This is a genomic window from Sphingomonas hankookensis (assembly GCF_022664465.1).
Classification (GTDB): domain Bacteria; phylum Pseudomonadota; class Alphaproteobacteria; order Sphingomonadales; family Sphingomonadaceae; genus Sphingomonas; species Sphingomonas hankookensis.
The window spans coordinates 226,261-283,931 of sequence record NZ_JAKREV010000004.1; the positions used below are offsets into that span (position 1 = coordinate 226,261).

General features: G+C 67.1%; 51 protein-coding genes (2 of these 51 only partly in view). 31 read left to right on the plus strand and 20 right to left on the minus strand.

Annotated elements, in window-relative coordinates; genetic code table 11:
• Positions 1–552: the final stretch of an aldose epimerase family protein gene (locus MF610_RS12625; protein WP_242197138.1), read on the plus strand. The gene continues 588 nt to the left of window position 1, outside the view; 552 of the gene's 1,140 nt are visible here — the last part of the coding sequence; its start codon lies beyond the left edge, outside the window; its stop codon occupies positions 550–552.
• A 141-nt stretch (positions 553–693) separates the two neighbouring features.
• Here the strand turns inward: MF610_RS12625 and MF610_RS12630 are convergent, their stop codons facing one another.
• Positions 694–1,614: a cation diffusion facilitator family transporter gene (locus MF610_RS12630; protein ID WP_242197141.1), complete on the minus strand. Its 921-nt coding sequence runs from the start codon at positions 1,612–1,614 to the stop codon at positions 694–696.
• A gap of 317 nt (positions 1,615–1,931) precedes the next feature.
• Here MF610_RS12630 and MF610_RS12635 point away from each other — a divergent pair, with 317 nt between their 5' ends.
• Positions 1,932–3,812: a putative bifunctional diguanylate cyclase/phosphodiesterase gene (locus MF610_RS12635; RefSeq protein ID WP_242197144.1), complete on the plus strand. Its 1,881-nt coding sequence runs from the start codon at positions 1,932–1,934 to the stop codon at positions 3,810–3,812.
• Entirely contained in the window at positions 3,809–4,942 is a 1,134-nt protein-coding gene (locus tag MF610_RS19080; RefSeq protein WP_277924081.1) for a sensor histidine kinase, read from the plus strand. The genes MF610_RS12635 and MF610_RS19080 overlap by 4 nt, the downstream gene beginning before the upstream one ends.
• On the opposite strand, the gene MF610_RS12650 is transcribed toward MF610_RS19080, so the two are convergent.
• From MF610_RS12650 to cysD, 3 genes are read right to left on the minus strand one after another with little or no spacing between them, the layout of a single operon-like run.
• Positions 4,939–5,667 (minus strand): 3'(2'),5'-bisphosphate nucleotidase CysQ, encoded by a 729-nt coding sequence (locus MF610_RS12650; protein WP_242197147.1) that lies wholly within the window; start codon positions 5,665–5,667, stop codon positions 4,939–4,941. The genes MF610_RS19080 and MF610_RS12650 overlap by 4 nt on opposite strands.
• A complete protein-coding gene (gene cysN / locus MF610_RS12655; protein ID WP_242197150.1) occupies positions 5,664–7,586 on the minus strand; it encodes a sulfate adenylyltransferase subunit CysN in 1,923 nt (640 codons plus the stop codon). The genes MF610_RS12650 and cysN overlap by 4 nt, the downstream gene beginning before the upstream one ends.
• Positions 7,586–8,503, minus strand: coding sequence for a sulfate adenylyltransferase subunit CysD (gene cysD, locus MF610_RS12660; protein WP_242197151.1), 918 nt, complete (start codon positions 8,501–8,503; stop codon positions 7,586–7,588). The genes cysN and cysD overlap by 1 nt, the downstream gene beginning before the upstream one ends.
• A gap of 506 nt (positions 8,504–9,009) precedes the next feature.
• On the opposite strand from cysD, the gene MF610_RS12665 reads away from it, so the two are divergent.
• The 7 genes from MF610_RS12665 to MF610_RS12695 all read left to right on the plus strand — a co-directional run bounded on the left by MF610_RS12665 (position 9,010) and on the right by MF610_RS12695 (position 15,792).
• The gene (locus tag MF610_RS12665) at positions 9,010–10,227 is read left to right on the plus strand and encodes an EAL domain-containing protein (protein WP_242197154.1); all 1,218 of its coding nucleotides are present in this window, start codon (positions 9,010–9,012) and stop codon (positions 10,225–10,227) included.
• Between the two features lie 40 nt (positions 10,228–10,267).
• A complete protein-coding gene (locus tag MF610_RS12670) occupies positions 10,268–12,700 on the plus strand; it encodes an ATP-binding protein (RefSeq protein WP_242197157.1) in 2,433 nt (810 codons plus the stop codon).
• Positions 12,701–12,763: 63 nt separating this feature from the next.
• A complete protein-coding gene (locus tag MF610_RS12675) occupies positions 12,764–13,153 on the plus strand; it encodes a response regulator (protein ID WP_242197160.1) in 390 nt (129 codons plus the stop codon).
• A gap of 122 nt (positions 13,154–13,275) precedes the next feature.
• Positions 13,276–13,482 (plus strand): 30S ribosomal protein S21, encoded by a 207-nt coding sequence (gene rpsU / locus MF610_RS12680; protein ID WP_242197163.1) that lies wholly within the window; start codon positions 13,276–13,278, stop codon positions 13,480–13,482.
• 153 nt (positions 13,483–13,635) lie between these two features.
• Complete coding sequence (locus tag MF610_RS12685) at positions 13,636–14,187, plus strand: FKBP-type peptidyl-prolyl cis-trans isomerase (protein ID WP_479687780.1); 552 nt, start codon at positions 13,636–13,638, stop codon at positions 14,185–14,187.
• 105 nt (positions 14,188–14,292) lie between these two features.
• Positions 14,293–15,336 (plus strand): M48 family metallopeptidase, encoded by a 1,044-nt coding sequence (locus MF610_RS12690; RefSeq protein WP_242197169.1) that lies wholly within the window; start codon positions 14,293–14,295, stop codon positions 15,334–15,336.
• A gap of 237 nt (positions 15,337–15,573) precedes the next feature.
• Positions 15,574–15,792 carry a hypothetical protein gene (locus MF610_RS12695; protein WP_242197172.1) on the plus strand — a complete coding sequence of 73 codons (219 nt, stop codon included), beginning with the start codon at positions 15,574–15,576 and terminating at the stop codon, positions 15,790–15,792.
• Between the two features lie 518 nt (positions 15,793–16,310).
• On the opposite strand, the gene MF610_RS12700 is transcribed toward MF610_RS12695, so the two are convergent.
• The gene (locus MF610_RS12700; protein WP_242197175.1) at positions 16,311–17,093 is read right to left on the minus strand and encodes a metallophosphoesterase family protein; all 783 of its coding nucleotides are present in this window, start codon (positions 17,091–17,093) and stop codon (positions 16,311–16,313) included.
• 161 nt (positions 17,094–17,254) lie between these two features.
• On the opposite strand from MF610_RS12700, the gene galU reads away from it, so the two are divergent.
• Entirely contained in the window at positions 17,255–18,121 is an 867-nt protein-coding gene (gene galU / locus MF610_RS12705; RefSeq protein WP_242197178.1) for a UTP--glucose-1-phosphate uridylyltransferase GalU, read from the plus strand.
• Between the two features lie 32 nt (positions 18,122–18,153).
• Here galU and MF610_RS12710 read toward each other — a convergent pair whose 3' ends face one another.
• The 9 genes from MF610_RS12710 to MF610_RS12750 are packed head-to-tail and all read right to left on the minus strand — an operon-like array spanning position 18,154 to position 25,430.
• Positions 18,154–18,495, minus strand: a complete 342-nt coding sequence (locus tag MF610_RS12710; RefSeq protein ID WP_242197181.1) for a DsrE family protein — start codon at positions 18,493–18,495, stop codon at positions 18,154–18,156.
• A complete protein-coding gene (locus tag MF610_RS12715) occupies positions 18,477–19,226 on the minus strand; it encodes a HesA/MoeB/ThiF family protein (RefSeq protein ID WP_242197184.1) in 750 nt (249 codons plus the stop codon). The genes MF610_RS12710 and MF610_RS12715 overlap by 19 nt, the downstream gene beginning before the upstream one ends.
• Complete coding sequence (locus MF610_RS12720) at positions 19,223–19,657, minus strand: hypothetical protein (protein WP_242197187.1); 435 nt, start codon at positions 19,655–19,657, stop codon at positions 19,223–19,225. The genes MF610_RS12715 and MF610_RS12720 overlap by 4 nt, the downstream gene beginning before the upstream one ends.
• Positions 19,654–20,091 (minus strand): dUTP diphosphatase, encoded by a 438-nt coding sequence (gene dut, locus MF610_RS12725; RefSeq protein WP_242197190.1) that lies wholly within the window; start codon positions 20,089–20,091, stop codon positions 19,654–19,656. Before dut ends, MF610_RS12720 begins: the two co-directional genes overlap by 4 nt.
• Positions 20,088–20,888, minus strand: coding sequence for an alpha/beta hydrolase (locus MF610_RS12730; RefSeq protein WP_242197193.1), 801 nt, complete (start codon positions 20,886–20,888; stop codon positions 20,088–20,090). The genes dut and MF610_RS12730 overlap by 4 nt, the downstream gene beginning before the upstream one ends.
• Positions 20,875–22,053, minus strand: coding sequence for a bifunctional phosphopantothenoylcysteine decarboxylase/phosphopantothenate--cysteine ligase CoaBC (coaBC, locus tag MF610_RS12735; RefSeq protein ID WP_242197195.1), 1,179 nt, complete (start codon positions 22,051–22,053; stop codon positions 20,875–20,877). The genes MF610_RS12730 and coaBC overlap by 14 nt, the downstream gene beginning before the upstream one ends.
• Entirely contained in the window at positions 22,050–23,144 is a 1,095-nt protein-coding gene (locus tag MF610_RS12740; RefSeq protein WP_242197198.1) for a glycosyltransferase family protein, read from the minus strand. Before MF610_RS12740 ends, coaBC begins: the two co-directional genes overlap by 4 nt.
• The gene (gene ubiB / locus MF610_RS12745) at positions 23,141–24,673 is read right to left on the minus strand and encodes a 2-polyprenylphenol 6-hydroxylase (RefSeq protein ID WP_242197201.1); all 1,533 of its coding nucleotides are present in this window, start codon (positions 24,671–24,673) and stop codon (positions 23,141–23,143) included. The genes MF610_RS12740 and ubiB overlap by 4 nt, the downstream gene beginning before the upstream one ends.
• Before the next feature lie 25 nt (positions 24,674–24,698).
• Entirely contained in the window at positions 24,699–25,430 is a 732-nt protein-coding gene (locus MF610_RS12750) for a class I SAM-dependent methyltransferase (protein WP_242197204.1), read from the minus strand.
• Positions 25,431–25,530: 100 nt separating this feature from the next.
• Here MF610_RS12750 and mutM point away from each other — a divergent pair, with 100 nt between their 5' ends.
• The 3 genes from mutM (at position 25,531) to dnaA (ending at position 28,581) form a co-directional block, all read left to right on the plus strand.
• Complete coding sequence (gene mutM / locus MF610_RS12755) at positions 25,531–26,343, plus strand: bifunctional DNA-formamidopyrimidine glycosylase/DNA-(apurinic or apyrimidinic site) lyase (protein ID WP_242197207.1); 813 nt, start codon at positions 25,531–25,533, stop codon at positions 26,341–26,343.
• A gap of 93 nt (positions 26,344–26,436) precedes the next feature.
• On the plus strand, positions 26,437–26,700 hold the full coding sequence (gene rpsT, locus MF610_RS12760; protein ID WP_242197210.1) for a 30S ribosomal protein S20: 264 nt from the start codon (positions 26,437–26,439) through the stop codon (positions 26,698–26,700).
• Between the two features lie 480 nt (positions 26,701–27,180).
• Positions 27,181–28,581 carry a chromosomal replication initiator protein DnaA gene (dnaA, locus tag MF610_RS12765; protein WP_242197585.1) on the plus strand — a complete coding sequence of 467 codons (1,401 nt, stop codon included), beginning with the start codon at positions 27,181–27,183 and terminating at the stop codon, positions 28,579–28,581.
• Between the two features lie 324 nt (positions 28,582–28,905).
• Here dnaA and MF610_RS12770 read toward each other — a convergent pair whose 3' ends face one another.
• The 4 genes from MF610_RS12770 to secB form a co-directional block, all read right to left on the minus strand.
• Complete coding sequence (locus tag MF610_RS12770; protein WP_422635943.1) at positions 28,906–30,537, minus strand: alpha-D-glucose phosphate-specific phosphoglucomutase; 1,632 nt, start codon at positions 30,535–30,537, stop codon at positions 28,906–28,908.
• Positions 30,538–30,643: 106 nt separating this feature from the next.
• Positions 30,644–31,648: a tryptophan--tRNA ligase gene (gene trpS, locus MF610_RS12775; protein ID WP_242197213.1), complete on the minus strand. Its 1,005-nt coding sequence runs from the start codon at positions 31,646–31,648 to the stop codon at positions 30,644–30,646.
• 15 nt (positions 31,649–31,663) lie between these two features.
• Positions 31,664–33,244 carry a murein biosynthesis integral membrane protein MurJ gene (murJ, locus tag MF610_RS12780; RefSeq protein WP_242197216.1) on the minus strand — a complete coding sequence of 527 codons (1,581 nt, stop codon included), beginning with the start codon at positions 33,242–33,244 and terminating at the stop codon, positions 31,664–31,666.
• Positions 33,245–33,468: 224 nt separating this feature from the next.
• Positions 33,469–33,969 carry a protein-export chaperone SecB gene (gene secB, locus MF610_RS12785; RefSeq protein WP_242197219.1) on the minus strand — a complete coding sequence of 167 codons (501 nt, stop codon included), beginning with the start codon at positions 33,967–33,969 and terminating at the stop codon, positions 33,469–33,471.
• 180 nt (positions 33,970–34,149) lie between these two features.
• Between secB and MF610_RS12790 the strand changes: the two genes are divergently transcribed.
• Genes MF610_RS12790 through MF610_RS12800 form a run of 3 tightly spaced genes read left to right on the plus strand, consistent with a single transcriptional unit; the run spans position 34,150 to position 36,609 of the window.
• The gene (locus tag MF610_RS12790) at positions 34,150–34,794 is read left to right on the plus strand and encodes a Tim44/TimA family putative adaptor protein (RefSeq protein ID WP_277924082.1); all 645 of its coding nucleotides are present in this window, start codon (positions 34,150–34,152) and stop codon (positions 34,792–34,794) included.
• Positions 34,795–34,814: 20 nt separating this feature from the next.
• Entirely contained in the window at positions 34,815–36,086 is a 1,272-nt protein-coding gene (mltA, locus tag MF610_RS12795) for a murein transglycosylase A (protein ID WP_242197222.1), read from the plus strand.
• Entirely contained in the window at positions 36,067–36,609 is a 543-nt protein-coding gene (locus tag MF610_RS12800) for a Smr/MutS family protein (protein WP_242197224.1), read from the plus strand. The genes mltA and MF610_RS12800 overlap by 20 nt, the downstream gene beginning before the upstream one ends.
• A 109-nt stretch (positions 36,610–36,718) precedes the next feature.
• On the opposite strand, the gene MF610_RS12805 is transcribed toward MF610_RS12800, so the two are convergent.
• Positions 36,719–38,080 (minus strand): sugar transferase, encoded by a 1,362-nt coding sequence (locus MF610_RS12805; RefSeq protein WP_242197227.1) that lies wholly within the window; start codon positions 38,078–38,080, stop codon positions 36,719–36,721.
• A 348-nt stretch (positions 38,081–38,428) separates the two neighbouring features.
• Here MF610_RS12805 and MF610_RS12810 point away from each other — a divergent pair, with 348 nt between their 5' ends.
• Positions 38,429–38,896 (plus strand): PilZ domain-containing protein, encoded by a 468-nt coding sequence (locus MF610_RS12810; protein WP_242197230.1) that lies wholly within the window; start codon positions 38,429–38,431, stop codon positions 38,894–38,896.
• Between the two features lie 277 nt (positions 38,897–39,173).
• Positions 39,174–40,196, plus strand: coding sequence for an NAD-dependent epimerase/dehydratase family protein (locus tag MF610_RS12815; RefSeq protein WP_277924084.1), 1,023 nt, complete (start codon positions 39,174–39,176; stop codon positions 40,194–40,196).
• Positions 40,197–40,296: 100 nt separating this feature from the next.
• Here the strand turns inward: MF610_RS12815 and MF610_RS12820 are convergent, their stop codons facing one another.
• Positions 40,297–44,064: a family 16 glycosylhydrolase gene (locus MF610_RS12820; RefSeq protein ID WP_242197233.1), complete on the minus strand. Its 3,768-nt coding sequence runs from the start codon at positions 44,062–44,064 to the stop codon at positions 40,297–40,299.
• Positions 44,065–44,323: 259 nt separating this feature from the next.
• Here MF610_RS12820 and MF610_RS12825 point away from each other — a divergent pair, with 259 nt between their 5' ends.
• The 12 genes from MF610_RS12825 to MF610_RS12880 form a co-directional block, all read left to right on the plus strand.
• Positions 44,324–45,604: a porin family protein gene (locus tag MF610_RS12825; RefSeq protein ID WP_242197236.1), complete on the plus strand. Its 1,281-nt coding sequence runs from the start codon at positions 44,324–44,326 to the stop codon at positions 45,602–45,604.
• 12 nt (positions 45,605–45,616) lie between these two features.
• Positions 45,617–46,426 carry a polysaccharide biosynthesis/export family protein gene (locus MF610_RS12830; RefSeq protein ID WP_242197239.1) on the plus strand — a complete coding sequence of 270 codons (810 nt, stop codon included), beginning with the start codon at positions 45,617–45,619 and terminating at the stop codon, positions 46,424–46,426.
• A gap of 34 nt (positions 46,427–46,460) precedes the next feature.
• Positions 46,461–47,714 carry an nSTAND1 domain-containing NTPase gene (locus MF610_RS12835; RefSeq protein WP_242197242.1) on the plus strand — a complete coding sequence of 418 codons (1,254 nt, stop codon included), beginning with the start codon at positions 46,461–46,463 and terminating at the stop codon, positions 47,712–47,714.
• 45 nt (positions 47,715–47,759) lie between these two features.
• Positions 47,760–49,094, plus strand: a complete 1,335-nt coding sequence (locus MF610_RS12840; RefSeq protein ID WP_242197245.1) for a GNVR domain-containing protein — start codon at positions 47,760–47,762, stop codon at positions 49,092–49,094.
• An 18-nt stretch (positions 49,095–49,112) separates the two neighbouring features.
• Positions 49,113–49,847 (plus strand): P-loop NTPase family protein, encoded by a 735-nt coding sequence (locus MF610_RS12845; protein ID WP_242197248.1) that lies wholly within the window; start codon positions 49,113–49,115, stop codon positions 49,845–49,847.
• Between the two features lie 68 nt (positions 49,848–49,915).
• Positions 49,916–51,205 carry a polysaccharide biosynthesis protein gene (locus MF610_RS12850; protein WP_242197251.1) on the plus strand — a complete coding sequence of 430 codons (1,290 nt, stop codon included), beginning with the start codon at positions 49,916–49,918 and terminating at the stop codon, positions 51,203–51,205.
• Positions 51,198–52,028 (plus strand): hypothetical protein, encoded by an 831-nt coding sequence (locus MF610_RS12855; protein WP_242197254.1) that lies wholly within the window; start codon positions 51,198–51,200, stop codon positions 52,026–52,028. The genes MF610_RS12850 and MF610_RS12855 overlap by 8 nt, the downstream gene beginning before the upstream one ends.
• Entirely contained in the window at positions 52,025–53,476 is a 1,452-nt protein-coding gene (locus MF610_RS12860) for an MOP flippase family protein (RefSeq protein ID WP_242197256.1), read from the plus strand. The genes MF610_RS12855 and MF610_RS12860 overlap by 4 nt, the downstream gene beginning before the upstream one ends.
• Positions 53,476–54,909: an O-antigen ligase family protein gene (locus tag MF610_RS12865; protein ID WP_242197259.1), complete on the plus strand. Its 1,434-nt coding sequence runs from the start codon at positions 53,476–53,478 to the stop codon at positions 54,907–54,909. Before MF610_RS12860 ends, MF610_RS12865 begins: the two co-directional genes overlap by 1 nt.
• On the plus strand, positions 54,906–55,940 hold the full coding sequence (locus tag MF610_RS12870) for an acyltransferase family protein (RefSeq protein ID WP_242197262.1): 1,035 nt from the start codon (positions 54,906–54,908) through the stop codon (positions 55,938–55,940). Before MF610_RS12865 ends, MF610_RS12870 begins: the two co-directional genes overlap by 4 nt.
• A 155-nt stretch (positions 55,941–56,095) precedes the next feature.
• On the plus strand, positions 56,096–57,085 hold the full coding sequence (locus tag MF610_RS12875; protein WP_242197264.1) for a glycosyltransferase family 2 protein: 990 nt from the start codon (positions 56,096–56,098) through the stop codon (positions 57,083–57,085).
• Positions 57,033–57,671, plus strand: the 5' portion of a protein-coding gene (locus tag MF610_RS12880; RefSeq protein ID WP_242197267.1) for an endo-1,4-beta-xylanase. It continues 495 nt past the right edge of the window; 639 of the gene's 1,134 nt are visible here — the first part of the coding sequence; it begins with the start codon at positions 57,033–57,035; its stop codon lies beyond the right edge, outside the window. Before MF610_RS12875 ends, MF610_RS12880 begins: the two co-directional genes overlap by 53 nt.

Sequence of the window (57,671 nt, forward strand, 5' to 3'; positions counted from 1 at the left end):
ATCGTCAACCTGACCAACCACGCGCTGTTCGATATGGGCGGCGAGGGGAGTGTGGTCGGCACGATGAACCACCGGTTGACGATGCCGGCCAGCCGCTACACGCCGGTCAACGATGCGCTGATCCCGACCGGCGAGCGCCGCGCGGTCAAGGGGACGGTGTTCGATTTCACCCGCGGCCGCATCGTCGGGCAGGATGTGCGTGACGGCCGTGATGCGCAGATCGTCGCCGGGCGTGGCTACGACCATAATTTCGTCCTAGACGCCGGCGTGACCAAGGAGCCGAAGCTGGCCGCCCGCCTTGAAGACCCCGCCTCGGGCCGGGTACTCGAAGTGCTGACGACCGAACCGGGCGTGCAATTCTACTCGGGCAATTTCCTCGACGGGACGCTGATCGGGAAGCAGGGCCATGTGTACCGCATGGGCGACGGCATCGCGCTGGAGCCGCAGAAATTCCCCGACACGCCCAACCAGCCGGCGTTCGGATCGGCACGGGTGGAGCCGGGCAAGCCGTACCACCACCGCATGGTGTACCGGGTGTCGGTCGCGCGGTAAGCTGACAAACCAATTCTTCGTCATTCCCGCGAAGGCGGGAATCCCTATACGTTGACGATCCGGATCAATCGGCAACGCCGGCGTCTATGGTTCCCGCCTTGGCGGGTATGACGAAAGAAGAGGTGTTCGCTCCCACCCCACTCAATGCGCGTGGCGCAGCGCGCAGTCGTCGCCCGTCTCGATCTGCACCGTCGCATGGCCGATCCCAAAATCATGCTCTAGCCGGTGGCCCAACTCGCGTAGAAACCCGTCGCCCGGATGCCCGGCCGGCATCACCAGATGCGCGGTCAGCGCGGTTTCGGTCGTGCTCATCGGCCAGATATGCAGGTCGTGGACCCGTGCCACGCCGGCCTGCGCGGCCAGCAGCGCCTCGACCGCCTGCGCATCGATCCCGCGCGGCACCGCCTGCAACGCCAGCAGCAGCGATTCGCTGAGCAGCCCCCACGTGCCGACCAGGATGATGACCACCACGAGCAGGCTGACGACCGGATCGATCCACGTCGCCCCGGTCCACAGGATCGCCAGCCCGGCGATCACCACGCCTGCCGACACCGCGGCATCAGCCGCCATGTGGAGATAGGCGCCGCGAATATTGACGTCGCCGTGCCGCCCGCGCGCGAACAGCAATGCGGTCGCGAGGTTCACGCCGATCCCGGCCAGCGCCACCCACACCACCGGCCAGCCATCGATCGGCCGCGGATCGCCCAGCCGCTGGATCGTCTCCAGCAAGATCGCGCCGACCGCCATCAGCAGCACCAGCGCATTGGCCAGCGCCGCGAGGATCGTCGACGCGCCGAGCCCATAGGTGAAGCGCCGCGTCGCCGGCCGCTTGGCAAGCTCCATCCCGCCCCACGCGATCAACAGCCCCAGCACGTCCGACAGGTTGTGCCCGGCATCGGCCAGCAGCGCGACCGAATCGAACCAGAACCCGGCACCCCCCTCGACCACCACGAACGCGATGTTCAGCAGCGTGCCGATCGCGAACGCGCGTCCGAAATCCGCCGGGGCATGCGAATGTCCGTGGCCGTGATGATGGTCATGTCCGTGATGATGTCCGCCCATGGCGTGCCTTGTGGCAGGCGGCAGGCGGGCTGACCAGCATGTGCTGGTGCATCGTGCCATCTGCGGTGCACGGAATAGTCTGCTACGGTCGCGCCATGACCGCGTTCCCGCCATCCGTACTCAATTACTGGCACCGGATGTTCCCGGTCGACCTTGCTTTGGTGTGAGGAAGCGGCGGCCGGCCCCATCCCATTCCCGCACCACCCGGTCCCGCAAACGTCCTTAACAATCGCTTCCCCCGGATCGAAACGTCGCCTCGCGCGCTGACCGGGCGATCCTTGCGACCGTTGTCGCAACAAGGCAGTGTTGTACGGACCATGGCTACGGACGAACCATCGGCGCGCATCCTGATCGTCGACGACGATCCGGCGGTCCACGAATCCTATCGCATGTCGTTCCGGCCGGCGCCCGACGCCGATGCGCTCGCCGATCTCGCTGCCGAGCTGTTCGCCGAAATGGACGGCCGCGACACCGATCGGGCGGAATTGACGCTGACCCATGTCCATCAGGGCGAGGAGGCGGTGGCGGTGGTCGAACGCGCGGTCGCGCGCGATACGCGCTTCGCCGTCGCGTTCATCGACGTGCGGATGCCGCCGGGGATCGACGGGCGCGAGACCGCGCGGCGCATCCGCGCGGCCGATCCCGATATCCAGATCGTGATCGTCACCGGCTATTCGGACTTTTCGCCGGCCGAGATCGCCCGCGTCGCCGGCCCGCCCGACCGGTTGTTCTATATCGCCAAGCCGTTCGCCGCCGAGGAGGTGCTGCAGATCGCGACCGCGCTGTCGCATCGCTGGCACGCCGACCGCGCGCTGGCCGTCACCCGCGCCGAACTCGCCGCCAAGATCGACGAGCTGGAGGAACAGACGCGCGAACTGGCCGCGAACGAGAGCAAGGCGATCCGCCTCGCCAATCGCGATCCGTTGACCGGCGCGCCCAATCGCCTCGCCTTCCTGCGCATTCTGTCCGAACACGCGCGGCGGCCGGGTGCCTTTGCGATGGCGATGATCGACCTCGACCGGTTCAAGCTGATCAACGACACGCTGGGGCATCTGGTCGGCGACGAGTTGATCCGCACCATCTGCACGATCCTGATCGCCGAAGTCGGTGAGCACGGGTTCGTCGCGCGGCTGGGCGGCGACGAATTCGGCGTGCTGATCGCCGCGGACAGCGCCGATGACGCCGTGATGCGCTGCGAACGGCTGGTGCGCGCCTGTTCCACCGACCTGCAGGTGTTCGGCCATCCGATCCGCGGCGCGGCGTCGTGCGGGGTGATGATGGTCGCGGCCGATGGCGGGCGCGAACCGGTCGACATCATGCGCCGCGCCGACTTGGCGCTGAACGAGGCGAAACGGCAGGGGCGCGGCGTCGTGCGGCTGTTCGACGACAGCATGGACGAATCGATCCGCTTCCGCCGCCGCGTCGAACAGGGGCTGACCCGCGCCATCGCCGACCGCGAACTGGCGCTGCTGTTCCAGCCGATCGTGTCGCGCGACACGCTGGACGTGGTCGGGTTCGAAGGGCTGCTGCGCTGGCACAGCAGCGAACATGGCGCGATCGGCCCGGCGACCTTCATCCCGATCGCCGAGGAATCGAACCTGATCCATGATCTGGGCGAATGGGTGCTGGACGAAGCGCTGGCGATGCTCCCGGCATGGCCCGGGCAATATGTCTCGGTCAATTTCTCGCCGCGCCAGTTCCGCCGGCCGAGCTTCGTCGGGCATCTGATCGAAAAGGTGCAGCGCGCCGGGGTGGCGCCCGACCGGTTGCAGATCGAGATCACCGAAACCGCGATCTTCGACGATGCCGAACGTGCCGCCGATACGCTCTACCGCCTGCGTCAGATGGGATTCCGCATCGCGCTGGACGATTTCGGCACCGGCTATTCCTCGCTCTACAACATCCGCAAGTTCGCGCTCGATTGCCTAAAGATCGACCGCAGCTTCATCGACGGCATGGGGCGCGAGCGCGAAAGCGCGGCGATCGTCCATTCGATCATCCACCTCGCCCGCGCGCTGCGGCTGGAGGTAGTGGCCGAGGGGGTGGAGACCGAACAGCAGGTACAGGCGCTGCGACTGGCCGGCTGTTCGCACCTGCAGGGCTATTATTTCGCGCAGCCGATCGACGGGGCGGCCGCGACCGCGATGGCGTGTCGCGGGCGGGCGCCGGACCGGGTCGCGCACGAACCCGGCGCATGAAGGTGCCGCGCCGCCGGGCGACGCTCGCGGCCACGCTGACGCGGGCGGTGGCGTGGCCGGGGGCGGCGGCGGTGCTGGCGATCGGGGTGCTGCTGATCCTGTTGGGCCGGGCGGGCGAAGCGTGGTTGCTCGCGGGCGGCGCGTTAGTGGCGATGCTGCTGGTCGTGGTGCATGGGGCGGCGGTGCGGCTGGTGGGCGACCGGCTGCGGCGCATCGAGCAGCAACTGGCCGAGGCATCGGGCGCGATCGCGCGCGAGCGTCGCGACGACGAGATCGGCGGCCTCGTAACCGCGTTGAACGCGATGCTCGCGGGGCAACAGGAGCGCGCAGCGCAGCGCGAGTTGCACTCGTTCCGTCTCGGCCGGTCGGAAAGCCGCGCCGCGCTGGTCCACAACGTCCGCAACGCGCTGTCGCCGATCAGCGCGATCCTGTCGCACGGGCTTGCCCAGCCCCCGATCGCCGAGCGCGAGACGATCGAGCGCGCGGTCGGCGAACTGGCGGCGGGCGACGTCCCGCCGGAGCGTCGCGCCAAACTCGCCGCCTATGTCATGGCCGCGATCGACGCGGCCGCGCGCGCGCGGATCGATCGGCTGGCGCAGTTCGACACCGGGCGTACCGCGCTTGCCAACGTGCTGGAAATCATCGGTCAGCCGCTTGACGGTGTGGCCGAGCCGCCGATGCTCGAACGCTGCGACGTAACCGACCTGATCGCGCGCAACGGCGCGATCGCGCGCTATGGCGACGGGCAATCGATCGCGGTGTCGTTTCCGGCGCAACCCGCCTGGGTCTGCGCCAACCGCGTGATCCTGGGGCAGGTGATCGGCAACCTGTTCCGCAATGCCGGGGAAGCGATCGCCGCCCGGCCGCACGCCCCCGGCCGGATCGACGTGACGGTGGCGCGCGGGGGGGAGGGGGTGACGGTGGTCATCGCCGACGATGGCGACGGCTTCGACCCCGCCGCCGCGCCGATGCTGTTCCAGCGCGGCTATTCGACCCGGCGCGCGAAGTCGGGCGGGCTGGGGCTGCACTGGTCGGCGAACTGGATGGCGGCAATGGGCGGCAGTCTCCGCCTCGAAAGCGACGGCCCCAACCGCGGCGCCCGCGCGATCCTGACGCTGCCGGCTGCCTAGCTGTTGATGAGCGGCAAGATCCGCGCCGCATCCTCCCGCCGACAGATCAGCAGGTCGGGCAACCACGTGTCATGGCAGTTATAGTAGAGCGGCGACCCGTCGATCCGCGACGCGTGCAGCCCGGCGGCCAGCGCCACCGCGACCGGCGCGCAGCTGTCCCATTCATATTGCCCGCCGGCATGGAGGTAGATGTCGGCCTCGCCGCGGACCACCGCCATCGCCTTGGCGCCCGCCGACCCCATCGGGATCAGTTCGGCATCGATCGCGTCCGCCACCGCCAGCGCTTGGCGGGCGGGGCGGGTGCGACTGACGACCATGCGTGGCCGTGTCGGGCGCGGGGGCACGATCGGGGCGGAGCTGCTCGACAACACCACGCCCAGCGCCGGCAGCGCCACCGCTCCCGCCTCGGCCCGACCGTTCACCGCCAACGCGACATGCACCGCCCAGTCGTCGCGTCCCTCGGCATATTCGCGTGTGCCGTCCAGCGGATCGACGATCCAGGTCTGGGTGGCGGCACAGCGCGCCTTGTCGTCGGCCGACTCCTCCGACAGCACGAACGCCTGCGGGCGGGCGGTTCGCAGCCGTTCGAGGATCAGCGCGTTGGCCTGTGCGTCGGCACGGTCGCCCAGCGCCTTGCCGGTCTCGCGCCCTTCGGCCCGGATTGCCAGCAACAGCTTGCCCGCCTCGGCAGCGATCGCCGTGGCGAGCAGTGCATCGTCGGTCACAGCACCGGCGCCCAGATGCCGAGCACATGCTCGACGATGCGTTCGGCGGCGGCTTCCGGCGTCTCGCGCGTGGTGTCGACATGGATTTCCGGCGCGATCGGCGGTTCGTACGGGCTGTCGATGCCGGTGAAGTTGGCAAGCGTACCGCTGCGCGCCTTGGCATACAGCCCCTTCACGTCCCGGGCCTCCGCGACGCTGAGCGGCGTGTCGACGAACACTTCAACGAACTCACCCGCCGGCAGCATCGACCGCGCCAGATCGCGCTCGGCGCGGAACGGCGAGATGAACGCGGTCAGCACGATCAGGCCGGCATCGGCCATCAGCTTGGCGACCTCGCCCACGCGGCGGACATTCTCGACCCGGTCGGCATCGGTGAAGCCCAGATCGCGGTTGAGGCCATGGCGGACATTGTCCCCGTCGAGCAGGAAGCTGTGCTTGCCGAGCGCGTGCAGCTTCTTTTCGACCAGATTGGCGATGGTCGACTTGCCCGATCCCGACAGACCGGTGAACCACAGCACACGCGGGTTCTGGTTCTTCTGCGTGGCGTGCGCCTCACGGGTGATGTCAATCGACTGCCAGTGGACGTTCTGGCTGCGGCGCAGGCAATAGTCGATCATGCCGGCGGCGACGGTGGCGTTGGTGATTTTATCGATGAGGATGAACCCGCCGAGGTCGCGATTGTCGGCATAGGGTTCGAAGGCGATGCCGCGATCGGTGAAGACGTCGGCGATGCCGATGTCGTTCAGCGACAGCGTCTTGACCGACAATTCGGCCAGCGTGTTGACGTCGATCGCATGGCGCGGTGGCTGAACGGTCGCCGACACCGTGCCGGCCCCGGTCTTCAGCCAATAGGCGCGACCCGGCAGCAGCGGTTCACCGTCCATCCACACGATCGTCGCGCGGAACTGGTCGGCGACCTGGGGCGGCGCATCGGCGGCGGCGATCACGTCGCCGCGCGAGCAGTCGATTTCGTCGGTCAGCGTCAGCGTCACCGACTGGCCGGCAACCGCCTGTTCCAGATCGCCGTCCATCGTCACGATCCGCGCGACCCGCGACGTCTTGCCCGACGGAAGCACCCGCACCGCGTCGCCCGGGCGGATAGTACCGCTGGCGATCAGCCCCGCGAACCCACGGAAGTCGAGATCGGGGCGGTTGACCCATTGCACCGGCAGGCGGAACGGCCGCACCACAGCTGCTTCACTGTCGAGCGTGACGGTTTCGAGATGCTCGATCAGCGCCGGGCCGCCGTACCATGGCGTGTTGGCGGACGCGGCGGCGATATTGTCGCCCTTGAACCCCGACAGCGGAATCGCGGTGAAACCGGCGATGCCGATCGATTCGGCGAATGCGGCATAGTCGGTGACGATGCGGTCGAAAATCGCCTGATCGTAGTCGACCAGGTCCATCTTGTTCACCGCCAGCACGATGTGGCGGATGCCGATCAGATGCGCGAGGTAGCTGTGCCGCCGCGTCTGGGTCAGCACGCCCTTGCGCGCATCGATCAGGATTACGGCCAGATCGGCGGTCGACGCGCCGGTCACCATGTTGCGGGTATATTGTTCGTGGCCGGGCGTATCGGCGACGATGAACTTGCGTTTCTCGGTCGCGAAGAAGCGATAGGCGACGTCGATGGTGATGCCCTGCTCACGCTCGGCGGCGAGGCCGTCGACCAGCAGCGCGAAATCGATCTCCTGCCCCTGCGTACCGACCCGCTTCGAATCGTTCTCCAGCGCGGCCAGCTGATCCTCGAAAATCATCTTCGAATCATAGAGGAGGCGCCCGATCAGCGTCGACTTGCCGTCGTCCACCGATCCGCAGGTGATGAAGCGCAGCAGCGACTTGGTCTGATGCTGCGCCAGATAGGCGTCGATGTCGGCGGCGATCAGCGCATCGGGGGTATAGGCGGGGACGGTCGCCATCAGAAATAGCCCTCCTGCTTCTTCTTTTCCATGCTTGCCGATCCCGCATCGCGGTCGATCGCGCGGCCCTGTCGCTCGGAGGTGGTCGTCAGCAGCATTTCCTGAATGACCTCGGACAGCGTCGCCGCCTCGCTCTCCACCGCGCCGGTCAGCGGATAGCAGCCGAGCGTGCGGAAGCGGATCGATCGGTCGACCGGGACCTCGCCCGGCATCAGCCGGAACCGGTCGTCATCGACCATCAGCAGCATGCCGTCGCGCTCGACGGTCGGACGGGGAGCGGCGAAATAGAGCGGCACGATCTCGATCCGCTCGCGCAGGATATATTGCCAGATATCGAGTTCGGTCCAGTTCGACAGCGGAAAGACGCGGATTGATTCGCCCTTCGCCTTGCGCGCATTGTAGAGGTGCCACAGTTCGGGCCGCTGCGCCTTGGGGTCCCAGCGATGGTTCGCCGACCGGAACGAGAAGACGCGTTCTTTCGCCCGGCTCTTCTCCTCGTCGCGCCGCGCGCCGCCGAACGCCGCGTCGAAGCCGTAGTGGTCGAGCGCCTGCTTCAGCCCCTCGGTCTTCCACAGATCGGTGTGCAGGCTGCCATGGTCGAACGGATTGATCCCGCGCGCCATCGCGTCGGGGTTGTGATGGACCAGCAATTCCATGCCGGCATCGCGCGCCGCCTTGTCGCGCAAATCGTACATCGCGCGAAATTTCCACGTCGTATCGACATGCAGCAACGGGAAGGTCGGGGGCGCGGGATAAAACGCCTTCTTCGCAAGGTGCAGCATGACCGCCGAATCCTTGCCGACCGAATAGAGCATGACCGGTCGTTCGGCCTCCGCCACCACTTCGCGCAGGATGTGGATGCTCTCGGCTTCGAGGCGTTCGAGATGGGTGAGACGATCGGTCGGGATATCGGTCATTACCCGATCGCAGGTAGTGATCGCGGGTGCCGCGACAAAACAACTATTCCTGCGGGGATGCGCCAGTTCAGCTTTCGCAGCCGAAAGCGCGGGCGCGACGCGCGCCGGGGATGAGAAGTGCCTGGGTCACGCCGATGCACCGGCACAACCCAGGCACAGTTCCGATTCAAACCGGACGAAGATCGTCGCCGTAGCTGTCACGGAACAGAGCGAAAAACGCCTGCATTTTCTTTCTCCCAGGTTGCGCCGAAGCGCAGCATCTTCTTAACCGAAAATTAACCCTAAGCCAAACGTGATTCATGGTTAACGCGTTTGAGCACCGCTCGGTAGTGTTAACCGATGCTTTGCAGTTTGCCGGCTAGGACAGGCGCACCATGCCCCGCGTCCGATCGGATCACCCCCCGCTTGCCGGGATCGCGAGTCGCCAACGTCCCCGGCGGGCGATTCTGGCGACGGCCGATCGGCGCCGGCTGTGCCGGGATTTGCCGTGCTACCGGCTTATCCTGTTGTGCGAACTGGAAGAGTTCGCATCGCTGCGCCGTGCGATGGGCGTGACACGCGCGCGGTTGCTGATGGACGATGTCGCCGCGCGCCTCGTCGCGGCGCTGCCCGACCTGCGGGCTCGGCCGGCCGGACCGAACCTGCTCGAACTGGGATATGACTGCACTTCGCCGGTCGCCGGACCATCGATCCTCGACCGGGTGCGTGTGGCGATAGCCGCGCCGTTCGACCTCGATGGCGAGCCCTATCGACTATCGCTGCGAATCGGCGGGGTCGGGGTAGCCGCCGCCGATGCCGACGAGGTGCAGATGATCGAGGCGGCGGAACAGGCGCTGGTCGATGCGCGGCAGATGCAGGCCGACGTGCTGCGCGACCTGATCGATCCGGCGGCAGGCGACGATCCGATACAGCTGATGCGCGAACTGCCCGGCGCCATCGCCGAGGGGCAGATTTTCCTGCAATATCAGCCCAAGGTCCGCGTACGGCAGCAGAAGGTGGTCAGTGCCGAGGCACTGGTGCGCTGGCGGCATCCGACGCGCGGGCTGATCCTGCCCGGGGCGTTCATCGAGGCGGCGGAACGGTCGAACATCATCGGTACGCTGACGCTGTGGATCATCCGCCGGGCGATCGCCGACCAGCGCACGCTTGCCGCGCAAGGGTATGACATCCCGATCTTCATCAACATCTCGGGCGTGCTGTTGTCGGATACCGGGTTCGTGCGCGACGCCTGCGCGCTGGTCGCGGCGGGCGGTGCGAAGATCGGGTTCGAAATCACCGAAACCGCGGTCATCCGCGATCCCGAAAGCGCGATCGCGAACCTGCGCACCTTCGCCGATATCGGCGTCCCGCTGGCGATCGACGATTATGGCGCGGGGCTGTCGTCGCTTGCCTATCTCAAGCGCCTGCCCGCCAGCGAACTGAAGATCGACAAGCTGTTCGTCACCCAGCTGACCAGCAGCAACCGCGATCCGCTGATCGTGCGCTCGACGATCGACCTCGCCCATGCGCTCGACATGGAAGTGACCGCGGAAGGGGTCGAAACCCCCGCCGCGCTGGCGCTGCTGGGCGTGATGGGATGCGACATGGTGCAGGGTTTCCTGATCAGCCGTCCGGTCGAGTTCGCGGCATTCCAGACGTTCCTTGCCGAGGATCGCCATCTTGCCGCGATGGTCAGCCCGCGCATGACGTTCCTGCGCAACGAAGGGCAGTGGAAGACCGCGTGACGCTTACCCCGCATTAACCGGGGCGGTCGTACGAGGAGATATGACCGTGCGATCCATTCGCCTCTTGTGGTTCGCCATGCTGCTGTTCGCAGGAGGGATCGCGCCGGCGTTCGGGCAGGCGGCGACACTGGAGCAACGGTTCGACGCTGCGCGGGCCAGACTGGCCACTCAGCCGCAACTTGTCCTGCAGGAAGGCATCGACCTCGAGCGCGCGGCGCAGGCCCGCAACGGAACGACGTCGCGAATGCGTGCGGCCGGCCTATGGTTGCAGGGTGAAGCACATGCGCGGTTAGGCGATGCCGTGATGGCACGCAGCAAGATCGCGTCCGCGCTATCGATCGTTCAGGCGATGCCGTCGCGGATCGCGCTGGAAGGCGATATCCTGCGGACGCGCGGCGATATTGCGTCTGACGAAGGGACCGTCGCGTCCGCGCTGGCCGACTATCAGGCGGCGTATCGCGTCTATCAAAGCGCGGGGGACAGGCGCGGGCAAGCCATGGCGCTGCTCAGTATCGGCTCGCTCTATCGGCAAGGCGCCGATTTCGCGGGTGCGTTGCGCTATTACGGTCAAGCGATCGATACCTATGCCGGCGACCCGTTGCTGCTGGTGTCGATGCTGAACAATCGCGGCAACGTCCTAACGGAAATGGGCCGGTATCGCGACGCGCTGGTCGACCTGAAGCGCGCGCTGGCGCTTGCTCCGCAGCTCGACAGTCCCGCCTTCACCGCGCGGATCATGGGCAATATGGCGCGGGCGCAACGCGGCGCAGGCGAGGAAGACGCCGCGTGGCAATCGATCGTGCGGGGCATGTCCATTGCGCGCGAAGCGGATGTGAAACCGGTCGCCGATCAGCTGGCGACGCTGGCCGGCCGGATCGCCGTCGCTCGCGGCGATCGCGCCCTGGGTATGCGGCTGGTCGACCGCGCCTTTGCCGGCGTCGACCTGACGACAACGCCACTCGCCGCCCGCGACAATCACCGCAACGCCTATGCCGTCTATTCCGCCACGGGCGAGACGACGAAAGCGCTGGCGCATCTCGAGGCGCTCGACCGGCTGAACGAGCAGGCGACGCAGCTGACGACCTCGACCAAGACCGCGCTGATGTCGGCCCGGTTCGATTTCCAGAACCAGGAACTGCGGATCGCGCGACTGAAGCAGGAGGAACTGCGCCGCAACATCGCGTTCGAACGCGCAAGCGCGCATTATCAACGCATCCTGTTCGGCAGCATCGCCGCGGCGGTGCTGGTGCTGATCGTCCTGCTGGTCGTGGGCGTCGTGACGCTGCGGCGCAGCCGCGATGCCGTGCGCCGCGCCAACGTCGATCTGGCCGCGACCAATGTGGCATTGGAAAAGGCGTTGAAGGCCAAGGGCGATTTCCTGGCGACCACCAGCCATGAAATCCGCACGCCGCTGAACGGTATCCTCGGCATGGCACAGGTGATGCTGCGCGACGACCGGCTGACACCCGATATGCGCGACCGGCTGGGCATCGTCCACGACGCAGGGATAGCGATGCGCGCGCTGGTCGACGACATCCTCGACGTCGCCAAGATGCAGTCGGGCAATCTGGGCGTCGAACGCGTGCCGACCGATCTGGTCGCGACGGTCGAGGACGCGGCCCGGCCATGGCGGCGACAGGCGCAGGATCGCGGGATCGGCTTCGCGCTCGATATCGGCGACGTGCCACGCTGGATCGAGGGGGACCCGACAAGACTGCGCCAAATCCTGTCCAACCTGTTGTCGAACGCCCTGAAATTCACGCAGGCGGGGGCGGTCGGCATGACGGTGGCGGTCGCGGGCGACCGGCTGCGCATCGCGGTGTCGGACAGCGGCATCGGTATAGCGATCGACCGGCTGGAGGACGTGTTCGAATCGTTCCAGCAGGCGGACAACAGCACGACCCGACGCTTCGGCGGGACCGGGTTGGGGCTGACGATCTGCCGCAACCTTGCGCGCGCCATGGGCGGCGACATCACCGTCGTCAGCACGGCGGGGCAGGGGTCGACCTTCACGCTCGACCTGCCGCTGGTGCTGGCGGCCCGTGCGCCCGTCGGGTCGGGGGATATGGCGAGCGGCGGTCGCATGCTGATCCTCGAACGCAACCCGATCGCCCGGGGCATGATGCGGACGCTGTTCGCCCCCAAGGTGACGACCGTCGAGTTCGTCGAGGATGCGGCGGGGCTGGCGGAGAAGCTTGGCCGCGACGATGTGCGCGGGGTGCTGGTCGACATGGCGTCGCTGACCGAAGCTTCGGCCGATCCGGCGGCTATGCTGGCCGATCTTGCGGGCGCGATCGATGGGCGCGACGTGCCGGCGGTCGTCATGCTGCGCCCCGACGATCGGGTGCAGATTGCGGCGGATATACTGACGTTGCTGCGCAAACCTGTTTCGGCTACGCAACTGATCGATGCGTTGTTCGGCGTCGATGGTGGAAACGGACAGCCGGTGCCCCTTGTGTCCGATGCGGCATAGCGCGATAGCGGATTGCAATATGAGCAGCGTTAAGAACAGCTTGGCCGCTTGGGCCTACAGGTCATGAGAATCCTGTTCGTCGAGGACGACGCGATGAATCGCCGCGTCGTCCGCGACATGCTCGACGTGGCCGGTGCGGTCATGGTCGAGGCCGATCTGGCCGAGGCGGGGCTGCAGCGGATCGATGAGGAGACGTTCGATCTCGTGCTGCTCGACCTGCGCATGCCGGGGATGGACGGGTTCGAGGTCATCCGCCGGGTTCGCGCGCGCACCGATGCCAAGCGCGACCTGCCGATCATCGTCGTCACCGCCGATACCGCGATCGACCTGACCGAACGCTGCATCGCGATGGGCGCCGACGAGGTGCTGTTCAAACCGGTGGCGATGGACGCGCTGTTCGACGCGATCGGCCGAATCCTTGCCCGGCGCAGCGGCGGGGACCTGCTGTTCTGACGCGCCCGGGAGCGGCGGTTGCGTGGGTGCGGTACTGCTGATAGGGGAAATCGTCACGCCGCGGCCCTGCTTCGGCGAACCATATTCTATTGCGATGAAGATTCCCGGAGTTCCACGGCCACATGCAGATCATGGTTCGCGAAAACAACGTCGATCAGGCCCTGCGCGCGCTCAAGAAGAAGCTGCAGCGCGAGGGCGTGTATCGCGAGATGAAGCTGCGCGGTCACTATGAAAAGCCGTCGGAAAAGCGCGCCCGCGAGCGTGCCGCCGCCGTTCGCCGCTCGCGCAAGCTGGAGCGCAAGCGGGTGGAGCGCGACAGCGCACGGTAAGGGGTTTCGCCGTCGATGCCGTGCCGGTACGTGACCGGCGGGGCGACTGGTTCCAAGCGATACGGCGCGATGGATGCGCCATAAGGGGTTTCGATGTCGGTCACTGCCGTTCCGCTGCGTCCCGTGAAACGGCGCCATATCACCTGGATCTGGGTGGGTATCGTCCTTGCACTGCTGCTGGCGGTCGGGTTCGCCTTTGCCGGCACGCGCAGCGGCGTCGATGCGTTCCTGTCCGGCAACGGATCGCGTCCGGGCGTGGTGACCACCGCCAGCGGCCTGCAATATGAAGTGCTGGCCAAGGGCAGTGGCCCGACGCCGACCGATGCCGACGTCACGCTGATCAACTATGTCGGCAAGCTGCCCGACGGCACGACCTTCGACCAGAGCCAGCGCCCGACGCCGATGTCGCCCAAGGGCGTCGTTCCGGGGTTCGGCGAAGCGTTGAAGCTGATGCCGAAGGGATCGCGCTATCGCTTCTGGCTGAAGCCGGAGCTGGGCTATGGCGCGCCCCGCCCCGCTGGTGCGCCGCCGATGCCGGCGGAAATGGAAACGCTGTCGAAGCAGGTGCTGGTGTTCGACGTCGAGATGGTCGACTTCATTCCGGAAACCGTGCTCCAACAGCTTCAGATGCAGCAGATGATGCAGCAGCAGGGTGGGGGCGGCATGCCGCCGGCAGGCGCGGTACCGCCACCCGCCGGACGCTAAGACGACCGGGATGGACGAACAGACGGCGCCGGGGTCCCTCCGGCGCCGTTTTCGTGTGCGGCGACGGCATCGCCTTGCCCGCCGCGTTCATGGTATTCGCGTGACATGTCATTTGTTTCCCGATCCAGCGCCGTTTCCGCCCCCCTCGTTCGATCGTGGCGCTATCGCCTCGCGACGATCCTCAGCGCCTGCCTGACCATTGGGGCGGCGCCGGTGCCCGCGCCCATACCCCCGGCCGATGTCGCGACGCTGGAGGCATTGCGCGCGGCCGACCTGCGGCTTGGCGCGATCGGATATCGGCTGGCCATCGCCAATGCGCCGCTGTGTACCGATCTTGCACCGGTCACCGGCATGATCGTCCATGCGATCGATCAATATGGTGTCGACGAACAGGCGGTGGCGCGCAGGGCGTTCGGTTTCGCGACCGGTGTGGCGGTCGAAGCGGTCGTGCCGGGCAGCGCCGCTGCGCGGGCCGGTGTGCAGGCCAATGATTCGATCGTCAGTGTCGACGGGCGTTCGGTGCCGGTGGCGACCGGCGGCGGGCATCTGGCCACCCGCGACGCGTTCGTGGCCCTGCTCGATTCGCTACCGGCCGACCGTCCGCTGCGCATGGTCCTCCGCAGTGCCGGTGTCGATCGTGCGGTTACCATCGCGGCCTCGCCCGGATGTCGCACCCTGTTCGAGCTGAAAGTCGGACCGTCGCTCGATGCGGTGGCCGACGGGCGACTGGTGCAGATTTCCAGCCAGTTTCTCGAACGCTTCGCCGATCCGCAGCTGGCGGTGGTCGTCGCGCACGAGCTGTCCCACAACATCCTGTGCCACCACGCCCGGCTGGAGGCGGCGAAGGTCAGTCGCGGGCTGTTCCGCGAACTGGGACGCAACGGGCGCATCTTCCGTTCGACCGAGGACGATGCCGACCGGCTGGGCGTGCACCTGTTGCGCAACGCCGGGTGGGACCCGTCGCTGGCGGTCGCGTTCTGGAAAGGGCCGGGCGCACGGATCGACGGCGGAATTTTTCATAGCCGGACGCATTCGTCGGCGGGGAAGCGTGCCGAACTGATCGCGGCGGAGATCGCCGCACTGCCGCCCCGCGCGCCGATCCCCTATCGCCCGCCGGTACTGACAACGCGGGACCGGCCGCTGGAATAGACCGGAATGGCGGTATTCGCTTGCACCAACAATCGTATACGCTAGCTTCCCGGTGCTGGAACTAAGTGAAAATTAACGGGTTTCCGGCCAAGCACCCGCACGACCGTTGCTGGTCCATCACCCGGAACGGGCGGTCGCGAACGGGATGATTCGGCTTGCAGCCTGCCTGCTGCTGTGCAAAAGGCGGCGTGACGTAGAGTTTTACAAGGGAGTGTAGAAATGGGTTTTGCTAAGAAGATGCTGATCGCGGCCTCGGCCGTTTCGATGACCGTTGCTCCGACGATCGCCAACGCTGCGAACGCTTCGAAGCTGTCGGTTGCCCGTGCGTCGGCTCCGGCCGCCAAGGGCGAAAAGCTGGCCGGCGGTGGCATCATCGTCGCCATCCTGGCAGCTGCTGCCGTCGTCGCCGGCATCGTTGTCGTCGCCGATTCGGACAGCGACTCGGACAGCAACTAATCGTTCCGCGCGGGCAACCGCGCACCGATCGGTAGGAAGGGCGTCCCGTTTGGGGCGCCCTTTTGCGTTTGGACTGGGTGATTCGCACGGGTGTCCTTGGGCGCTACGTCGGCAGCGATGGCAGTGGTTGCTCCAAGCTTGATCCGTCGAAGAGCGATCGAAATTTATGCCGTACCCCTGCGCAGGCGGGCGCCAGAGCCCCAGATGTCGTCCTGTCGTTACCCTGGACCCCCGCCCACGCGGGGGTACGTGGAGTGCGGCGGAACTGCCATGCGCCGCCCGCCTGAATCTTCGCCTGCGCGGGGGCGCACCCGCCGACGCTGGCGCGCTATCGTCGGATGGTCTGGACCTCCGTCTACGCAGGGCACGACTGGCGGGAAATGCGCCTCATCCTCCCGGATTGTATCCGGCCTCGTCGCATGTCGATCGGCCCCAAGGGCGCCGTGCTCGGGTTGAATACGTCAAACACTCGGGCATGCCGGATCGCGCGATTGTACTCTGACCCGATACAGCAAGCGTCAATCGACGCTGGGGCCGGTTCCTTCCGGCAGCGCGGTGGTCAGGAATCGTTGCACCTCGTCGTGCAGCACCAGCGCGGTCAGGCGGCCGCTGCGATAGGCGCCAGTATCGATGCCGATCCGGTTCGGCCGGATATCGGGTTCGGCCGTCACGGTATGCCCGTGGACCACGAAGCGTTCGAACCGCCCGGTATGATCGAGGAACGGCGCGCGAATCCAGCGCAGGTCCGATGACTTCTGCGCATCCAGCGCCACGCCAGGGCGGATGCCGGCATGGACCATCACATAGTCGCCGATCGCGATCTGGTCGGGCAGCGCGCGCAGGAAGTCGAGATGGGCGGTCGGCACATGGTCTTGCACCAGCTGCGCTACGCCCTTCAGATCGGCGGCTTCATAGGTTGCCTCGTCCACGCCGTAGCTAAGCAGCGTTTCCCGGCCACCGGCACGCACGAAGATGCCCAGCGACTGGCGCGCGCCTTCGGCAGCATGGAGCAGCAGTTCCTCGTGATTGCCGCACAGACAGGTGACGTCCTCGCTCGCCGCGCACAGCGTCATCACCCGTTCGACGACGCCGCGCGAATCCGGACCGCGATCGATCAGGTCGCCTAGGAAGATAAGCTTCACCCGGCGGTCACCACGGTCGGGATCGGCATCTATCCGCGCCAGCAAATCTTCGAGACAGTCCAGCCGCCCATGAACGTCGCCGATCGCATAGACGATCTGACCGTCGGGAATGCGGGGCGCCGGTGCTGCGGATTTGCGGAAAAGTCGGGAAAAAACCATGATGCGCGATCGCCTCTAGGCGAAAGGGGCTGCACGTTCAATGAACCGTGGCGGCGGTGAACCCGAAGCGCCTAGAAGGCGTTGGGCGGCACGACGATGGCGATTTGCCAATCATCTACCGGCGTTCTATTGCGGCGCAGCAATTTTGAGGGATGGAAGCGATGACGATCAAGAAGGTTCGCAAGGCAGTCTTTCCGGTCGCCGGTCTTGGCACCCGGTTCCTCCCTGCGACCAAATCGATGCCCAAGGAGATGCTGACCGTCGTCGACAAGCCGCTGATCCAGTATGCGGTCGAAGAGGCGCTGGAAGCCGGCATCGAACAGATCATCTTCGTCACCGGTCGGGGCAAGGGCGCGCTGGAGGATCATTTCGACGTTTCCTACGAACTGGAAGCGACGATGAAGGCCCGCGGCAAGTCGATGGCGCTGATCGAGGGTATCCGCCAGAAGCCTGGCAGCCCGGTCTATGTCCGTCAGCAGGAGCCGCTGGGTCTGGGCCATGCGGTGTGGTGCGCGCGCGAGATCGTCGGCGACGAGCCGTTCGCGGTGCTGCTGCCCGACGAACTGATGGTCGGCGGTTTCCTGAAGCAGATGGTTCAGGCCTATGAGCAGGTCGGCGGCAATGTCATTGGTGCGCTGGAAGTGCCCGACAGCGAGACCGACAAATACGGCATCATCTCGCCCGGCAAGCAGGACGGGCGCCTGACCGAAGTCACCGCGCTGGTCGAAAAGCCGAAGGGCAAGGCGCCGTCGAACCTGATGATCCCCGGCCGCTACATCCTGCAGCCCGAAGTGATGCAGATCCTCGATTCGCAGGAGCCGGGTGCGGGCGGCGAAATCCAGCTGACCGACGCGATGGCGAAGCTGATCGGCAACCAGCCGTTCCATGGCTTCACCTTCGACGGCAAGCGCTACGACTGTGGCGACAAGGCCGGTTGGGTGCAGGCGAACATCGCGCTGGCACTGGCGCGGGCCGATATCGGTCCGGCGGTGCGGGCGTTTGCGCAGGAAGCGCTCGCCAACGGTTGAGGGGTTCGGGGCGGGGGCGTTGCTCCCGCCCGCTACAGGGTGACCAGCCGGTCGTCCGCCAGCGTCGTGAGCAGGTCGATCATGCCGCCTGCCGCGACGTTCGCATGCTCGGCCGATATACCGGCGAGGGCGAGGCCGGTCTGGCACGCGTTCAGCTCTACGCCGCTCTCGGTCGCCATCGCGCGCAGTTCGGCAAGATCGGGCAAGCCGGCGGGCGCCGAACCGCGCGCGGTCAACACTGCAACCGCCTGTTCATGCAGATAGACCCGCATCCGCCCGCCGAGCGCGGCGCCGGCGCAGGCCATGGTCAGCGCCGCACGGAACCGGTCAGGGTCGGGGCTGACGACGACGATCGTCAGCCCGCGCATCGGCATCCGGGGTCCTTGGGCAGGGTGAGCGTGCGAAAGCGGAAGGCGAGCAGATCGGCAATCAATACCCGCCCGGCGGGATCGTCGCCGAACCCTATGATCGCGCGCATCGCTTCCAGCGCGGCCATGCTGCCGATGATCCCGGTCAGCGCGCCTAACACGCCCTGATCGGCGCAGCTGGCATCGGCACGCGCGGGATCGTCGCCGACGAAGCAGCGATAGCAGGGGAGGTGGGGCTCCCATCCGCGGAACACGCCCAACTGCCCCTCGAACTGGCCGACCGCTGCCGACACCAGCGGAATACGCGCCGTCAGCGCCGCATCGGCGACCACCAGCCGCGTCGCGAAATTGTCGCAGCCATCGACCACCACATCGGCACCGGCCAGCAGGTCGGCGGCGTTGCCGGCGTGGATGCGCAGCGCATGCGGCTCGACCGCGACGAACGGATTGATCCGTGCCAGCGCCGCCGCCACCGCCGCAACCTTCGGCATTCCGATATCGGCATCGGCGAACAGCGTCTGGCGCTGCAGATTACTGGCATCGACGCGGTCGTCGTCGATCACGACCAGCGTGCCGACCCCGGCCGCGGCGAGATATTGCAAGGCGGGCGACCCGATGCCGCCCGCGCCGATCACGACCACGCGGGCCGCTTTCAGTGCCGCCTGTCCCGCGCCGCCGACTTCGCGCAGGACGAGGTGGCGGGCATAGCGGTCGAGTTCGGCGTCGGAAAAACTCATTCGACCCAATCGAACAGCAGCACCGCGCGATACCAGCTGCCGGCATTGACGAAGCGGGGCACCAGGTTGCCGCGCGCATAGCTGACGACCAGCCCCGCGGCATATTGTTCGACCGTCGGGCAATTGATCGCGCGCGGGATGGTGGCGCGCACGACGTGGTCGTCGCCGATCAGCACCGCGACATCGACCCGCAACTGCGCATTGCCCGCGACCGGGATCGGGTGCGGGCACCCGGTACGCTTCATTTCGGCAAGGACGAACGCGTTCATCTGCGGCGTCGGGCGCGGTGTGCGGCGATAGGGGAGCGGCGGCAGCGCCTCCCAGTCGATCGGCGACCGCGCCACCGGCGCGACCTGCACCTCTGCCGGCGGCATCAGCGGGGCGACCGGCGTCAGCTGCAAGGCCATGCCGAGCAGGGCGAGCGCCGTCATCGCCCGGTCGACCCGAACCCGCCAGCGCCGCGGGCGGTGTCGTCCAGCGAATCGACTTCGTCGAGCGTCGCGCGCAGCACCGGGGCGGGGACCAGTTGCGCGACTCGTTCGCCGCGCACGACGCGGAACGGTTCCTGTCCCAGATTGGCGAGGATCACCTTCACCTCGCCGCGATAGTCGCTGTCGATCGTACCCGGCGTATTGAGGCAGGTGATGCCGTGCTTGAGCGCCAGCCCCGAACGCGGGCGGACCTGCACCTCATATCCTTCGGGAATCGCCATGGCGAAGCCGGTGGCGACGGCATGGCGTGCGCCGGGGACCAGTTCGACGTCTTCGGCCGCGACCACGTCCATTCCCGCCGCACCGGCTGTGGCATAGGCGGGCAGCGGCAGGCCGGCGCCGTGCGGCAGACGGAGCAGGCGCAGCGCGATCACGGCGTCACCTTCGCATTCTGCTGCAGTACCGGATCGGCGGACATGCGGCGCACCGCGTCGATCAGGTCGGGGTCGCCGAGCAGGTCGTGGCCGCGTCCGGGCAGCACGCGATAGTCGGTGGCGATGCCGCGCAGCGCCAGCGCCTCGGCATAGGCGCGCGAGAAGCGTTGCGGGGTGTCGGTATCGTCCGACCCGACCAGCAGCGCGACCCGCGTCGCCGGCGCGACGCCGCCGACCGTCATCAGTGGATCGAAGCTGGACACCGGCGTGGCGAAGCCGCCATGCCCCTGTTTCGCGCGATATTTGCGCCATTCGGGCAGCATGCACGGGCACCCGGCCAGCACCACGCCGTCGACCAGCCCCGGTCGGATGCCGGTCAGCGCCGCCGCCATCGCCGCGCCGCCCGATTGCCCGACAAGGATCGTGCGCGCCTGTGGATAGCGGGCCCGCCACTGGGCGATGCTGTCGCCCACCGCCGCGATCCGTTCGGCGGTATAGCTGTCGCCCCCGATCCCGCCGCGCATCCCCGGCGAGCTGTTGCCCGCCGCGTCGCGATAGCCCGGCCGCAGCAGCGCGATTGCGCGCGCATGGGGAATGGCATCGGCGATGGCGTGCGCCGCGTCGGCGAATGCCGCGGGCACGTCGCCATCACCATCGCCATGCAGCACCAGCACCAGGGTCCGCACGTCGCGCGCCGCATCGGGGCCGAAGCTCTGCGCCGACAGCGCGGGCGAGGACGACCCATGCGTCGCGCAACCGGCGGCGGCGAGGAGCAGCAGGGGACTAAGCCAGCGCATCGGCGATCCGATCGGCAAGGCGCGCGGCGATATCGCCCTTGGGTGCGTCGGCCCAGTGCTCGACCCCGTCAGCGGTGACCAAATGGACGGCGTTGCGATCGCCGCCCATGACATCGCCCGACACGTCGTTGGCGACGATCCAGTCGGCATTCTTGGCGGTCCGCTTGGCAGTGGCATAGGGGAGTACGTCGTCGGTTTCGGCCGCGAAGCCGATCAGCAGGCGCGGGCGGCGTGGCGATCGACCCAGCATCGCGAGGATATCGGGATTGGGCTGCAGCGTCAGCGTCGGCGGACCGTCGCCTTTCTTCAGCTTCGACGGCGCCGCTTCGACATGCCAGTCGGCGACCGCGGCGACCATCACCGCGGCATCGGCGGGCAGCGCCTGGGCCACGGCATTGGCCATGTCGCGCGCCGATTCGACGTCGATGCGGGTGACCCCCGTCGGGGTAGGCAGCGTCACCGGCCCGGCGACCAGCGTTACGTCCGCCCCCCGCGCGGCACAGGCGGCGGCGATCGCGAACCCCTGTTTCCCCGACGACCGGTTGGCAAGGTAGCGGACCGGATCGATCGGCTCATGCGTCGGTCCGGCGGTGATCAGGATGCGGCGACCGGCCAGCGATGGTGGCGCGGCCGCGGTCGTCATCGCTTCGATCGCGGCAACGATCGCGACCGGTTCGGGCAGGCGGCCGGGACCGAACTCGCCGCACGCCATCGCGCCTTCGTCGGGCTCCATCACCGTCACGCCATCGCCGCGCAGCGTCGCGACGTTGCGAACCGTCGCGGCATGCTGCCACATGCGCACGTTCATGGCGGGCACCGCCAGCACCGGCTTGTCGGTCGCGAGCAGCAGCGTGGTGGCAAGATCGCTGGCGACCCCCGCCGCCATCCGCGCCAGCAGGTCGGCGGTCGCGGGCGCGACGACGACCAGATCGGCCTGACGGCTGAGTTGGATATGGCCCATCTCCGCCTCGTCTTTCAAATCCCACAGGCTGGTATGGACCGGTTGTTCGCTCAGCGCCGCCAGCGTCATCGGCGTCACGAACTGCGCACCGCCATCGGTCAGGACGCAGCGGACGCTATGCCCGGCCCCGCGCAGCAGGCGGATCAGCTCGCACGCCTTGTACGCGGCGATGCCACCACCGACGATCAGCAATATGCGTGTCATCGCGTGATCCTCTGCACCCGAACGCGCCGTCTGTCGAGCAACGTCCGCGTCAGGTCGCGCGCAGCATCGGGCAGGAACGCCATCCCGACCAGATAGGCGGGGGCGGCGGCCAATACCCAATAAAAGGTGTCGGTCCGTGCGAACAACGCGATCGCCGCCGCATAGCCACCGAACGTCAGCACCGCGCGCAGGCCGAGCGGCCCCGGCGCCGCCGCCCAGCCGATCAGCGCCAGCATCGCCAGCGGCGCGCCCAGCCACCACGGCAGCAGCGTCAGCGCGGTCGAGCGTGCCATGGCGGAGGCGAACAGCCCCGGCCCGTGCAACCCGCTCCACCCCGGCGACACCGCGTCGAGTGGCCCGGCGATCGTGGCGACGGCGCGCGCATGGAGTGACAGCAGCGCGACGAACACCAGCAGCGCCGCGATCCAGCCCAGCGCCTCGCGCCGCCGCCCCTCGACCAGTGCCATCGCCAGCATCACCAGTGCATAGAGCGCCGCCGTTTCGCGGATCAGCATGGCGCAGAGCGCAATCGCGACCGGCTCGATCCAGCGATCGTCGCGGCGGATGGCGAGCGACAGGGCGATCAGCAGCCCCGCCCACAGGTCATGGAAATGCACCAGCGACGGCTGGACGAAGGCGACCATGCCGCCCGCCAGCAGGAACAGTGCGGTGATCCTCGGGCTCCCCCGCGCGAACCACTCGCCGATCCGCCGGGTCCAGGCGAGCCCGGTGGCGATGGCGAGCAACACCATGGCGATGACCGGGACGATGTCGGGCAACGCGGCCTGCACCACCGCCAGCGTCGGCAGGCGCACGGCGGGGAAAGGACGCAGCGGATAGCCGCCCGCGCGCAACTCCTGCGCAGCGACGCCATAATAATCGCCGCCCGCGCGCAGGCCGTCGACTACCGCACCGTACAGGCCGAGATCGGTCTGCCCACTGCCGCGCACGCCGCTATCCTCGCCCGGTTGAACCCATGCCGATCCCAGCAGCAGCGCGAACAGGATTGCGAGCGCAACGGCGATCGCCGGGCGCACGCATGCGAACCGGCTGGACGACGACAGCCATATCGGCGGCCGCGGACGGATCATCCCAGCAGCTGCATCAGGCCGGCACCCGCCGCACCGCTTGCGAGGGCAACGAGGCCATAGCGCCAGCCGCCGCCGACCTTGATCACCGCGATATCGGGCAGCGGCGGGGAGGGCGGGGCGCCGCCGGGGCCGGGATAGCGCGCCTCGATATTGCGCAGCAGGTCGGGCAGCCGCGCGAAGGTGCGCAGGTCGGTGATGATCCGGTCGGCGACCATCGCCTCCGGCCCCAACTCGTCGCGAATCCAGCCGCGCACGAACGGCGCCGCCGTCTCCCACAAATTGATGTCGGGATCGAGTGCGGTCGCCACGCCCTCGACCATCACCATCGTCTTTTGCAGCAGGAGCAAATGCGGCTGGGTCTGCATGTCGAAGTCGCGCGTGATGTTGAACAGCGAATCGAGCATCATGCCGACCGACATGTCCTTGACCGCAAGGCCCCGCATCGGTTCGCCCACCGCCCGCAGCGCGGTCGCGAATTCGGCGACATTGTGGTGGGCGGGGACATAGCCCGCCTCGAAATGGATTTCCGCGACGCGCTTATAGTCACCGGTGATCAGGCCGTAGAGGATTTCGGCCAGCCACACCCGCGCGCGCCGGTCGATCCGGCCCATGATGCCGAAATCGATCGCGGCGATGCGCCCGTCGGGCAGCGCGAACAGATTGCCCTGATGCATGTCGGCATGGAAGAAACCGTCGGCGATCGCCTGTCGCAGGAAAGCGCGGACCAGCCGGGTCGCCATGGCGTTCAGGTCGTGACCGGCGGCGATCAGCGCGGGGCGGTTCGACAGCTTGATGCCGTCGATCCATTCGGTGGTCAGCACCTTCGACGTGGTGCGCTGCCAATCGATCGCGGGAATGGTGAAGTCGGGCTCGGCCTCCATCCCGTCGGCCAGTTCGGATGCGGAGGCAGCTTCGCGACGCAGGTCAAGTTCACGCGCAGTCCAGCGCTTCATCGTTTCGATGACGAGGCGCGGGCGCAGCCGCTTCAACTCGCCGCCCATCGTCTCCATCCGGGCGGCGGCCCATTCATAGGTGTCGATCGCGTCGAAGAATTGCGCTTCGACGCCGGGGCGCAGCACCTTTACCGCGACCTGCCGGCCATCGGTAGTGATCGCCCGGTGGACCTGCGCGATCGAGGCAGCCCCGACGGGCGTCTCTTCGATCGACGCGAACAGCGCCTCGATCGGCTGGCCCAGCCCCGATTCGATCGCCGGGCGCACCACGCTCCACGGCAGCGGCGGCAGCGCGTCCTGCAGCGAGAGCAGGTCCTGCGCCACCGCCTCGCCGACCAGATCGGGGCGGGTGGCGAGCGTCTGCCCAAGCTTGATCGCGGCAGGGCCCAACGCGGCGAATGCCTCGGCATAGCGCGGCGTCTTCGGTACCCGCGCACCGAACCGGGCGAGCCGCACCACCCGGCGCAACCGCGGCGGGGTGCGCGGATTGCGCTCGATATCGATCAGCGCGCCATGCCGCGCCAGCGTGCGCCCCCATTTCAGGATGCGCCAGCCATGGGTGAGCGTCGAGGTCATGCGGCGGGACGCGCCCGGTGCCGCATCAAATCTTCCACCCGCTATGGATCGCGACCAGCCCCCCCATTATCGGCTCGACCCGGGTGCGGATGAAGCCGGCTTCGCCGATCATGCGCTCGAACGTCGGCATGTCGGGAAAGCGCCGGATCGATTCGATTAGATAGCGATAGCTGTCCTCGTCGTTCGCCAGCAGCTTGCCGAGCTTCGGCACCAGCTTGTGCGAATATTGATCGTACACATCGGCAAAGCCCGGCCACGTCACGGTCGAGAATTCGAGGCAGAAGAACCGTCCGCCGCGCTTCAGTACGCGGTGCGCCTCGCGCAATGCCTTGGGGATATCGGTCACGTTGCGGATGCCGAACGCGATCGTATAGGCATCGAAGCTGCGATCGGCGAAACCCAGCGTCTCGGCATTCTGTTCGGACCACACCAGCCCGTCGATTCCGCGCTTGGCGGCGCGTTCCATGCCAACGCCCAGCATCGCCGGGTTGATGTCGGCGACGGTGACGCCCGCCCCCGATTTTGCCATGCGGAACGCGATGTCGCCGGTGCCGCCGGCCATGTCGAGGATCGCATCGTCCTTCTGCGGCTTCACTCGCGCGACGAACCGGTCCTTCCACAACCGGTGCATCCCCCCCGACATCGCATCGTTCATCAGGTCGTAGCGTGCGGCGACGTTCGCGAAGACGTCACCGACGCGCCGCGTCTTTTCGTCGGGGGCTACGTCTTCATAGCCGAAGGATACCGTGTCGTTCATGTGCCTGCCCTAGCGGCGCCTTGTGGCCGGAGCAAACCGAACCTAGCTCTATTTGCGTACATCCCCGGTATGACACGGTCCGCGGCGATAGAAGGATAGCATGCCCGAACTGCCCGAAGTCGAAACCACCGTGCGCGGCCTGACCCCGGTGCTGCACGGCCAGCGCCTGACCCGCGTCGTCGCGAATCGTGCCGATCTGCGCCGGGCGATGCCGGTCGATCTCGGGCAGCGGCTGACCGGGGCGACGGTCACCGGCCTGTCGCGCCGCGCCAAATACGGGCTGATCGATACCGATCGCGGCGACAGCTTCATCTTTCACCTCGGCATGTCGGGGCGCTGGCGGGTCGATCCGGACGAGGCGTTGCCGCACGATCACCTCGTGCTGGAGACGGCAGGCGGACGGCAGGTGGTGCTGAACGATCCGCGCCGCTTCGGATCGGTCGACCTGATGCCGACGGCCGACGTGCCCGTATGGCCGCCGTTCGTGGCGCTAGGTCCCGAACCGCTGGGACCAGACCTGACCGCCGACCACCTCGAACGCCGCTTCGCCGGGCGGATCGCACCGGTCAAGCTGCTGCTGCTCGACCAGCGGATCGTCGCGGGCCTTGGCAATATCTATGTTTGCGAGGCGCTCAACGTCGCGCGAATCGCACCGACCCGGCCGGCGGGGCAGATCGCGCCCGAACGGCTCGCGTTGCTCGTCGATGCGATTCGCGCCGTGCTGCTCGCCGCGATCGAGGCGGGGGGATCGACCCTGCGTGATTATGCCCGGCCCGATGGTGAACTCGGCTATTTTTCTAAGCAATTCCGGGTATATGGCCGCGAGGGCGAGCGGTGCCCGTGCGGCGGCACCGTCGAGCGTCGCGTCGATGGCGGGCGCTCCACCTTCTGGTGCCGAACCTGCCAGCAATAGTTGACCCCGCGCCCCCGACGGTTTAAGGGGCGCACCTTCTCCGGTCGGGATATGCTCGATTGGCACCAATCATTTGCGAGAGTCGAGGACGGCATGGCGAATACGCCACAGGCGAAGAAGCGTATCCGGCGCAATGCGCGTCGTGCGGAAATCAATGGTGCGCGCGTCGGCCGCATCCGTACCTTCGTGAAGAAGGTCGAAGCAGCGATCGTCGCCGGCGACCGCGAAGCCGCCACCACCGCGCTGGCGAACGTGCAGCCTGAACTGGCCCGCGGCGTCGCCAAGGGCGTGCTGCACAAGAACACCGCGAGCCGCAAGTTCTCGCGTCTGACCAAGGCGGTCGGCGGAATCGCCTGATCCGCTGACGGCCACGTCGGCCAAGCAATGCACCCCGTCGACCCCAGGGTCGGCGGGGTTTCTTGCGTCCGATCCGGTATACCGAAAACCGGTGTTTCCGCTTTGTCCCGCGGCGTGAAATCGGGCGCACCGCGGACGTTCGAATCAACGCTTTCGGAAATGGCGGAAATCCTAGGATTCTGCCGGATCGATGCGCCCGAACTTCCTCAAGTAATTGATAAGGAACGGAAAAAAAGAAATCCGACGCATTTCTGCGGCCCATGGCCTGTCAACCGTCTTTATTTCGGTTTGATGACTTGATCGACGGCCGTTCCGGTTCCTAAACAGCACTTCCCGGCGCCGCTGCGGCGATCCGGGGCCCACGCGAATCTTCGTGTGCGATCACCGTTTCGGCGGGATCGAGGGGGGATTTTTAAACGACGATGGAACGTGGTGGAGAGGCCCGCTTCTCCGCACGGGAGAGGTGTGCCTGACGTGACGATGCCGGTGGATCATGGACAGGTGGAGGTAGCGGCGGCCTGGGCCCGCGTGCGCCAGAACCTGCGTGCATCCGCCGGGCAGCGCTTGTTCGACCGGTGGCTGAAGCCGATGGAGCTGGTCGCGCCCGATGGCGACGGCGTCGTCCGCCTGACCCTGCCGTCCGCCTTCATGACCGATTGGGTCCGCAACCATTATGCCGAGCGTCTGACCCACGAATTCCGCGCGCAGCTTCCCCAGGTCCGCGACGTCGTGGTCGAAACCGCCACCGCCCTGCAGGCGCGAATCGTGCCGCCCGCGCCGATGGTCGATCTAGTGCCCGCGCCGATCACCGCGGCACCGATCGCGGCGCCGGCGGTACCGCAGCGTGCCCCGGCCGAGCGTCCGGCGTTCGACCCGCGCTATCGCTTCGACCGTTTCATCGTGTCGGCATCGAATCGCGTGGCGTTCAACGCCGCCAAGGCGGTGGCCGAACCCGGCGTGCCGCGCTTCAGCCCGCTGTTCCTCCACAGCGGCACGGGCCTGGGCAAGACGCACCTGATGCACGCCATCGGCCATGCTTTCCTCGAGGCCGATCCAGCGGCGAGCGCGGTGTACCTGCCCGCCGAGCGCTTCATGTTCGAATTCGTGGCGGCAATGCGTGCCCGCGACACGCACGGCTTCAAGGCGCGCTTGCGCGGCGTCGACCTGCTGATGATCGACGACCTGCAATTCGTCGCCGGCAAGGACGCGACACAGGAGGAATGCCTCCACACGATCAACGCGTTCATGGACGCGGGCAAGCGGGTGGTGATCGCCTGCGACCGTTCGCCCGCGCTGCTCGACGGGATCGACCCGCGGCTGCTGTCGCGGCTGGGCGGCGGCCTCGTCGCCGATATCAAGGCGCCCGAAACCGAACTGCGCCACGCGATACTCGCCGCGAAGCTGGCCGAGGTGCCGGGCATCACCGTGCCCGAGGACGTCGTCGACCTGCTCGCCGGGCGCATCCGCGGCAGCGTGCGCGAGCTGGAAGGCGCGCTCAACCGCCTGATCGCCTATGCCTCACTCACCGGTGACACGATCGACATGGCGTTCGCCCATGCGACGCTGGGCGAGATGCTGGCCGGCCCGGCCAAGCGCGTGACGATCGACGATATCCAGCGCGCGGTATCGGCGCATTTCGAGGTGAAGCAGCTCGACCTCGTCTCGGCTCGCCGTGCGCAGGTGATCGCACGGCCGCGGCAGGTGGCGATGTACCTCGCCAAGCGCCTCACCACCCGCTCGCTGCCCGAGATCGGCCGCAAGTTCGGCAACCGTGATCATTCGACGGTGATCCATGCGGTGCGCCGGATCGAGGAACTGCGTGGGGTCGATCGCGAGATCGACACCGCTGTCCGCACGCTGCTGCGCTCGCTCGAAGGCTGAGCGTCCCCCCTCGAGTCCCCCGTTTGCTTCGAGCGCAGGTTCGAGCCTGTCGAGAACCGAAGTCGAGAAGGGGTTGCCCCAAACTACGCGTTCTCGACGGACGCTTCTCGACAGGCTCGAACCTGCTCGAACCGAACGGATTGGGTAAAAGAAGAAGGTGGTTCACGCGGAGGCGCGGAGAGTTGCGCCTCGGGCAGGCGTCCTGCCGCGTCAGCGGCCTTCACCCTTATCCAGCCGCAAGCGCAGCCGTCTCCCGATCGCGGAGGGGCTGCCCATCTCGCAACCCCGCCGCGCCTGCGCGTCTTCGCGTGAACTACCTCCTTCTTACGTAATAACGTCCGGCGCGTTGCGACCCGTATGCTCCCGGATCGACGCAACCTGCTCCGCAGCCGCGACCAGCGGCGCCAGCGCGTCGCCGGTTTCCTGTGCCAGATCGCCATCGATCGGCGCGTAGCGTTCGATATAGACCCGCAGCGTTGCGCCCTGCGTGCCAGTACCCGACAGGCGGAACACGATGCGCGATCCGTCGGCGAACAGGATGCGGATGCCCTGGTTGCGGCTGACCGATCCATCGGTGCTGTCGTGATAGGCGAAGTCGTCCGCCTCCGACACGATCAGGTCGCCGATCGTCATGCCCGGCAGCGTCGCCAGCCGCTCGCGCAGCGATGCCATCAGCTCATCGGCGCCGGCCTGCTCGACACCCTCATAATCGTGTCGTGCATAGTAATTGCGGCCATAGCGCGCCCAATGGTCGGCCATGATCTCCGCGACCGGCTGCCGCCGCACGGCAAGGATGTTGAGCCACAGCAGCACCGCCCACAGTCCGTCCTTCTCGCGGACATGGTTCGATCCCGTGCCCGCACTCTCCTCGCCACAGATGGTGACGAGTCCCGCGTCGAGTAGGTTGCCGAAGAACTTCCAGCCGGTCGGCGTTTCGTACAGCGGTACGTCCAGCGCCTGTGCGACGCGATCGGCGGCGGCGGAGGTCGGCATCGAGCGGGCGATGCCGGCGATGCCGTCCTTGTACGCCGGCGCGAGGTGCGCGTTCGCCGCCAGCACGGCGAGCGAATCGGACGGGGTCACGAAGATGCCGCGCCCGATGATGAGGTTGCGGTCGCCATCACCGTCCGATGCCGCGCCGAATTCGGGCGCGTCCTCGCCCATCATCCGCTCGTACAGTTCGTGCGCGTGGACGAGGTTGGGGTCGGGGTGATGGCCGCCGAAATCGGGCAGGGGGGTGCCATTGACGACGGTGCCCGGCGCGGCGCCGAGGCGGCGTTCGAGAATTTCGGCCGCATAGGGCCCAGTCACCGCGTGCATCGCGTCGAACGACAGGCGGAAGCCGCCGGCGATCAGGTCGCGGATCGCGGCGAAGTCGAACAGTCCCTCCATGCATTCGGCATAGGCGGCGACCGGATCGATCACCTCGACGGTCAGCCCGTCGACGGACGTTTCACCGAGTGTGTCGAGGTCGATGCCGGTTACGTCGCTGATAACGTAGCGGTCGATTTCCAGCGTACGGGCGTAGAGCGCGTCTGTGAAGCTCTCTGGCGCAGGGCCGCCGTTCGAGACGTTGTATTTTATGCCGAAATCCTCGTCCGGGCCGCCGGGATTGTGGCTGGCCGACAGGACGAGACCACCGATCGCGCCGCGGGTGCGGATGACGTTGGAGGCGGCGGGGGTCGACAGGATGCCGCCTTGCCCGACGATGGCGCGGGCGAAGCCGTTGGCGGCGGCCATGCGGATCGCGGTCTGGATGACCTCGCGGTTGAGGTAGCGGCCGTCGCCGCCGATCACCAGCGTGGCGCCGGCCTTGTCCTCGACCACGTCGAACACCGACTGGACGAAGTTTTCGGCGTAATGCGGCTGCTGGAACACCCGCACCTTCTTGCGCAGGCCCGACGTGCCGGGCTTCTGGTCGGTGAAGGGCTGGGTATCGACGGTGGTGCTGGTCACGAACGGCATCCCCTGTTGGGTGAGCGATGCCGAACGCATAAGGTGGCGAAGGTGTCGCGGACAACCTTAAATTGGCCGCGACACCTGCATTAACTAAAACAAATATTCAGATTTGCAGGCCCAAGGCCTGCTGCGCTGCCCGCAGCGTCGGTCGGGCCAGCGACTCGGCCTTGGCCGCACCCTTGGCCAGCGTCGCGCCGACCGCCGCTCGGTCACCCAGCAGCGCCACCAGCCGGTCGCGGATCGGGCCGAGCCTGGCGACCGCCAGATCGGCCAGCGCCGGCTTGAACGCGCCGAACCCCTGGCCGCCGAAGTTGGCGAGGACGTCCTGCGGCGCGTCCCCCGACAGGGCGGCATAGATGGTGACGAGGTTGCGCGCCTCGGGCCGTTCGGCAAGCCCGCCAACTTCGAAAGGGAGGGGTTCGGGATCGGTCTTGGCCTTGCGGAACTTGGCCGCGATCTGGTCATCCGAATCGATCAGGTTGATGCGGCTCATGTCCGACGGGTCGGACTTGGACATTTTTGCGGTACCGTCGCGCAAGCTCATGATCCGCGGCGTGTCCTCCGGGATCATCGGTTCGGGCAGCGGGAACAACTCGACCCCGAAATCGAGGTTGAACTTGGTGGCGATATCGCGCGCCAGCTCCAGATGCTGCTTCTGATCCTCGCCGACCGGCACATGCGTCGCCTGATAGGCGAGAATGTCGGCGGCCTGCAGCACCGGATAGGTGAACAGCCCAACGCTGGCACCTTCGCGGTTCTTGCCCGCCTTGTCCTTCCACTGGGTCATGCGGTTGAGCCAGCCGACCCGCGCCGTGCCGCCGAGAATCCACGCCAGTTCGCTATGCGCCGGCACTCGCGCCTGGTTGAACAGGATCGAGCGGTCGGGGTCGATCCCCGCCGCGAGCAGGGTCGCCGCCATCTCGATCGTGTTCGACGCCATCTCCCTGGGGTCCTGCGTCACCGTCAGCGCGTGGAGGTCCGCCAGGAAGAACAGGCAGACATCGTCCGCGCCCATCCGGTCCTGCAACCGCACCCAGTTGCGGATCGCGCCCAGATAATTGCCGAGATGAAGATTGCCGGTGGTCTGGATGCCGGAGACGACACGCATGTTGGGTTTCCTGTATTACGCAGCCCGCCGCCGCAGCAGCGCGCGAAGATCGGCCAGCCGGAACGCCCCGGTGGCAAGGCAGGCGAGGCCATAGACGATGGCACCCGTCCCGACGAGGGCTACCATGCCGATGACGCGGGTCAGCACCGCGCCGGTGGTCCATGGCGCCACCACGACATCGGCGAAGAACAGCGCCGCCCCCATCAGCAGCGCGGCGACGGCGAAGCGGGGCAGGCGGTGCGTCAGCTGCCGGTCGAGCGCGAAATGCCCGCGCTGCCGGAGCGTCCAGTACAGCATCGCGACATTGACCCACGCCGCGACGGCGGTCGCCAGCGGCGGGCCGATATGGGCGATGGTCGGGATCAGCGCGAGGTTCAGGACGATGTTGATCACGATCGACCACATCGCGAAGCGCACCGGCGTCCGCGTATCCTGTCGCGCGTAGAAGCCGGGCGTCAGCACCTTGATGAGGACATAGGCCGGCAGTCCCAGCGAGAAGGCGGCGAGCGACTGGGCGCAGCGGATCGTGTCTTCGGGACCGAACGCGCCGTGCTGGAACAGCGCGCGGATGATCGGTTCGGCGACGGTCAGGAACGCGATGGTCGCGGGCAGCGTCAGCAGCAGCGCCAGTTCGATACCGCGGTTCTGCGTATCCATCGCGCCGGCATCGTCCTTGCGGCTCAACTGGCGCGAGATGGTCGGGAGCAGGATGGTGCCGAGGCCAATGCCGATCAGCCCCAGCGGCAGTTGGTTCAGCCGGTCGGCATAATAGATGTACGAGATCGAGCCCGGATCGAGCAGCTTGCCCGACAGCGCGGTCGAGATGACGAGGTTGACTTGCATCGCGCCGGCGCCGGCGGCGGCGGGTACGATCAGGCGCAGCATCTGCCGCACATCGGGGGTCAGCCGCGGACGGCGCGGGCGTAGCGACACCCCGGCGCGGCGGCAGGCGAGCATCAGCCAGCCAAGCTGCAACGCGCCGCCGATCGTCACCGTCCACGCCTGTACCTGCGCCGTCGCGTATGGATCGGGGCCGTGGAAGAACAGGAGGCCGGCGACCATCGCGATGTTCAGCAGGATGGGAGCGGCGGCATTGACCCAGAATTTGTCGAGCGAATTGAGGATCGCGCCCAAGAGCGACACGATCGAGATCAGCAGCAGATAGGGGATGGTGATCCGCGACAGCGTGACCGCATAGGCGAACTGGTCGGGTGTCGGATCGTTGAACCCGCCCGACAGCAGCCAGGTGAGCGGCCATGCGGCGATCAGCATCGCGACCGTCGCAGCGACCAGCACCGGCAGCAGCACGGACAATACGTCGCGGGCGAAATCGATGCCGGTGGCGAGGCCGTGTCCCTCTGCGCCCGCGTCGCCCTCGGCCACCTTCTTGTTGAACAGCGGTACGAAGGCGGCGTTGAACGCCCCTTCGGCGAACAGCGCGCGGAACATGTTGGGCAGGCGGAAGGCGACGAGGAACGCGTCCGACGCGAACCCCGCCCCGACGAACGTCGCCTGCAGCGAATCGCGGACCAGCGCCAGCACCCGGCTGGCGAGGGTCAGGCCACCGACCGATCCCAGCGATTTGGCGAGTTTCATGCGGTTGTTCCGCGATGTGCCCCAAGGGCAGATCGAACTTCACTGTACCGAGCGAAGGCAACATTACTTCCCTCCCTGACAAGGGAGGGGCAGGGGGTGGGTTGGTCAGCGAGGGACGGTGAGCGCGCCACAACGGGCCGACCCACCCCCGACCCCTCCCTTGTCAGGGAGGGGAGAGGCTTTCGATGCCCGTCCGGCTGAATGTCGACCAACCCCCCGACGCTTCAGGCGTGGCCGGCGACTTCGCCCAGCGCACCCTGCTGGTCGGCCTGCTGGACGTAGAGCTGCGCGAAGTCGATCGGTTCGAGCATCAGCGGCGGGAAGCCGCCGTCGCGGACCGCATCGGCCAGCACGCGGCGGGCGAAGGGGAACAGGATGCGCGGCGCTTCGCCCAGCAGGAACGGCTGGAGATGCTCGGCGGGAATGTTGCGGAGCGCGAACAGGCCGGCGAACGACAGGTCGACGAGGTACATCACCTGACCCTCGATCTCGGCGCGGGCCTCGATCTTCAGCACGACTTCATGGACGTCGTCGCCGACCTGGTTGGCGCCGATGTTGAACTGCACGTCCAGCTTCGGCGCGCCCGCGACCTGATACACGCCCGGCGCGTTCGGGTTCTCGAACGACAGGTCCTTGACGTACTGGGTGATGACATTGACCGACGGCTGGCTGTCGTCCCCATTGGCAAAGGCGTCGATGCCGGTGGCGTCGTTCTGATCTTCCATGGTATTCCCTGTCCGCTACGGCGGAAAGCTTTGGCGCTTGCCGCGTTAAGATGGCGCGGACTAGCAGCGGCAGGACCGCGATTCAACGGGTCGACCGGCCCGGCGAAGCTAATGGCCGTCGCACCGTTTGTATCCGCGCCCGATCGGTCCTATGTCCGGTCGACGGAAGGAAGTTGAGGCATGGTGGTTTTTGTCGTCCTGCTCGCGATGGTCGCGGCGTTTCTGGCCATGCGGCTCTATGCCGTACTGGGCAAGCGTACCGGCCATGAACCCTTGCCGCGCGCGGCCGAGGAACGCGTCGGCGCGCCGTCGGTCGCTCGCCCGATCGAGGTCACGCCCGAGGCGCGTGTGCTGGGCCCCCGGCACGTCGACAGCGGTGCCGAAGCCGGCCTGCGCGCGCTGATCGCCGCCGACCCCAGCTTCGACGTCGCGCAGTTCCTCGACGGTGCCAAGTCGGCCTATCGCATGATCCTCGAAGCCTTCTGGAAGGGTGACGAGGCGACGCTGGAATGGCTGACCGAACGGGACGTCCGCGAAGCCTTTGCGCAGGCGATCGCCGAGCGCAACGCCGCCGGCCATGTCCTCGACAACCGGCTGGTGACGATCGAGCGTGCGGTGGTGACCGAAGCGTCGGTCGAAGGCGGCGTCGCGCGCGTCGCGGTCCGGTTCGATGCCGATATCGCCGCGATTACCCGCGATGCCGATGGCAACATGATCGCCGGGTCGCTGTCCGATGCGGTCGAGACGCATGATGTCTGGACGTTCCTGCGGGTGCTCAAGAGCGGCGACCCGAACTGGAAGCTTGCCGACACCGACGAAGCCTGACGCCGATGCAAAAGGGGGGGATGGCGGCATTCGCCGCGCTGCTGCTGGCGGGCTGTTCCAACGCGATCGTGCCGCGCGGTGCGGAGAGTGCCGCGTCGCTGCCGACGCCCGAGCAGGCGCAGCCGGTCCTCACCACGCCGACTCGGCCGCTGCCGGTGCGGCAGCCGACCGCCGCCGTTCCGCTGCCGCCGATTACCGGTGTCGGCACCGCTGCTGGGGCGACGACTGCGCTGGCCGCCGGTGTCGTCGCCGGGCCGCCGGTCGCCTCGCTGCCGATTACCGAGGCCGTTGCCGCCCGTGCGCTGGCCGCGTTCCGGATCAGTTGCGCCTCGGTCGTGCGGCGTGCCGATCCGACCGGACTGACCCGCGGTGCCGATTGGCAGCCGTCGTGCGATGCGGCGCGCAGCGTGGCGTCGGGCGGGGCGCGGGCGTTCTTCGCGCGCTGGTTCGAAACCGCGCAGGTCGGGGATGGGAAGGCGTTCGCCACCGGCTATTACGAACCCGAAATTCATGGGTCGCGCACGCGGCGCAGTGGGTATGAAACGCCGATCTATGGCGTGCCCGGCGATCTGGTCGAGGTCGACCTTGGCCTGTTCTCGACCGATTTGAAGGGCAAGCGGATACGCGGGCGGGTCGATGGTACCGCCTTCGTCCCCTATTTCGATCGGACCGCGATCGAGGAAGGCGCACTGGCCGGCCGCGGGCTGGAAATCGCGTGGGCGGCCGATCCGGTCGAGATGTTTTTTCTGCAGGTACAGGGATCGGGGCGGTTGCTGCTGCCCGATGGCGGTGTGATGCGCATCGGCTATGCCGGGCAGAACGGCCGCGACTATACCGGCATCGGCAAGCTGATGCGCGACCGCGGGCTGGTCCAGCCCGGACAGGCGTCGATGCAGGGGCTGATGGCGTGGCTACGCGCCAATCCCGAACAGGGGCGCGCGATCATGCGCGAAAACAAGAGCTTCGTGTTCTTTCGCGAACTGACCGGGCCGGGGCCCTTGGGCGCGATGGGCCTGCCGGTGACCGGCAATGCCAGCGTCGCGGCGGACGTCCGCTTCGTGCCGCTGGGCGCGCCGGTGTTCCTGTCGATGGACCGGACCGATGCCACCGGGCTGTGGGTGGCGCAGGATACCGGGGGCGCGATCAAGGGCACCAATCGCTTCGACACCTTCTGGGGTGCGGGCGACGAGGCGCGGGCGATCGCGGGCGGCATGAGTGCGCGCGGCACCGCCTTCCTGTTGCTGCCGCTGGGCACCGTCGCACGGATCGCCGGTGGCCGGACGACGCCTTGATCCGAACGAGGCGGCGCTGTGGGCGCGGGTGGTCGCGGCGGTAAAGCCGCTGCATCCCGCGCGCGCCGTCGCCGTCGCGCCGGCACCGCTGGAGAAACATGGCGCGCCGGCGCCCAAGCCGGTGCGGGCCCGGGTTGCGCCGGTCGTCGTGCCGCCTGCCCGCAACCGGTTGCCGGGGGCGACGCTGGACGCGGGATGGGACAAGAGCCTGTCGCGCGGGCTGGTCAGCCCCGAATCGACGATCGACCTGCACGGCCATACGCTGGCATCGGCGCATGCGATGCTCGATCGCGGGCTGGCCCATGCGATCCAGCGTGGCGACCGCGTGCTGTTGCTGGTGACGGGCAAGCCGCCGCGTGCCGGATCGGAACGGCCGCATGCGCGCGGGGCAATCCGGTCGGCGATCGGCGACTGGATCGCCGCCAGCCGCCACGCCGACCGCGTCGCCGCGATCCGGCCGGCGCATATCCGGCACGGCGGGCAGGGCGCCCTCTATCTGGTGCTGCGCCGCCCGGGGCGGTGAAGGGCTATTCGGAAACTCGCGGAAAAGGGAGTTTCAGGCGGCGCCGGCCCGCTTCCCCGCCCCGCCACCCATCGGAATACCGTGTGGGTGGCCGGCTGGTGCTGCAACATCAATAGGTGTTGCGGTGGACCAGCACCTTGAGCGTCAGGAACACGATCGCGAGATCCTTCCAGAACGACCAGTTGGCGATATATTCCAGATCGGCCTGCAGCCGGTTGGTCAGGTCTTCGGTATGGACCGTCGCCCCGCGATAGCCGCGCACCTGCGCCAGGCCGGTGATGCCGGGTTTCAGCGCGTGGCGATGCCAGTAGCGTTCGTCGACGTCCCAGAACAGCTGCTCGCCCGCCAGCGACCCCAGCGCGTGCGGCCGCGGGCCGACGATGCTCATCTGCCCGAACAGTACGTTGAACAGCTGCGGCAGTTCGTCGATGCTGGTCCGCCGGATGAAATAGCCCACGCGGGTGATGCGGTCGTCGTCGCGGCTGGCCGAGCGGCTGCCGTCCGAATCGGTCCTTTCCACCCGCATGCTGCGGAATTTCAGGATGTAGAAGAATTTGTTGCCGCGCCCGACGCGGCGCTGGCGGAACAGCACCGGGCCGCGGCTGTCCAGCTTGATCGCCAGCGCGATGAACGCGAGCGCCGGGGTGAGCAGCAGCAGCGCGACGCTGGCGCAGGCGAGGTCGAAGCACCGTTTGCCGATCGCCTTGCGCAGCTTGAGCGGCCCGACCGATACGGTCAGCGCACGCGCGTCGCCGATGGTCGACACCGCCAGCGCGCCATAGGTGTCGATTTCGTTGACGATGATGTCGCCGCGCACGTTCGCGCCCTTCAGCATCATCGCCCAGTCGCGCCGGTCCTCCGGCCGGCACGCGACCGCGACATGGTCCGCCCCCTGCACCAGCTGCGCGAACAGGTGCAGCATCGCCGGATTCTTCAGGTCCGGCCGCAGCCCGAGCGCCGCGGCGTCGATCCGACGGAAGTCGCGTGGCACGGACACCTCATACTGGTCGCATAGCAGCAGCTGCACCACCAGATAGCGCCGCAGCCGCCCGTCGATCAGCAGCGCCACGAACTGCCGGAACAGAATCAGCAGGATCAGGCTGAGCACCATCGCGACGGCAAGCAGGATGCGCGAGACGTCGCGTTCGAGGCGGAAGAAATACGAGATCAGGAACAGCGCGCCATAGGTCAGGATCAGCGAGCGCACCGCGGGACCGGTCTCGATCGCGATCACCCGGACCCAGTTGAGCGAATAGGCGCCGGCATTGAACGCGATCACGCCATAGAGCAGGCAGGCGATGGTGGCGACCGCAGGCAGTGTCGTGCGCAGTTCCTGCGCATAGCCCGGCGACAGCATGCCGAAATGGCTGGGCGCGATGAACCCGATGACGATCGCAAGGAAATCGAGCGCAAGCAGGCCGGCATAGAGCGTGATGCGGGCGGCGTGGGGGCGATTCCACTGCCGGGTCACCGCCGGCGCATCGAGATCGGGTCGCGCCGATGATGGTGTCGTGTTCAACCCGTATCCCCTGAACGATGGCGCATGCCGGTCTGCCTGCCCCTGATGAAGTCCGGCGTTTCGCTGCGTCGCGGTAATAGTGACGTGTGGCAAGAATAGGAAGTATTCGGCAACCGGTTTTCCCCGGCGCTGCGATCGTCCGGTCCGACATCCGATGCAGTCGACCGCACATCGCCGGTATCGTGCTATCGTTACCGAATAGTGTGCGATTTGTTCCCTACCAGATGTTAACCACGCTTCGCGCCGAAATAGTAACGCAGCCGCTTTAACCATCGCTCCCGCAGTTCAAGGGGAATAGGCGTGGCAACGGCCCAGTTTGTAGCATCCGAGTTCGCAACATGGGACGGACGTCGCCGCGATGCCCGCGTGCCGATCGGCCGGGTCGCGATCGTACGCGACGGCGGCGAGCCGGTCGAGGTCCGATTGCTCGACCTGACGCGCGACGGGTGCCGGATCGAAAGCGACCAGTTGCTGGGCGAGGGATCGGTACTGCGCCTGGGGATCGCCGGGATCGGCCCGGTCGATGCGATCGTCCGCTGGTCGGGCGAGGACAGCTATGGCTGCGAATTCACCTTGCCGTTGCCCGACGGCGCGGTGACCGCCGCGGTGGCGTGCAACGTCGCATCGCTGCCGATCGAACGGGCGATCGAGTTGCGCCGTCCCGCCGTGGCCAAATGGTCGCGACCGGCCCGATTCGCGCTGATCGGCGCGATCATGCTCGGACCGTGGGTCGCGATCGGGGCGCTTGCGCTGGTGGCGCTGCGCTAGGCCGGATCGACATTCGGGTCACCGGATGCAGGACGGCCGTTTCATACCCTGTCGTCCCTCCCGCGCCGGCGGGAGTCCAGCCGGAACGCGGGAGCCGATGGATTCGCGCCTGTGTGGGAATGACGAATATTCCGGGTTATCGCGCACTGTCGATCTGCCATAGCGTCCGTCACCGGACCGGTGCATTGCGCTTGCCGTCCTGCACCACCCGGGCATGGCAGCGGCGGATCGGGCGGTTCGGCCCAAAACGACCATCGGCCCTAGCGGAGACGCACGGATGACGACATCGACGAACGACGCGCGCCCGGATCACCGCCCGATGACTGCGCCGATCCTCGTCACCGGTGTCGCCGGCTTCATCGGGCATGCGACCGCGCATCGGCTGCTCGCCCGGGGCGAGCGGGTGATCGGCATCGACACCGTCAACGACTATTACGATCCCGCGCTGAAGCGCGCGCGGCTGGCGACGTTCGACGGGCGCAACAGTTTCGAGTTTCACCATGGCGACGTCGCCGATGCGGCGCTGGTCGCGCGGCTGGTGGTCGATCACGGCGTGACGCGCGTGGTCCACCTCGCCGCGCAGGCGGGTGTTCGCTACAGCATCGACAATCCGTTCGCCTACCAGCATTCCAATCTGCTGGGGCATTTGTCGGTGATGGAAGCGTGCCGCCACGCGGCCGGGTTCGAACACCTCGTCTACGCCTCGTCCAGCTCGGTCTATGGCGACCGCGCGATCAACGCCGACGGGTTTCGCGAGGACGATGCGGCGGTGTCGCCGGTGTCGCTATATGCCGCGACCAAGCGGTCGTGCGAACTCATGAGCGCGTCCTACGCTTCGCTCTATGCGCTGCCGCAGACGGGCCTGCGGTTCTTCACCGTCTATGGCCCGTGGGGTCGGCCGGACATGGCCTATTTCTCGTTCACGCGCAGAATCTTGGCGGGCGAACCGATCGAGGTGTTCGGCGAGGGGCGGATGGCGCGCGACTTCACCTATATCGACGATATCGTCGACGGGATCGTCGGCGCGCTCGACCGGCCACCGGCGGGCAAGGACCATCGTATCCTGAACATCGGCGACAGCCATCCGGTCGAGCTGATGACGATGATCGCGACGCTGGAGGCGGCGCTGGGCCACCCGGCGGTCAAGGTCATGCGGCCGATGCAGCAGGGCGACGTCACCGCAACCTATGCCAATATCGACCGGTTGCACGCGCTGACCGGCTATGCGCCGAAAGTGCGGCTGGACGAGGGATTGCGGCGCTTCGCCGAATGGTATCGCAGCTACCACGACGCCGGATAACGACGCCCGCTGCGTTGCACAGGAAAACCCCCGGTCGCCGTTTCGGCAACCGGGGGTTTTGTCGTTCCGGGGGGCGTTCCCACCCCCCGAAGCACTCCGATCAGACGTGGTAGACCATGCCCGAGCTGTTGATCGACAGTTCGTGTGCCGTCACCCCAAGCAGCTGGATCGATCCCCGGCCGGCCAGCGTGATGACCGCGCCGTCCGCACTGTCGGTGATCGCGATCTTCGCGAGATCGGCGGCCCCCTGGTACAGCCAGCCCGACAGGTCGATCTTGTCGTTGCCGTCGAAGTCGGTGATGACGTCGTTGCCCGATGCGCCGCGGAACAGGAACGTGTCGGCCCCGCCACCGCCGGTCAGCCGGTCGTTGCCGCCGCCGCCGATGATGATGTTCGCTGCGCTGTTGCCGATGATGATGTTGTCCAGCCCGTTGCCGGTCGCATCGATCGCCGCGGTGCCGGTCAGCGTCAGGTTCTCCAGCGTGCTCGCCAGCGTGTAGCTGATCGAGGAGCGCACCGTGTCGATGCCGCCGGCCGCGCCGGTCCATTCGATCACCTGGTCGCCGATATTGTCGACGACATAGGTGTCGTTACCATCGCCGCCGGTCATGATGTCGGCACCAGTGCCGCCGTCCAGCCAGTCGTTGCCCGCACCGCCCCACAGCCGGTCGTTGCCGGCGCCGCCGAACAGGCGGTTGTTGCCGTCATTGCCGTTGATGACGTTGTCGAGCGCGTTGCCGGTGCCGTCAATATTGGCCGAACCGGTCAGGCGCAGCTCCTCGACATTGTCGCCCAGCGTGAAGCTGGCCGAGGCGAAGACGACGTCGCGGCCTTCGCCGGCCAGTTCGATGACCTGATCGGCGCTGTCGTCGACATAATAGGTGTCGTCGCCGGTGCCGCCCTCCATCCGGTCGACGCCGGTACCGCCGTCGAGCAGGTCGTTGCCCGCACCGCCGATCAGATGGTCGTCGCCGCCCATGCCGTACAGCTGGTTGTTGCCGCTGTTACCGGTGAGGACGTTGCGGTGGATATTGCCGGTACCGGTCAGGTTCGCCGCGCCGGTCAACGTCAGATCCTCGACATTGTCGCCGATCGTGTAGTTGACCGAGGCGAAGACCCGGTCATAGCCGCCGCGGCCGCCATTATACCATTCGATCACCTGGTCGTTGACGTTGTCGACATAGAAGGTGTCGTTGCCGTCGCCGCCATACATCGTGTCGGCACCGGTGCCGCCGTCGATCGTGTCGTGGTCGTCCTCGCCATAGAGGATGTCGTTGCCGCCCATGCCGCGCAGCACGTCGGCGCCGGTCGTGCCGACGATCAGGTTGGCATCGTTGTTGCCGGTCCCCTCCAGCCCCACGGAGCCGGTCAGGCGCAACGTTTCGACATAGGCCGCCAGCGTGTAGCTGACCGAGCTGATGACCGTATCGTTGCCGCCGCGGCCGTTATTGTTCCATTCGACGATCCGGTCGCCGACATTGTCGACATAATAGGTGTCGTCGCCGTCGCCGCCCTCCATATAGTCGGCACCGACGCCCCCATCGAGCAGGTCCTTGCCCGCGCCGCCATACAGGCGGTCGTTGCCGGCGAGGCCGTAGAGCCGGTTGTCCTGGTCGTTGCCGTACAGGTCGTTGTCCAGTTCGTTGCCGACGCCGACGATCGCGGTCCCCGTCAGCTTCAGCCGTTCGAGCTGCGCGCCCAGCTGATAGTCGATCGACGCCTCGACGGTGTCGATGCCGCCCTTGCCGTCATTGCCCCATTCGATGATGCGGTCGCCGGCATTGTCGACGACATAGGTGTCGTCGCCGTCGCCACCCGACATCGTGTCGGCACCCTTGCCGCCATCGAGCCGGTTCGCGCCGACATTGCCGACCAGTTCGTCGTCGCCAGCGCCGCCGGTCGCGTTGATCGCGGCGATGCCGGTCAGCACGAGGCGTTCGACATTGGCGGGCATGACGTAGCTGACCGACGCGTACACGGTATCGCGCCCTTCGCCGGCACGTTCGATCACCTTGTCGCCGGCCTGATCGACATAATAGCTGTCGTTGCCGCGGCCGCCCTCCATCGTGTCGATGCCGCTGCCGCCGTCGAGCAGATCGTCGCCGTCCTTGCCGACCAGCCGGTCGTCGCCGCGCATCCCGTACAATTCGCTGGCGTGGTCGTTGCCGATCAGCAGGTTGTTGCCGTTGTTGCCGGTCCCCTTGGTCGCCGCACCGACGAGGCGCAGTTCCTCGACATTCTCGGACAGCGTGTAGTTCACCGACGCCTCGACGATGTCGTAGCCGCCCTTGCCGTTGTTGTTCCATTCGACGATCTGGTCGTCGACATGGTTGACGATATAGGTGTCATTGCCGTCGCCGCCGGTCATCTTGTCACCGTGGATCGTACCGCGCATCAGGTTCGCGCCCGACGTGCCCGATACCTCGACGCCCTTCGACTGGTCGAGGAAGGTCGTCTGGCCGCGGTCGGTATAGCTGACCGTGTCCTGGTTGGCATAGACGCGGACGTAATCGACCTTCATCTGGCCGGTGCCGGTGTTGGCGTCGGGCTTGCCCGCCCAGTCGCCGCCGACGCCCAGGTTGATCATGACGTAGAATTCCTGCGCCAGATCGCTGGTCGACTTCACCCGTGCGACCTCGGTACCGTCGATGTACCAGACCAGTTCGTCCTTGGTCCAGTTGAGCGCATAGGTGTGCATCTCCGACGCATCGATATGCGTCGCCTGGTTCTGCCAGGTGTGGACCCCGGTCTCCTTGGTATGGTTCGACAGGTAGATCGTGTCGGGGTCCTTGCCGAGCGATTCCATGACGTCCAGCTCGGGCGGCCAAGACCCGTTCTTGGGCTTCAGCCAGAAGGCGGGCAGGAAGCCGGCGCCCTCGGGCATCGCCGCGCGCATTTCGAAATAGCCATATTGCTGCGAAAAGGTGCCGATCGTCGACAGCACGCCGGTGGTGTAGTCACGCCCGCCGAGATATTTCGCATTGTCGCCCGACGGTGCGGCGGTGATCGTCAGGATGCCGTCCTGCACCGAGAACGGGTTGATCCCCAGCGCCTTGGCAGCGGTGCCGGCGAAATCGACATCGACATAGATCTCGTTCGACCCGACGCGCACGCGGTCGGTGGCGTCGCCGTTGCCGAAATCGGTCTTCCAGTATCCGCCCTGCGACTGGGTGACGAGCGTGTCGAACGATTCGTCGAACAGGAGCGAAAATTTCGAACGGTCGACGTCGAGTTCGAAGTTGCGGGCCGACAATGCGCCGATCTTGGTGTCGCGGAGGGTCAGCGTCTGGTCGTCGTCCAGCGTGATGACCACGTCGCGGCCGACCTGCTGCATCGCCGACTTGACCTGGGTGAAGTCGTTGAAGCCGAACCCGCCGAGGCGGATATTGTCGCGTGCCACGTCGAAATCGATAATGACGTCCGATCCCTCGCCCGCGCGGACGACCATCGTGTCCGCGCCCGCACCGCCGATCAGCACGTCGTTGCCGCCGCCGCCCTGCAGCTCGGCACCGACGATCCCGGCCTTCAGGATGTTGTCGAGCGCATTGCCGATGCCGAACCGCGAATTGGTCCCCATGAGAACCAAATTTTCAACATTGTCGGCCAGAACGGTGCCGTTGGGGAGATAGCTGATAACCGTATCATTGCCTTCGCCGGCGCGTTCCACGACGTCGCTGGCCGACCATAAGGTGTAGGTATCGTCACCGGCGCCACCGATCAGCTGATCGGGGGCGCCGATCGACTTGCCGTGGAACCCGTCATTGCGTGCGGTGCCGTATTGGACGTCGAATCCGATGGAGTTGCCGATCCACGACTGGATCGGTCCCGACAGCGATAGCTCGCGCCCGATGGCGTTGATGTAACCCATGAAGATACCCCGTTGCAGTACAGCATCTTAATTGGGGCGGGAGACCTTTACCGCGGCCCTCTACAGCAGGTTAATTTAGCGTTGGTGATAATTTAACGGATGGTGCAGTGCGGAATCCCTGCTATCGGGTGCCGCGTGCGGTGGGTGGCGTGGCATGGCGTGGGCCGGTGACGGACCGGGCCGGCTTTTGACGCAGGTATACGCATTTGGTATGCGACGTCCGGGCCGGACGTGCGCTCACGAGGGTAAGAGGTACGCTTTGAGGTTCGTCTTCACCGACCATCGACGTCTGGTCGCCCCGCTGCTGGCGTCGGTGTGCGTCGCTGCGGCCGGTGCCGCCTCGGCGCAGCCGCTGCAGCGCAGTGGCCTTGGCGATATCGATACCCGCCAACTGGGCGAGACGATCGTCCCGACCGGGTTCCTGCCGTCGCCGACCACGCCGCTGCCACTGTCGCTGCGCGAGAACCTGTTCCGTCTGACGGCGCAGGCGGGTGTCGCGTATGACGATAACATCTTCCGCTCGACCGACGAATCGGGAGCGAAGGACGACGAACTGATCGTGGCGCCGGCTGCCGCGCTGGACGTGGCGCGTATCCTGGGCACGACGCAGGTCGCGGTGCGGGGCCAATATGGCTATGACATCTTCACCTTCCATCCCGATCGCAGCCGCCCGCGCCTCGGCGTTGCCGGCCGCGCGACCAGCAACATCGCGGGAACGTGCGGCGTTACGCCCTATGCCGATTATCGCCGCGAGCGGACCGATTTCGGCGACATCAACGCTGCGATCGACAACACGTCGCGCCAGGCGCGCTTCGGCGTGCTGGCGACCTGCCTGCGGCCCGCGGGTTTCTTCCCCAGCGTCGCGTTCGAACGCTATTCGACGCGCAACGACGACCTGTTCGAGTTCGCGGACCAGACGACGAAGACCTATATCGTCGGCGTCGGCTATCGGCGGCCGAGTCTGGGCCAGCTGCAGCTCTATTACCGGCGCGACGACACCGATCGCCCGACGATCGGCACGACCAACACCACCGACCGGTTCGGTCTGTCGTTCGACCGTGCGATTTCTTCACTGTTGTCGGCCAGCATCGACCTGAACCTCCTGTCGGTGCGCAGCACCGATCCGCAGGTGTCGGACTATACCGGCCCGGGCTGGCGCGTGCAGCTGATCAGCCGCGCGATCAACCCGCTGCGGATCGAGGCGACGACCGCGCGCACGATCGTCAACGACACGCTGCTGACCAACGATTTCGTGTTGCAGTCCAGCTATGGGCTGGGCGTCACCGCGGCGATCAGCGGATTGAGTTCGGTATCGGCAGGGGTCGACTATCGCACGCGCGACTTTCGGGCGGCGCCCGAACTCGTTCGGGGCGGGTTAAGCAACGACGACTATGTAGTATTGCGTGCGGGAGTCCAACGGCGCATTTCGGACCGAATCGTCCTGCGTGGGGACGTATCCCATACCAAGCGGTTGACGACGCCGACAATCGCTGACTTCGATGCGAACCGCATCACGGCAACCGCCGATTATCGATTTTGACGAGGGGCTTCCATGGGTAGCAACGCGGTGCGCGCGCTGGGCGGCACGATCCTGTTCCTGGCAACTGTCGGCAACGCAGCGGCACAGCCGCTGGCGGCGCCGGCGCCGGTCGCGGCGAACGCCGTTCCGACCGGCTATATCCTCGGCCCGAATGACGAGGTCGAAGTGACCGTGTTCGGGCAGAAGGACATGGGCGTGCGTGCGCGCATCGCCGCCGACGGCACGGTCAACGTGCCGTTCCTGGGCGCGGTGCCCGCGGCGGGCGGTACGCCGTCCGACTTCGCGCGGCGCCTGTCGGATCGCTACTCCGCCGGCGGCTATCTGACGAACCCGTCGATCAACGTCGAGGTCACCAACTATGTCAGCCGCGCGGCGACCGTGCTGGGCAATGTGCCCAATGCCGGCAACTATCCGCTCGACCGGCCCTATACCGTCGCGATGATGGTCGCGCGGGCCGGCGGCGTGCGTGCCGACGGTGCCAACGTCGTCGTGCTGACCCCGGCGGGCGGCGGCGCGGCGCAGCGGATCGAGCTGGGCAATCCGGCGGGTCTGGCGGCGCAGATGGTGCGTCCGGGCGACACGCTGTTCATTCCGCCGGCCGAGATGGTCTATGTCTATGGCCAGGTGAACCAGCCGGGCGCGTTCCCCTTTCAGGCGAACATGACCTATCGCCAGGCGCTGGCCCGTGCCGGTGGTCCGACGCTGGCCGGTTCGACCCGCCGGATCGAGGTGCGCCGCGGCGGCCAGAAGGTCGAGGGGGTGAACCTCGACGATCAGGTCCGGGCCGAGGACGTGCTGGTCATCAAGGAAAAGCTGTTTTGACGATGCGGGATCGCACGATCGGGCGGGGGCGGTAATGGGCTTTCTGACATGGATCAGCGACCTGTTCGGCAAGCTGGCCGATAGCGGCCGGCAATCGCCGCCGCTGCTGATCGACCGCACGGTCACCGCGCCGTCGCGCGCGCCGTCCCCGGCACAGGGCGGGGCGACGCCGCGTCCGCGCGATCCGGCGGTCGAAGCGCGCATCGTGCAGCAGCGCATCCATCGCGGCTTCGCAGCGGCGCTGCCGGTCGAGGACCGCTTCGGCCTGTCGGGGCGGACGATGGAGATCGACCGGCTGGTCCGGGCGATGCTTAGCGAACGCAAGCATGTCGTCGTCTATGGCGCGCGCGGGTCGGGCAAGACGTCGCTGATCCGCGTGTTCGGCGAACTCGCCGACGAAGTGGGCCAGGTCGTTCTGTACGAATCGATCAGCGGCGCGATCGACTTTTCGGATATCTTCCGCCCGTTCCTGTCGGCACTTCCGGGCGCGGACCGCGACACGCCGGTCGGTCGTGCGGTCGCGGGCCTGCGCGACCGGACCTTCACCGCGCGCGATCTGGCCGGGGCACTGGTCGAGGTGCGTACCGCGACCGTGCTGGTGATCGACGAGTTCGACCGGGTCGAGGATGCGCGCGTCAAGGAGGAAGTGGCGGCGCTGATGAAGCTGCTGTCCGACATGCACGCGCGCCTCACCATCTGCGTCGTCGGCATCGCAACCAGCGTCACCGATCTGGTCGCCGGGCATCCGTCGCTCCGGCGGCACATGGCCGGGGTCGCGGTCGGTCCGATCGCGCAGGACGAACTGGTCACGCTGATCGAGAATTGCACGCGCAAGAGCGGGTTGACGATCGAACCGGACGTCGCGGCGCTGCTGGCACAGGGTGCCTATGGTTCGCCCTATCACGCACGTCTGTTCGGGCTGAACGCGGCGCTGGCCGCCAACCGGCGCGGGTCGAACCGGATCGAACCGGGCGATGTCGATGCCGGCTTCGCCACGGCGCTGACCGACTGGGCGGAAGTGAGCGGGCAGGCATACGGCCTGTTCAACCACCTGCTGCGCGATCCGGCGGCGCGCGCGCCGCTGCTCCAGATCGCGGAGGCGGCGACGCTGACCGTGGTCGATGGCGGCACCGGCCCGGTCGTCCCGCAGCCGGTGGTCGACGCGCTGTCGCCCGCGCTGCAGCAGGCGGCACCGGGACGCTATGTATTCCAAGACAGTCTGGCACCGCAGTTCCTGGCCATCATGGCGGCCAATGGTGCACGCGCGAACCGGTTTGTCGGACAATGATGGGGGGCGCCGACGCCGGCGTATTCCGGGAAGAGGTGATCGGACATGACGTTTAATCTCGCGGATCTCTGGCAGGCACTGCGTTCGCGCATGATGCTCGTCATTACCGTGGCGGGGGCCATCTTTGCGCTGGCGGTCGTCCTGGCCCTGGTCCAGCCGCGCAAATATGTGTCGACGTCGTCGCTGCTGGTCGACCTGACCCAGACCGATCAGTCGGACAACACCACGCCGCAGAGCGCGTCGATCATCGATTCGATCATCGGGACGCAGGTCAGCGTGCTGAAGAGCGAGCTGGTGCTCGACGAGGTCACGCGCCGGTCGGGGCTGATCACCGAACCGAACAACCAGGCGGCGTTCGAACAGGCGCAGAAGCGGATCGCGAGTAACCTGAACGTCGTTACCGACCGCCAGAGCAATGTGATCAGCATCAGCTTCGTCGACGAAGACCCCGAGGTCGCGGCGCGGATCGCCAACCTGTTCGCCGACACGTTCCTGCAAAAGCAGGTCGAACTGCGCGTCAATCCGGCGCGGGTAAACGCGCAGTGGTACGACGCGCGGACCGCCGAAGTGCGTGGCCGCTTCGAACAGGCGCAGCAGCGCCTGACCGATTTTCAGCGCGCCAACGGCATCCTCGGCATCGACCGCATGGATCTCGAAGCGGAGCGGATGAAGAGCCTGACCGCCGAGCTGAGCGCGGCCGGTGCCGCGGCCGCCGATGCGCGCGCCAAGGCGGCGGGTGCGGCGAACATGCCCGAGGTCGCCAGCGCGCTGTCGGTGCAGGGCATCCAGCAGCAGGTCGCGACCAAGGCGGCCGAGGTGGCGCAGCTGTCGAAGACGCTCGGCCCCAACCATCCGCAGATGCGCGCGGCGCAGGCCGAGCTGTCGACGCTGCAGGGGCAGCTCGGCTCGGCACGCGGCGTGCAGGCGAGCGCGCTGTCGGGTGCCGGCGTGGCGGCACAGCGGCGTGAGGCCGACCTGCGCGCGCGTCTTGCCGCGCAGCAGGAACGCATGTTGCGCATGTCAAGCGTGCAGGATCAGCTGGCCGTGCTGCAGCGCGACGTCGATGCGGCGCGCCAGACCTACGACACCGTGCGGGCGCGCTTCAACGATGCGTCGATCAAGACCGAAGTGTCGCGGGCGAACACCACGATCCTCGATCGGGCATCGGCGCCGCTGCTGCCGTTCAAGCCGAACCTGATCCTGTGGATCATCGGTGGTGCGTTGCTGGGCGTGCTGAGCGGGATCGGGCTGGCGCTGGTGCTGGAAATCCTGTCGCCCCGCGTCCGTTCGGCCAGCGGCCTTGCCAAGGCGACCAGCACCGACGTGCTGGCCGACCTGGCGAACCTGCCCCGTTCCGGCCGCGCGCTGCGCCGTATCTAGCCTGTTAGGATTCGAACCATGCGTCTTACCTCCTCTACGTCGCCGCAAGGCGACACCGGGTTCGATCGGACCGGACCTGCCAGCGATGCGGTCATGGTGCTCAGCCCCGGCGACGACCGGGTCAGCGAGCTGGTCGTCGCGGCGTTCGACCTGAACGATCGCTATACCGGCGACATGCGCGCGATCCGGGCCAAGGTGCTGGCGGCGACCGATGCCGATCCGGCCGGTTCGTCGGTCCGGCTGCTGGCGGTCGTCGGTCTCGAAGAGGGCGATGCCGCCGCGGTGCTCGCCGCCAATCTGGGTGTCGTGTTCGCGCAGGCCGGCACCGCGACGGTGGTGGTCGATGGCGGGCTCGGCAACCCGGCGATGGCCGCGCTATTCCGCGTGCCGGCAGGACCGGGCCTTGCCCAGTCGCTCGACGATCCCGACTTCCCGATTCAGGCACTGCCGACCGCGGTCCCGCGGCTGATGGTGCTGCCCGCCGGCGACGCCAGCGCGGCGGTCGAGAACCGGCTGGAAACCCGTCCGATCGCCGACCTGACCGGCAACTGGTCGCTGTCGGGCGCGCGGCAGGCGATCGTGTCGCTGCCCGGCATGGCGTCGCGCCCGACCGCGCTCGCCAACATGGTCGCCGGCTTCGATGGGGTGATCCTCGTCGCGCAGCAGGGCCGGACCCGCATGTCGGCGATCCGCCGCGTGATCGACGCGCTCGACGAGCGCGGTGTGCCGGTGCTCGGGTCGGTCATCAGCTGAACCGCCATGGCGCGCGCCCGCGACCCATCGGGCGGACGCGCGCCGGGCCACGACAGGTGCGCCGTATCATGACCACGCCAACGCCGTCGACCGGCGGACGCCGTGCCGCCATCGGCGGTGCGTTGCGCCGTTACGGGCTGGTCAGCATCTCCTCCGCCCTCGTGTCGGTCGCGCATCTGGTGGCGCAGGCATGTGCCATCGCCCGGCTGCCGGCCAGCGACATCGGCATGCTGGCCTTCGCCATCACGCTGATCCAGTTCGGGTTCGGCCTGTCGAACGCGCTGGTCTGCGCGCCGCATTCGGTCGCCGCCGCGCGCGAGGGGCGGGTGGGGCGCACCGTCGCGGTGCTGACGATGGTCGGCACATGGCTGGCGATCGGCTATGGCGCGCTGAGCGGCGCGATCGTCGCCGCCGGAACCTCTGGGCAGGCCGGCATCGGGTTCGGCGTCGCGACGGCGCTGCTGCTGCTGCGCTGGTTCGCGCGCAACGATGCCTATATCCGCGACCAGCCGATGCAGGCGGCATGGTCCGACCTGGCCTATGCCGTGGTGCTCAGCGGATGGTCGGTTGCGACGCTGCTGACCGGCGGCGATTTCGTGCAGGTGGCGATCGGCTTCGTCATCGCCTCCGCCGCGGGGATGCTGTGCTTCGCGCCGATGCTGGGCGATCTGGTACGACCGTTCGCGCCGGTGCGCGACTATCTGCCGATCTGGCGCGGACAGGCGTCATGGGCGCTGATGGGCGTCGCCACGACCGAGGCGACCAGCAACGCGCACAGCTATCTCGTCACCGCGATGCTCGGCCCGGCGGCGTTCGCGCCGCTGGGGGTCGCGGTGCTGTTTTTGCGCCCGCTCAACGTGGTCATCACCGCGCTGACCCAGACCGAACGGCCGCGCATGGCGCGCGAACTGGCGGAGGGCGGGGCGCCCGCGGCCTATCGCTCGCTGCGCCATTTCCGCATGGTCCTGTTCCTGATCTGGGGCGCGACCGTCGTGCTGGCGGGCGGCATCCTCGCCTTCGCCGCGCACCTCGTGGTACCGGCGACGCTGGATGCGGGCGCGGTGCGGGTCGCGGTGGCGCTCAGCGCGGTGATCGCGCTGATCCAGTGCGCGCTGGTCCCGCCCAGCGTCCTGCTGCAGGCTGCCGACCGGTTCCGTTCGCTGGCGATGACCAGCGTGCTGGCTTGCGGCGTGTCGGTGGTGTCGGTCGTCCTGTTGCTGTGGTTCCTGCCCGCGGCCTGGACGCTGGCCGGAATTGCGCTGGGCCAGCTGGCAATGTTCGCTGGCATCCGCGCCGCCGAGCGGGCATGGCGCGGCTCGACCGGGCAGATGCGAACGGGAATGGACGGACATGCTTAAATCGATCGCCAAGGCCGCCTATCTGGGCGCATTGCAGCGTTTCGCGTTCGTGCGGCTGCGCACCGTGCGGCAACGGCCGCATGGCCTGCCCTTTCCGGTGGTCGTCTCGTTGACCTCCTATCCCAAACGCTATCCTACGCTGGCGCCGACGCTCGCGACATTGCTGTCGCAACAGGTGAAGCCCGACGCGATCGTGTTGTGGATCGCGCCGGGCGACATGGCGGCGCTGCCCGCCGACGTGCTGGCGCTCAAGGCGCGCGGGCTGACAATCCGCGAGGCGGAGGATTTGCGCTCGTACAAGAAGATCATCCCGGCGCTGGCGGACTATCCCGAGGCGGCGATCGTGACCGCCGACGACGATGTCTATTACCCGTCCGACTGGCTGGGGTACATCACCGACGCCTATCGCGCAGACCGACGCGAGATACTGTGCCACCGCGCGCACCGCATGCGCGTCGTCGGCAACGGCCTCGCGCCCTATGCCAGCTGGGAGATGACGGTGTCGGACACCGGCGACACGCCGAACCTGTTCGCGACCGGCATCGGCGGCATCTTCTACCCGCCCGGCATCTTCCATCCCGACGTAACGCGGGTCGACCGGCTGCTGGCGCTGTGCCCGACCACCGACGACGTCTGGCTCAACTGGATGGCGCGGCTGTCGGGGGCGGGGGTGCGCCGCGTCGGCCCGAACCGCCGCTTTCGCGAATGGCCGGGGTCGCAGGCGGTGGCGTTGATGAACGTCAATTTCGTCGACGGGTCGAACAACGACGAACAGCTTGCCGCGATCATCGACGCGTACGGCCTGCCGGAGAATGTCCGGTGAGCGTGAAGGGGCGCGCGATCGCGGCGGTCCGCTGGACCAGCCTCGCCACGGCGGGGCGGGTGCTGTTGCAGACGCTGCAGATCTTCGCGCTTGCCCGGCTGCTGTCGCAGCATGATTTCGGCCTGATGGCGATGGTGTTGAGCGTCACCGCCTTCGTCCAGCTGTTCGCCGACCTCGGCGTCAGCTCGGTCATTATCCACGCCCGCCAGATCACCGACGATGCGCTGTCCAGCCTGTACTGGCTGAACGTCGCGGTCGGCGCGGCGATGACGCTGCTGATCGCGGCGCTGTCGCCGATGCTCGCCAGCTTCCTCGGCGATCCGCGGGCGGCGATTCCGCTGGCGCTGGCCGGCTGTTCGTTCCTGTTCCTCGCGCTGGGGCAGCAGATCAAGGTGCTGGCCGAAAAGCGGCTGGAATTTCGCACCATCGCCATCGTCGAACTGTCGTCAGCGGCGCTCAGCACGCTGGTCGCGATCGTCGCCGCCTGGCACGGCGCGGGCGTCTATGCGCTGGTCGCCGCGCTGCTGATCGTCAGCGGCGGTAACAGCCTGCTCTACTGGATCTTCGCGCGGACCGACTGGCGGCTGCGACTGCATTTCCGCTGGGCCGATGCGAAGCCGTATCTGTCGTCGGGCATGTATCTGCTCGGCACCAGCCTCGCGAACACCGCGTCGGTGCAGATCGACATCCTGATCGTCGGCCGGCTGCTGGGCAGCACGATGCTGGGCATCTATTCGGTCCCGCGCGAGCTGTGCCTGAAGGTGATGATGGCGACCAACCCCATCATCACCCGCGTCGGTACGCCGCTGCTGGCCGAGGTGCAGAATGACAAGGCGCGTATCCGCCGCGTATACCTGACAACGCTGGCGATGACGTCGGCGATCAATTTCCCGATCTATGCCTTCATCGCCGCGTTCCGCCACGACGTCGCGCTGCTGGCGCTGGGGCCGCGCTGGACCGGTGCCGCCGACCTGCTCGGCATGTTCGCGCTGTGGGGCATGTTCCGGTCGATCGGCAACCCGATCGGCAGCCTGCTTTATGGTACCGGCCGGTCGAAACTGGCGCTGGTGCAGGCGCTGTCGGTGACGGTGACGCTGGCGATCGCGGTCGGGATCGCCGCCGGATGGGGCACGATGGGCGTTGCGATCGGCATGACGCTGTTTTATCTGTGCTTTGCGCTGGCGGTATGGGCCGGCGTGGTCCGTCCGCTGACCGATGCCGGCTTTATCGAATATAACCGCCAATGGGTGATGCCGCTGATCGCCAGCGCCGCCGCGGCGGTCGTGGCGACCTTGGTCGCGATGCCGGTGTCGGACAGTTTCGTGCGGATCGTCGTCGGCGGGATCGCGGGCGGACTGGTGTATCTGTCGGTCAGCTGGATCATCAACCGCACCTGGCTGCGGTCGATGCTGGCGCTGATCGGGCGTAGGCGTGGAGAAGCAGGCTGATGACCGATAGCGCGAGGACGCCCGTTTCCCGCCCCTGGCGGCGCGACCCCGCGCCTGCGGTCACCGGCACGGGCAAGCCCTATCGCCGCTGGCGCGACCGGGCGTCGATCTTCGACGATCAGGACCGGCTGATGCGGTTGCTGCAGGTGCTGTTCTACATCTTCCTGCTGTTCGTCATGGTCCGCATCAGTTCGGGCGAGGCTGACGGCGAACTCGCGCGCGAAATCCGCAAGGCGTCGGTGGCGTCGGGAGATTCGACCAAGCAGATCCTCTACGTCCTTTCGAGCGGCGCGTTCGTCTCGTTGTGGGTGCGTCTGCGCGGCTGGACACTCCCCAAATGCCTGTCCATCTTTCAGCTCGTCCTGTTCGCGTGGATCATCCTCAGCATCTCATGGGCGATCGATCCGGCGGTCTCGCTGCGACGGGTGGTGCTGCTGCTGACGGTCATCTCGTCGCTGGCGATGGGTATCGACCTGCTAGGGCCCGAACGCTCAATGCGTGTTCTTTACTGGCTGCTCGCAACCTGCGTCATCATATCGCTGTTGGCGGTCCCGATCTTCCCCTTCGCCAAGCATCCGATGACCGAGGCCGATCCGTCGATCGCCGGCGGCTGGCGCGGGGTGTTCGTGCACAAAAACACGGCGGGCGCGGTGACCGCCGCGTCGATCATCCTGTTCCTGCACTATGCCATTCGCGAACGGCGCGCGTATCAATGGCTGCTGGTCGCGGTCGCCATCATCTTCCTCGCCGGCACTAAGTCGAAGACGCCTGCGCTGCTGCTGGTCCCGACGCTCGCTATCGGTTGGCTTTATTATCAGGCCTATACCCGCGATTTCGGACGGAACTGGTTCGCGTTCGGCTTCATTGCGCTCGCCAGTGTCACGACGTTCCTCGTCTTCGCCAAGATGTACGTGATCGAACGGGTTCTCGACGATCCCAAGTCGTTCACCGGCCGCGCCGGGCTGTGGGAAGCGGTCATTGGCTTCGTGCGCGACCATCCGTGGCTCGGGGCGGGGTACAGCTCGCTCTGGGGGGTGAACGTCACGCCGACACCGATCCTGCCGTATGTGAACGAACCGACGCAGGAGTTCATGGTCCATTCGCACAGCGGTTATCTTGAGCTGCTGGCGACGACCGGTATTCCGGGGCTGACGCTCGCGTTGCTGGCGGCGATCCTCTACCCGCTCTATCAGCTGCTCAGCGAGCGCGATCGCAGCCAGATCATGGCGAACACGCTTGTGTTCCTCCTGTTCGTCTTCGCCTTTTGCGAGAATTTCCTCGAAACGCAGCTTTACAGCCGTGACCGTGAAGTATGGGTGATCTACCTGATCGCGATCCTCGGACAACAGTTGCGCTATCGCGCGCGCCATGCGCAGCGGCCCGCGCTGCGCATGGCAGGCAAACCCATCGCACCAATCGGAACGGACGGATGACGGACAAGGTGGCAACGGCCGCGAACGAACGACCACGGGCGCGGCTCGTCGACATCGACGTCGCGAAGGGGCTGGGCATGCTCCTCGTCGTGTTCGGCCATCTGGTGCAGACCAATTCGCCTGGCGAGACGCAGGGCTATGCGGTGCTGCGCGATGCGATCTACACCTTCCACATGCCGTTCTTCATGTATCTCAGCGGCTTCGTATTCTTCCTGACCAACGGGCACGAGGCACTGGCGCGCGGATATCGTCGCTTCGTCGTCGCCCGGTTCGACCGGTTGATGCTGCCGTTCCTCGCCTTCGGTTTCCTCGTCATCGTCGGCAAATATTACGCGTCGCGCATCGGCGAGGTGCATGACGGGGTATCGAGCTTCTCGCAGGGGGTGATGGACGTCCTGACCAACGCGCCGGACAATCCCAGCATCTCGATCTGGTACCTTGTCGTCCTGTTCAGCTACTGCATCATCACGCCGCTGCTGTGGCGCGCGGTCGGGCGGAAGGCCGGGCTGCTGCTGGTAGTGGCCGCCGCGATGATCGCCATCGCCTATCTCGGTCCGGTCACCGAACGCTTCTACCTCGCCCGCATCCTGCGCTTCTTCCTGTTCTTCGCGGTCGGCGGCGTCGCTGCTCTGCGCCGCGACCATTATTATCCGCTGCTGCGCCGGATCGCATGGCCGTGCCTCGCGTTGCTCGTCGTGCTGATCGTCTTCTTCGGACGGACGCACTACGCCTTGGTATTCTGCGGGTTGCTGTCCGCACCGGCGCTGCACGGCATCGTCCTGACGCCCGCGATCACGCGCTCCACGCTGCTGCGCTGGGTCGGGGACAATTCGATGGCGATCTACCTGATGAACACGATTTTCATCGGTGTCGCCAAGCTGGTCTGGCTGAAGGTCCTGCCCGTACAGGGCGGCTGGAACCCCGCTTTCCTTGTTGCGTTGATGACCGCCGGGGTGGCGGGGCCCGTCGTCGTACGCATGGTAGTGCAACGGATTACGGGTATTCGTTTTTTTGCGCGTTATCTTGCATAGATTGGCTGCGTTTTAGGACGTCGTTCACCGGCAGGGCGTTAGGGTCCATCTGCAGGAAACCTGCGATGGCGTCGAAAGGGTGGAGTCGTGTCCGTGAAGTGCTTACCCATCGTACCGCGCCGGGATCGCCCTGTCACAGCGCGGCGGACCGGTTGGTGAGCGATACGGGCGCCGCTCCCTGGCCCAAGATTTCGGTCGTCATCCCGAACTACAACCGTGCGCGGACGATCGTCGCCGCGGTCGAATCGGTGCTGGAACAGCATTTTACCGATTTCGAGGTGATCGTGGTCGATGACGGATCGACCGATGACAGCGTGGCGCAGCTGGCCGCCGTGACCGATCCCCGGCTGCGCGTGCTGGCACGCGCCAATGGCGGGGCCAGCTCGGCGCGCAACTTCGGCATCCGCAGCGCGCGCGGCCGCTATGTCGCGTTCCTCGATTCCGACGACCGGTTCCTGCCGCATCACCTGAGCACGATGGACGCGCTGCTCGACGCGACCGAGACGGTCGCCGCGTACAGCCCGGTCATCGCCGACCGGGGCGGCGGGCGCTGGATCGTGAAGCCGCCGCGCCCGATCGGCGAGGGCGAGAACATGGCCTGCTACCTGATGTGCGATCGCGGGTTCGTGCAGACCAGCGGGCTGGTGGTGCCCCGCGCGATCGCGGCGCGGGTGCTGTACCGCGAGGACGTGTCGTTCGGCGACGATGTCGACTTCGCCGTCCGCCTGCAACTGGCGGGCTGCCGCTTCCGCATGAGCGACGCGCCGAGCGTGGTGTGGGCCGACGACGTCCGCCCCGACCGCCTGTCGCACGCCGGGCAGATGGTCGATTCGATCGGCTGGCTCAACGACCTGCGCCCGGACATCCCCGACATGGCCTATCGCGGCTACATGGGCTGGCACGTCGCCAAGGGGATGATGCGGCGCAGCCCGTGGCGCAGTACGAAGCTCTATGCCCGCGCGCTGTTCGGCCGGTCGTACAATATCCGCATGGCGGCGGTCATCTTTCTACAAATCTACGTTCCGCAATCATGGTACCGGGCGCTGGCCGACAGTATGATCGCGCTGCGCAACCTGGGCCGGAGAAAGATTGATGGATCGCCGCCTGTTTCTCGCGTCGACCTTGTGCGCAGGCCTGTCGCCTGACATCGCCTGGGGGGCGCAGACCGACTCGCCGCTCAAGCAACTCGCCGCTGCCAAAGGCGTCCGTTACGGCACCTCGACCGGCACACACGCATTGTTCGGCGATGCCGGCTATGCCGCGATCGTCGCGCGGGAAGCGGCGATGCTGGTATCGGAATATCAGGGCAAGCGCGCGCAGTTGCAGCCCGCGCCCGACCGCTACGACTTCGCCGCGCTCGATGCGATCGTCGCCTATGCGCAGCGGCACGGCATGGCGATGCGCGGGCATACCTTGTGCTGGTACGCGACCAATCCGCCGTGGCTCGACGTGCAGATGAAGTCCGACCTGCCGATCGCCGCCAAGCGCAAGCTGCTGACCGATTATGTCGCAAAGGTCGCCGGGCGCTATCGCGGCCGGATCGCCGAATGGGACGTGGTCAACGAAGCGATCGAGCCCGCCGACGGCTGGCCGCTGGGCATGCGCACCCGCAACAACATCTGGGCGGTGCTGAGCGAACGCTATATCGACATGGCGTTCCACACCGCCCGCGCCGCCGATCCGTCGGCCGCGCTGTTCCTGAACGAATTCGGCATCGAGGCCGCGACGTCG

Bases quoted from the DNA above. Each gene is read 5' to 3' on its own strand.
- MF610_RS12820 (WP_242197233.1), bottom strand. From the start codon at position 44,064: ATGGGTTACATCAACGCCATCGGGCGCGAGCTATCGCTGTCGGGACCG.
- galU (WP_242197178.1), top strand. From the start codon at position 17,255: ATGACGATCAAGAAGGTTCGCAAGGCAGTCTTTCCGGTCGCCGGTCTT.
- MF610_RS12635 (WP_242197144.1), top strand. From the start codon at position 1,932: ATGGCTACGGACGAACCATCGGCGCGCATCCTGATCGTCGACGACGAT.
- MF610_RS12830 (WP_242197239.1), top strand. From the start codon at position 45,617: ATGGGTAGCAACGCGGTGCGCGCGCTGGGCGGCACGATCCTGTTCCTG.
- cysD (WP_242197151.1), bottom strand. From the start codon at position 8,503: ATGACCGATATCCCGACCGATCGTCTCACCCATCTCGAACGCCTCGAA.
- MF610_RS12855 (WP_242197254.1), top strand. From the start codon at position 51,198: ATGCTTAAATCGATCGCCAAGGCCGCCTATCTGGGCGCATTGCAGCGT.
- mutM (WP_242197207.1), top strand. From the start codon at position 25,531: ATGCCCGAACTGCCCGAAGTCGAAACCACCGTGCGCGGCCTGACCCCG.
- cysN (WP_242197150.1), bottom strand. From the start codon at position 7,586: ATGGCGACCGTCCCCGCCTATACCCCCGATGCGCTGATCGCCGCCGAC.
- trpS (WP_242197213.1), bottom strand. From the start codon at position 31,648: ATGCGTGTCGTCTCCGGCATCCAGACCACCGGCAATCTTCATCTCGGC.
- MF610_RS12870 (WP_242197262.1), top strand. From the start codon at position 54,906: ATGACGGACAAGGTGGCAACGGCCGCGAACGAACGACCACGGGCGCGG.
- MF610_RS12845 (WP_242197248.1), top strand. From the start codon at position 49,113: ATGCGTCTTACCTCCTCTACGTCGCCGCAAGGCGACACCGGGTTCGAT.
- MF610_RS12695 (WP_242197172.1), top strand. From the start codon at position 15,574: ATGCTGATCGCGGCCTCGGCCGTTTCGATGACCGTTGCTCCGACGATC.
- MF610_RS12670 (WP_242197157.1), top strand. From the start codon at position 10,268: ATGACCGTGCGATCCATTCGCCTCTTGTGGTTCGCCATGCTGCTGTTC.
- MF610_RS12700 (WP_242197175.1), bottom strand. From the start codon at position 17,093: ATGGTTTTTTCCCGACTTTTCCGCAAATCCGCAGCACCGGCGCCCCGC.
- MF610_RS19080 (WP_277924081.1), top strand. From the start codon at position 3,809: ATGAAGGTGCCGCGCCGCCGGGCGACGCTCGCGGCCACGCTGACGCGG.
- ubiB (WP_242197201.1), bottom strand. From the start codon at position 24,673: ATGACCTCGACGCTCACCCATGGCTGGCGCATCCTGAAATGGGGGCGC.
- coaBC (WP_242197195.1), bottom strand. From the start codon at position 22,053: ATGACACGCATATTGCTGATCGTCGGTGGTGGCATCGCCGCGTACAAG.
- MF610_RS12865 (WP_242197259.1), top strand. From the start codon at position 53,476: ATGACCGATAGCGCGAGGACGCCCGTTTCCCGCCCCTGGCGGCGCGAC.
- rpsT (WP_242197210.1), top strand. From the start codon at position 26,437: ATGGCGAATACGCCACAGGCGAAGAAGCGTATCCGGCGCAATGCGCGT.
- MF610_RS12850 (WP_242197251.1), top strand. From the start codon at position 49,916: ATGACCACGCCAACGCCGTCGACCGGCGGACGCCGTGCCGCCATCGGC.
- MF610_RS12740 (WP_242197198.1), bottom strand. From the start codon at position 23,144: ATGATCCGTCCGCGGCCGCCGATATGGCTGTCGTCGTCCAGCCGGTTC.
- MF610_RS12815 (WP_277924084.1), top strand. From the start codon at position 39,174: ATGACGACATCGACGAACGACGCGCGCCCGGATCACCGCCCGATGACT.
- MF610_RS12730 (WP_242197193.1), bottom strand. From the start codon at position 20,888: ATGCGCTGGCTTAGTCCCCTGCTGCTCCTCGCCGCCGCCGGTTGCGCG.
- MF610_RS12690 (WP_242197169.1), top strand. From the start codon at position 14,293: ATGTCATTTGTTTCCCGATCCAGCGCCGTTTCCGCCCCCCTCGTTCGA.
- MF610_RS12840 (WP_242197245.1), top strand. From the start codon at position 47,760: ATGACGTTTAATCTCGCGGATCTCTGGCAGGCACTGCGTTCGCGCATG.
- mltA (WP_242197222.1), top strand. From the start codon at position 34,815: ATGGCGGCATTCGCCGCGCTGCTGCTGGCGGGCTGTTCCAACGCGATC.
- MF610_RS12750 (WP_242197204.1), bottom strand. From the start codon at position 25,430: ATGAACGACACGGTATCCTTCGGCTATGAAGACGTAGCCCCCGACGAA.
- dnaA (WP_242197585.1), top strand. From the start codon at position 27,181: ATGCCGGTGGATCATGGACAGGTGGAGGTAGCGGCGGCCTGGGCCCGC.
- MF610_RS12790 (WP_277924082.1), top strand. From the start codon at position 34,150: ATGGTGGTTTTTGTCGTCCTGCTCGCGATGGTCGCGGCGTTTCTGGCC.
- MF610_RS12710 (WP_242197181.1), bottom strand. From the start codon at position 18,495: ATGCCGATGCGCGGGCTGACGATCGTCGTCGTCAGCCCCGACCCTGAC.
- MF610_RS12630 (WP_242197141.1), bottom strand. From the start codon at position 1,614: ATGGGCGGACATCATCACGGACATGACCATCATCACGGCCACGGACAT.
- MF610_RS12835 (WP_242197242.1), top strand. From the start codon at position 46,461: ATGGGCTTTCTGACATGGATCAGCGACCTGTTCGGCAAGCTGGCCGAT.
- MF610_RS12720 (WP_242197187.1), bottom strand. From the start codon at position 19,657: ATGACGGCGCTCGCCCTGCTCGGCATGGCCTTGCAGCTGACGCCGGTC.
- rpsU (WP_242197163.1), top strand. From the start codon at position 13,276: ATGCAGATCATGGTTCGCGAAAACAACGTCGATCAGGCCCTGCGCGCG.
- murJ (WP_242197216.1), bottom strand. From the start codon at position 33,244: ATGAAACTCGCCAAATCGCTGGGATCGGTCGGTGGCCTGACCCTCGCC.
- MF610_RS12675 (WP_242197160.1), top strand. From the start codon at position 12,764: ATGAGAATCCTGTTCGTCGAGGACGACGCGATGAATCGCCGCGTCGTC.
- secB (WP_242197219.1), bottom strand. From the start codon at position 33,969: ATGGAAGATCAGAACGACGCCACCGGCATCGACGCCTTTGCCAATGGG.
- MF610_RS12715 (WP_242197184.1), bottom strand. From the start codon at position 19,226: ATGAGTTTTTCCGACGCCGAACTCGACCGCTATGCCCGCCACCTCGTC.